We start from the raw sequence: 57,671 nt of genomic DNA, 5'->3' as shown, positions 1-57,671 counted from the left end.
TAGCAGCGGTATCGGGACGATAGCGTTCGACAACGCCCTTGAGGTCGCGGGCGATATGCGACAGGCGCACCGCGAGCGGACTTCCAGCACTGGTCTCGATGCAGCCATAGGCACGACAGCGAACCTCGCCACGTCGCTCCTCGATAATCCCCCACCCCGTATGGGCCAAACCAGGGTCGATACCCAAGATAACCAAGCCAACCTCCCCTCGCCACAAGCGCAGCGCAAGGCAAGGCCCCACGCACTATTCACGAACGTCTGTTCTAGAATAACACAACAGCGACCGTATCTGGCAAGCAAGGTCGAACCATAGGTTGAGCATAAGTCAGCGAGCGAGTCCCTGCCGTGGCAAGGTGTCGCGAAAGAGGAGCGCCGCGTACTTCTGTACGCAAGCGACGGTTTGAGCGGCAGATGGCCCGGCAGGGGCTCGCGTAGCGTCGACTCGTTACGCGGTTTGGCAAAACCGCGTAACCTTTGCCCCATCCCCAGTTTAGTTCTGCGAGAAAAAAGGAAACTGACGGGGATCCACCGGCGGACGCGGCATCGGCGTGCCCTGGGGCCCGCCCTGCGGTCCGCCCTGGCCGCCCATCATCCTTTCGATGGCGTCCTGGACCTCGCCCTCGAACTTTTTCATTCCCTCGTGCAAACGACGCTGACCGTCCTCAGAGCGCAGCTCCTCCATCTGCTCGGGCGAAATACCCAACAGCTCACCCAACAGACCCATCATCTCACCGCGCATGCGATCGCCCGTATCGCTATCGGCAAAGCGGCGCACTTCGGCGCGCGCCAGTGAATCAACCGTCATGCGCTCCTTGCCGTTGAGCCCCAAATCGGACCACGCAAGCATGTACGGCCAAGCGCGCTCGGCAAACGAACGGGCCGAAACGATCGGCGCCGGCGGCAACATGCGACGGGCAGCCTCACCCTGTCGAACGAGCATCAGCAGCAGCGAGCAGGCCTCAGGCTTGCCAGCGGCCATCGGGATGTCGTCGAAAGATCGATTGCGGTCCACGTGCGCCTCGAGCGCGCCATCGACCTCACCCGGCTCAAGCCCGCCGAGCAGCTGTGCCGCGCGGTCGAGCATATCGACCGGACCGTCGAGCGTCGAGAGCGCCTGCGCCAGCACTCGCTCCATACAATCTTCCACCGCGTTGAGCGTCACGAGCTCTTGGGGCACCACGGCAGACGTGCGGTTGCGTACGCGCGCCACAAACTCAAGCGTCGACAGGTACACATCGCCAAAGGGCGCAAAGTCGCCCTGGTAGCCGCCGGACAGTGCGGGCGCCGCTAGCGCGTACTCGGTCTTGGAGAGCGGGCTCAACGCCATGGCGCCCAGCTCGAGCGCCGTATCCTCGAGCATCAGGCCCAGCGCACGCGAGCGCAGACGCTCGGCATCGCCCGCCGACACGTCGCGATCGAGCACACGCGCCGCATCCGGTGCATCGCGCTCGACGGTACGAATGTGCAGGCGCTCGGCAATCGCGCGGACGGCGGCACAGCGGGCAGCCTCGGCCTCTTCCTGAGCCGGCGTAAAGATACGGTTGCGCCCCAGCACAAGGCCAATCACATTACGCGGGCCCAGAGCGTCAACGGCAAGTGCCGCCAGCAGGGACGACGGCAAGTCACCCTCGAGTGCCACCACAGCACGCGACGTGCCGCGAGCGCGGGCATTGTCGCGCACGGCGAGCACCAGCGCCTGCCACAGCCACTCCTCGGAACGAAACTCGGGCAGTTCGTGATCTTCCAGGGCATCGAGCATCACGCCGCGCTGAATCTCCTGAACCAGCAGGCTCTCCTCAAAACACGGCGCCTGGGCCACCACGCGACCGCAGTCGTCGAGCACAAACGAACCGCCGGTATACACCGACTCGTCGTACGCACCGACCGGCGCCATGCAGGCAAACCACACGCTGCGCTTAGATGCGATCTTGCGGTAGGCACCGCTGCGAACGGCGGCGATGGCGGCAGTCTCGCGGTCGGTCATGTCAAACGCGTTGAATTGGAAATACGCAATGAGGTCAACACCGGTCGGCAACATCTCGAGTTCGCGGTCCAAGTCAAAAATCACGGCGATGCGCACGCCGTCCACGTCGAACACCGGCGGCGCCCAACGCGTATCGTTGTTCTCGCCACGCTGCAGGGCAATGCTCGATCGAGCCGGCACCACATGACCGTCCTTGAGCATCATGTAGTCGAGTAGCGGCTGGCCCTCAAACGAAACCGCCGCGGGCACGATGCAGATCATATCGAGCTCTTGGATACGCTCGGCAACACCGGTCAGGCCTGTCAGCATGTCGTGCTCAAAGTCGGCAGTACCCACCAGGCCGCCGGGCAAAGCACCCATAAAGAGCGGAGCCGGGACGCACAGCACGCGCGCCCCGCGCTCGTGGGCCAGACGAGCCTGATCCTCGATGCGACCGCAAATGCCCTCAATATCACCCAGGCGCATATCGATCTGTGCAAGTGCGAGCTTCATAGCCCAGCCCTTTCCGTCGTAAACCATCGAAACCGTAGTAAAAGCGCCGGCCGCATAATGCAGCCGGCGCTTGCATGTGCATATGCTAGCTATGATACCCCGAGCGGGGGCGCGCTCCTAGAACGTCGCGGACCACAGCCCATGCAGGTTGCAGTAGGCATAGACGGTACCGGTCTTGGAGCCGCCAGCGAAAAACGTCGCGGGCTTCATGCCGGGCTCAAGGTAATGGACCTCCAGGCGGCCCTCGGCCTCAAGCGCGATCCACTCGATGTAGTGCTCGGGCAGCATGGGGTGCTCCGTCGAGCCCACGCGCGCACGAATGACGTGGCCATCGCGCTCGATCTCGACAACAGGCACGTGCTTCTCGTGCGCCGCATCCTCGGTGTTTGCCGTCAGCTCCGTGCAACCGGCAGGGGTCGCAACGTCGTCGCCAAGAGCGGCAACGAGCTTGCCGTCGGAGTCTTTAAAGAATTTCGCCATGATGTTCTCCTTTGCTGATGTGCCAATGTTCTCGTTAGTTCTTATGCCCAAAGAGCGCCGAACCATCCATGGCATTGCAAATGAACACATAACGGGTGAGGCAAGCGGTCGGGCCAGGACGAACCGGCGACCTGGCCCAGCCCGGCGGCCCCATCCCGCGCGCGGCTAGCGAACGTCACCACCGAGCAGCGCCAGAACGTCCTCGCGCGTGAACAGCGCCGACGAAATGCCGTCACCGCCGAGCACACTGTTGACCAGGTCGCGCTTGGACTCCTGCATCTGCATGATGCGTTCCTCGATCGTGTCCTTGGCGATGAGCTTGTACACGGTCACGGTGTGCTGCTGGCCAATGCGGTGGGCGCGGTCGGTCGCCTGGTCCTGCGCCGCCACGTTCCACCACGGGTCGTAGTGGATGACCACGTCGGCAGCCGTCAAATTAAGGCCCACGCCGCCCGCCTTGAGCGAAATCAAGAACACCGGCACCTCGCCCGCTTGGAACTGCGCAACCATCTTGGCGCGGCTCTCTTTAGACGATGCGCCCGTAAGCTTAAGGAAGGCGATATCCTCCTTGGCCAGGCGCTTGCCGATGATATCGAGCATGCCCGTAAACTGGCTGAATAGCAAGATGCGATGACCGCCGTCGAGCGCGCCGTGGACGAGCTCCATACACGTATCGAGCTTGGCGCTTCCCGCCTTGTAGTCCGCGTAATGCAGATGAGGATCACAGCAGATCTGGCGCAGCTTGGTGAGCTCGGCAAGTACCTTGAGCTTATCTTTTTTGAACTCCCCGGCCTCGCGGTGCTGCACTTGCTGGGCAATGCGGTCCTGGTTGGCCAGGTAGAGCTTGCGCTGCTCGCCGGTGAGCTGCGCCATCACCGTATCCTCGATCTTCTCGGGCAGGTCGGCCACCACGTCTTCCTTGACGCGGCGCAGCACAAACGGCGACACGAGAGCCTGCAGGCGAGCGGCGCTGTCACCCTCGGCGTGCTCGACCGGGCTTTCGAAGCGCTTGGCAAACGACTCGCGCGTGCCGAGCAGGCCCGGCATCAAAAAGTCGAAGATGCTCCAGAGCTCGGACAGGCGGTTTTCGATGGGCGTGCCCGTCAGGGCAAAGCGCACACCGGCCGGCAGACGCTTGGCGGCACGTGCCACCTGCGTGAGTGGGTTTTTAATGTACTGGGCTTCATCCAGCACCACGCGGGCAAAGTCCTGCTCGACGTACTCGTCGATATCGCGGCGCATGAGGTCATACGACGTTACGACCACGTTGTGCTCGGCCACGCCGGCAATTTGCACGCGACGCTGGGCCTTAGCACCCACAATGGCGCACACATCAATCGAGGGGGCAAAGCGCTCCAGCTCGGCGGTCCAGTTGTACACAAGCGATGCGGGGCATACCACGAGCGTGGGCTTAGCGTCCCCCGCCTCCACGCGCGCCAGGATATGCGCGATCATCTGGAGCGTTTTGCCCAGGCCCATGTCGTCGGCCAAGATGCCGCCAAGGCCCAGATGCTCGAGCGAACCGAGCCACTGGTAGCCGTCGACCTGGTAGCCGCGCAGTGTGGCCTTGAGCGAGGCCGGCACCGTAAAGTCCATCTTGCCGAGCGTGTCCAGGCGCTCGACGGTGCGACGGAATGCAGCGTCGCGATCGGCTTCGAGCACGGGCGTGCGCGCAAGCATGCTGTCGACGAACAGGGTACTCGACGCGGGAAGCGACACGCCGTCGAGCAGGTCGACAGCATCGACCCCCAGATCCTCGGCAAGGCCAAACGCGGCGCGCGCTCCCTCGTCCAGGCGAATGATGTCGCCCGACGTGAGACGAGCAAACGTCTGGTGACGCTTGTAGGAATCGAGGTAGATGGCAAGGTCTGCCGCCGAAAGGCCGCTCGCGCCCAGTTCGACGTCGAGCAGGTTACTCTTGACGGTGGCGCGCACCGAAAGCTTGGGCGCAGGGCGGACCGAAATCTGGCGCAGGCGGTCGCTGAGCATGACCTCGCCCAGCTCGGACAGGGCAGACAGGCCCTCAGTCAGCAAGTGGAACAGGCTCTCGTCATCGCGTTCCTCAAACGCCAGGCCACCCTCGTAAAAGTCGAAATACAGAGCCGCCGTATCCATAACGCGAAACTCTGCCACCTCGTCGCGCGGCGGCACGCCCGGGCGCTGCTCTTCGAAGGGGCTGCCCGGAGCGCCCATGCTAAAGAGATCTGCCGACCAATCGCCGTAGGTAACCGTAATTTTGCAGGTCACGAGCCCATCGTCGACGCCGATCGCCATGGCAAAGCTTGGCTCGGGCGCCACGGTATCGAGCGCAGCGGGCGCGGTAAGGTCGGTGTAGTCGCGCAAGATAGGCAGCGCCATGCGGCAAAACTCACCCACCTGGTCGGCGGCGATATGGACCGGTGTGCGGCAGGGCAACAAGTGCGATAGGAACGGCGCGGCATGTTGGGCAAACGCCGTGTCGGTACGGCGCGCGCGGCGCGTATCGACCAGATAGGCGACGTCGCCCGAGGCAAAGCAGTACGTATCGGCCGGAAGGCGCAAGTCGTAGCTGCCCCCGGCTGCCGGCACAATCTTGGCAGCAATCAGCGGCGGGCGCTTAGCCGGGACTTCGTTCTCCCCTTCCGGCAACGACTCGACTGCCACCTCGTAGGCGCGGTGCGTCGTCGTCCCCCGCGACCAAGCAGGTTCAAAGGACATGGTCCTGCCACGCAGCAGGTCCAGCACGGACACGATGGAATACTCGGATACCGGCAGCTGACGCTCGGCGACAAAACCGCTGCGGGCAAAGTCGTACGATGCCGAGCGCGAGCTCGTAATATCGCCTAGGTAGGCGACCGTCATTGCAACAAAATCGAGCAGCTTTGTCGACACGTCATCGAAAGCCTCGGGCACATGGGCAAACGTAAGCTTCTTGCCATAGGAGAACGTACCGCCGCGCGCATAGGCATCGGCCATGCCGTCGATATCCTTAACCACGTAGGACACCGAACCGCTGCGAATGCGGAACTCGAGCGCCCAGCTAAAGCGATCGGCAAACAGCGGATTGTAGTACGGCACCAGCGAGGGCTCCAGCACTGCTTTGGGCGCATCGGGGTCAATGGTGCCGGCGAGCTTGCGGCGCATGGCCACGAGTTTATCCATGCGCGCGTCCGAAAGATCGGAAAGCGCTGCCACAAGGCTCGGGCTCGTGGGCACGGGCGCCGGGAAGGGAAAGTTGGGGTTGACCGGAGATGCGCTGGGCGCGGGGCGTGTGGGCTGATTGGACTGTGCGGGCGACACCGTAAACGTGCGGACCGGCGTGCGCAAACCCTCGACGGGCTCGGCGCCGCTGGCATCCAGATACGCCAACGCCGTGGCGATGGCGTGCTTGCACATGCCGGAATAGCGGAAGGCGGCGGGGCAATCGCAGTCGTAGTCGACAACCTCGTGCTCGTCCATATCGAGCGCCACGTGCGTCTTATACAGGTCGCCGCGCGAACCACGCACCGTACCCTCGATATTCACGTTTTTGGAGAAGCGCGAGCCGGAGTCCTCAAACGACAGCACGGCGCCGTTGAGCATGAGCGAACGCCCCTTCATAAAGGTACTGCTGAGCGCCGCCTCCTTACGAAGCGCCTGCACAAACGTCCCCTGCGCCATCGCTTCCTCCAATCTCACCCGGGGTAGCTAATTTGGGACGGGGCTTTTTTAGCTACCCCCATATGTCGGTTGAGATGTGTTCCGACCCCGACTCATTCGCCGTCAGCCAAAGGGTAGCTAAAAAAGCCCCGTCCCAAATTAGCTACCCCGCCAACGGCGTCCTTAGATCACCGTCACTCTGCCTTGGTTACCCACGATGGCCTTGGCCTCGGCCAACAGCGGAATCGAGCGTGCGTTGACCTTAGCAGGTACCTCGGCACGCAGCACGCGCCCGTCCGCCTGCTCGATAAAGATCTCTACGCGGTCGCCGCCCGGATTGGCGGTGAGCACCGTGGCAAGACGCGCCATGTTGCCCTGGCTAAAGCGGCTGTTGGGCACCATGACCTCAAACACCTTGGGCTTGTTGTTCTCCTCGTTGAGCTCAAGCGGCACAATCTCCTGCGCGATGATCTGGTCGCCGCGGTCCGAGCGCTCGAGCTTGCCCTTAATGCGCACAAACGCATCGGACAGCTGCGCGCCGGTCTCGGGATCGACCTCGCCGTACAGATACCCCTCTGCCTCCTTGAAGGTCTTGGGGAACACCACGACGGTGGCCTCGCCTTCCATGTCCTCGAGCTGCACGATGCCCATGGGGTCGCCGTTTTTGGTCACGCGCTTGGACACGCTCGAGACCATACCGGCCCACCACAGCGCCTTGCCCTCGGGAATTTCCTGGTTGATGGTGCCGCCCGTGGGGTTTTGCACCTCGTAGCCGGTGTCGATCTGCGAGAACGAGAAGTCGCGCGCTTTGCTGAGCGCATACTCAAACGGGCGCAGCGGGTGGTCCGAGACATAGATGCCCAGAACCTCCTTCTCCTGGCTCAGCTTAAGGTGGCGGTCCCATTCCTGGCCATCCGGATCGGGTACGCTCACCTCAAAGCCCGATCCCTCAACGTCGCCAAACATGTCGAAGAACGACGTCTGGCCGCTCGCGCGATCCTTCTGGCGCTTTGCCGCGGCATCGATGATGTTCTCGGGGTTGTTCTTGTCCACAAAGTGCATCATCTGACGACGCGGATACCCCGTGGAGTCGAAGGCACCTGCCTTGATGAGCGATTCGATCACGCGACGGTTGGCCTGGCTCGAATCCACGCGCTCGACAAAATCATGCAGCGTCTTAAACGGACCGCCCGCCTCGCGCTCGGCGATAATCGCCTGCGCCACGCCGGTGCCCACGCCGCGGATGCCGGCCAGACCAAAGCGCACACCTTCCTTGGTAGCCGTGAACTCGGTACCGGACTCGTTGACATCTGGCGAAAGCACGGGGATGCCGTCGTGACGGCATGCCGAGACGTAGTGCACGATCTTGTCGGTCTTGCCCGTATAGGACGTCAGGACGGCCGCCATGTACTCGTGCGGATAGTGCGCCTTGAGCCACGCCGTCTGCATAACCAAGATGGCGTAGCCGGCGGAGTGCGACTTGTTGAAGGCGTAGGACGCGAACTCGAGAACATCGTCCCAAATCTTCTGGGCGACCTCGCGCGTGTAGTTGTTCTTGATGGCGCCGTTCATCCAGTGGTCGTAGGTGGTCTCGTCCGAGCCATCCTCCCAGTGGAGCACCGTCGACGTGAGCAGCTTGATCTTCTTCTTAGCCACGGGCTTACGGATACGCGAGTCCGATTCGCCCTTGGAGAAGCCGCACATCTCGACGGAGATGAGCATAACCTGCTCCTGGTAGACCATGGTGCCGTAGGTTTCGCCCAAGATGTCGTCCAGACGGTCGTCGTAGGAGACGGCCGGCTCCTTGCCGTTCATACGGTTGATGTAGGACGAAACCATGCCGGCGCCCAGCGGGCCCGGGCGGTACAGGGCGATCAATGCCACGACGTGCTTGTACTCGGTGGGCTTCATGTTCTTGATCGTGGCCGTCATGCCGGCGGACTCGACCTGGAAGACGCCGGCGGTGTGGCCGGAGCCCATGAGCTTAAAGATCTCGGGATCGTCAAAGGGAATCTCTTCCTCTTTGATTTCGATGCCGAAGTTCTTTTTGATGTTTGCCTTGGCCTTGGAGATAACCGTCAGCGTACGCAGGCCCAAGAAGTCCATCTTGAGCAGGCCCATGTCGGCAACGGTATGGCCCTCGTACTGGGTAATCTCGACGCCGCCCTTGGTGTCGAGCTTGGTGGGCACGTGCTCGTTGACGGGGTCGCGGCAGATCAGAACGGCGCACGCATGCACGCCCTCGCCACGGGTGAGACCCTCGATCGAGAGCGCCGTGTCGATGATGCGGCGGGCGTCGTCGTCCTTTTTATAGGCCTCGGCAAAGTCGGGGTTAAACAGATCCTCTTTGCCGGGTTGTTTTTCGAGCACCTGCTTGAGCTTGACCTTGGGGTCGCTCGAGACCATCTTGGACAGGCGCTGGCCCATGTAGACCGGGTAGTCCAGGACGCGCGCGGCGTCGTTGATGGCCTGCTTGGCCTTAATGGTCGAGTAGGTGATGACGTGGGTGACCTTCTCGGGACCGTAGAGCTGGCGAACATGCTCCACGACCTCGAGACGCCGCTCATCGTCGAAGTCCATATCGATATCGGGCATCTCGGTACGCTGCGGGGACAGGAACCTCTCGAACATCAGACCGTTCTCGAGCGGGTCGAACGCGGTGATGTTCATGGCGTAGGCGACGATAGCGCCGGCGGCCGAGCCACGGCCGGGGCCGACGCCGATGCCGTTGTCCTTGGCCCATTGCACGTACTCGGCGACGATCAAAAAGTAGGCGGCAAAGCCCTTGTCGCAAATGACCTTGTATTCGTACTCAAAGCGCTCTTTGATGTTGACGCCACCGATCTCGCGCGTGGCCCAGTCGTCACCGTAGTGCTGGCGCAGGCCCTTCTCGCACTCGCGGCGGAACTGGCTCTCGTGCGTCTCGCCGGGATCGAGCAGCGGGAAGCGCGGCAGGATGATGGAGTCCCAGTCCAGCTCAACGTAGCACTTGTCGGCGATCTCGAGCGTGTTGTCGCAGGCCTCGGGGCAATACGGGAACATCGCCCGCATCTCCTCCTCGGTCTTCATGTAAAACTCCGAGCCGGTCATGCGCATGCGGTTGGGGTCGTCGACCTTGGCGTTCATGCCGATGCACATGATGACGTCCTGCACGGGCGCGTCCTCGCGGCGCAGGTAGTGGAAGTCGTTGGTGGCGATGACCTTGACGCCCACCTGTTTGGCGATATCAATGAGCGTGCGGTCCATCTGCTCGTCGGTCAGGCCGTTATCGGTGTTAATGCCGTGTTCCTGGATCTCGATGTAGAAGTCACCAGGCTCGAAGGTGTCGCGGAAGGTCTCGGCCCACTTGATGGCGCCCTCCATGTCACCGCGGTCGATGTATTTGGGGATGATGCCCGCGATGCAGGCGCTGGTGCAGATCATGCCCTTGGCGTGGCGGCGCAGGTTGTCGAGCGTCACGCGCGGCTTGTAGTAAAAGCCCTGCACGGCGGCCTCGGAGACCGTCTGCATCAGGTTGACGTAGCCCTCCTGGTCCTTGGCCAGAAGGATCATGTGGTAGAGCTCGGGTTTGTGGTCGCGGGCGAGCGTCTCGTCCGGCGTAAAGTAGACCTCGCAGCCAAAGATGGGCTTGATAACCAGAGGCGGCTTGAGCTCGTCGATATTGCCCTTCTCGTCCCACATGGCCATGTCCTTCACATACTGGGCATGCTCGCGCGGGTTTGCCTCGGGATCGGGCTCCACCAGCTCGTCGCGGCGGTCCTTTTCCAAGAAGGCCTTGTCGTGGCTCCACGTTTTGTACTCGGGCGTATTGTGGTTGACGGCGTCGCAGGCCAGCGCCAGATCGGGCACGCCATACATGTAGCCGTGGTCGGTAATGGCCACGGCGGGCATGCCCAGCTCTACGGCACGGTTGACCATATCCTGGATACGGGTTGCGCCGTCGAGCATGGAGAAAACAGTGTGGTTGTGCAGATGGACGAATGCCATGTGATGAGCTCCGATGCGGGTTCGTGTTCTGACTGAACGATTTTACCCCACGGCACGGACAGCGCCCGAACCTAGCCAAACCCACACGGGTAGCTAATTTGGGACGGGGCTCTTTTAGCTACCCTTTGACTGACGGCGAACGAGTCGGGGTCGGAATACATCTCAACCGATGTATGGGGGTAGCTAAAAGAGCCCCGTCCCAAATTAGCTACCCCTGAGCTGCAGTGGAATCGAAAAGGATTCCACCGCACGTTATTGAGGGTTAGAGGTTGTAGGTGACCACCTGGGGCTCGGTGAGCTCGACTGAGACAGCTGGGGCCGTCTGCTCCACGCGGACGAACTTGACGGTCACCGTCTTAAAGCCCGCCTTATGCAGAACATCCGAATAGACGCGCGCCTGCAGGGCGTGCTTCTCGAGCAGCTGGTCGGGTGTCTCATCCGGCGTGCCACCCGTCTTGTAATCGATGACCAGTGCGCGTGACGGATCGGCCGGGTCGGTCGCCAGCGCATCGATGGCGCCCTCGGCATATGCACCGTAGCGGGCAATGTCCTTGTCCTCGCAGCCCAGCGAGAAGAACGGCACTTCGGCACGGACGCACGGCCAGGCAAGAAGCTCGGCACGGACCGACGACCTGAGCCAGCGATTCAGGGCAACGTCAAAACGCTCGCGCTGCTCCGGCGTCAGGCACCACAGGCGCGTCAGCGCATCGGCACGCTCAGCGGGCAGCGCATCGGCACCCATCTCGATGAGCCACTGGCAGGCGGCATGGAACGCCGAGCCCAGCGCCATGGGGTTGCCGGCGGGCTCGACAGCAGCCACGTCTGCATCGGCCATCTCCGAGCCATCCGACTCGGCATCGTCGCCCGCCTCGTCCATGGGAACACGCGCCTCGGCGGCACGGTCTTCCGTCTCGGCATGGAGCGCCGCGGCGATCGACGAATAGCTGTACGAATCACGCGCCGGGAACGGACACGTGCCCATACGCACGCCCGCCGCCTGGGGATATACGAGTTCAAACGAATCGGGCATGGGGTCGGCAGGACCGGGCACGGTTGAGTATGCAGCATTATCGGCGACATCGGTATCGCCACGAACGAGCCTGCCCTCGGCATCCAGCGAAGCGTTGGCCTCAAACGCCTGCTCGCCAAAGGTAAAGTCCGAAAGCGAAATGAGCTCGTAGTCGCCCGGCTGGGAGTTGTCGAATACCAGGCGGTCGGCATCGAGCTGCGGCATGTCCAGAGCGTCGGTCGGCAGAATGCGGCGCAGCACGTCGTAGGTCAGATCGGTCTCGACATCGAAGGTCGGCGCCGTCACCTTGCCACGGCTCACGCCGGCATCCATCGCCAAGATCACCAGCTCGCGCGCACGGGTCATGGCAACGTAGAGCAAACGGGCCCGCTCCTCGAGCGAAAGCTGTAGGTCGTCGTTGCGCAGGCGAGCAAATGCCTCGGCGGGAGAACCCGTCGCACAGACGTCCTCCATGAGCTCCGGCGGTAGCCACAGCGACGTGCCCTTGCCCTTAAACGCATGCTCAAACTGCTTTTTGACGTCATCGCCCTTTACGAACGTACCGTCCGAGAGTTTAACGCCGTCGAAGCGTGCCGGCAGCGCCACGACCTGCGCTCCGCCCTCGACACGACCCATCTGTGCCGAACCCGAGGACTTACGCACGCCAAAGCACTCGGCGACCGCCACGACCGGATATTCCAGACCCTTGGAGGCATGAACCGTCATGATGCGCACCGCGCCGTCGCCCTCCTCGTTGAGGGCGCCCGGGGCCTCCTTGCCCGCCAGGAAGCGATCGAAGGCAAGCGCAATGGAGCGCGGCGAGTTACCGAACTCGGCCTCCGCCTCGGCCACGGCATCGAGCGCCTTGAGCACGTTGGCGGCGATGGCCTTGCCCTCGGGGCCGCGCTGCGCCAGGCGCACGAACCAGCCGGAGGCATTGACCGCGTCGCGCGCGATGGCGGCGAACGAATCACGCCCCACGCGACGCAGTGCGTAGCGCAACACCTCGCGGGCACGCGTCACGAGCGGCAAGCCCTGCAAGCCCGGCACATCGGAATCGCTCATGATGCCCGCATCGATGTTGCGGCGTGACGTCTCGCCCGTCTGATCGTCGAGTTTGGTCGCCAGCGCCAGGAACTCCTGGGCGCCCAGCGCAAACATCGGCGAGGCCAGCAGTGGCATAAGACCCTGCGCCGTATCGGCCGGATTGGCGAGGGCACAAACCAGGGCGCGCACCGTCTGCACCTCGGCAGCTTGGGCAAAGACCGAGCCGCCCGCGATGACGCAGTCGAGCCCCTGGTCACGGAAGGCCTGTGCGTAGACGTCTGCGTTGGTCATGCGGCCCAGCAGCAGCACCATGCCGCCCTGGGGCTGGCCGGCATCGGCAAGCGCGCGGAATCGCTCCGCGATCGCACGGGCCTTGGCCTGTGTGCGCTCCTGCATACTGCCGCCGGCAACAAAGAGGGCCTGGCGGCGCGAGGCATCCGCCACCAGCGTGTCCTTGCGGCCGTCGCTCGCCTCAAGATCCAAAAAGCCCTGCATCAGGCCGCCGTCATCGCCGTCGAAGACGCGGGCCACATAGCGCAGCACCTCGTCGTGGCTGCGGAAGTTGCGCACGAGCTTGACGAGCTCGCCGGCGGGGGCATCGGACGTGGCAACCGTCTCCGACGCCGCCGTCGATTCCACCTTGCGCTCCTGGCGACGGAACACCTCGACCTCGGCGCCGCGGAAGCGATAGATCGACTGCTGCGCATCGCCCACGGTGCACAGCGCGCGCTCCCCCGCACCCGTCAGGTAGCGGATTAGATCGACCTGCATCTGATCGGTATCCTGAAACTCGTCGATCATGACCATCTTAAAGCGGCCCTCGTACGCAGCACGAATGGCAGGGTAATCGCGCAGGGCCTCGTAGGCCATGCGCAGCAGGTCGTTATTATCGAGGGCGGACTGGGCAGCCTTCAGTGCGCGATACTCGGCCTCTACAGAGCGGGCCAAGCCCACCAGTGCATCGAGCGCGGGGCCACCGCAGGCAAGCACGATATTGATAAATGCATCGGCGGCCTCGGCCTTGAGCAGCTCGACCTGCTCCTTGGGGAACGCCTTGCTCGCGCGCGGCATGGTGCACGACATCATGAGTCGCGCCGCATCGGCCATGGTCTTGCCGCTCGCCTCGAACGCGTCGATGGCGTCGAGCGCCGTCTGCGCCTTCTCGGTCGCCGCCTTGCTTGCGCCCAGCGCCGAGCGATAGGCATCGGCGAGCGCCGAGGTATCGGCCTGGCCACGCGCCACGCACACGTCGTCCATGCCGCCCGGCAGCTGGCTCGAGAGCTCAAGCAGGTCGCGCACCAGGCCCTTGATGGTCGTGCCGGCACCAAAGGGGCCGCCCTCGCCCGCCATGAGATACCAGGCGTAGAGGGCCTTGAGCGATGCCGCGAGCTCGGGGGCGGCATCGGGTGCCGTCGCGCGACCCAGCACATGCTCAACAGCCTGGTCCATGAGCTCGTCGGTATCGGTGAGCACCGTGAACTCGGGGTCGATGCCCAACTCCAGCGCGTGTGCGCGCAGGATACGCGAGCACATGCCGTGAATGGTCGAGATCCACGCGTCGTCGACGGTCAGTGCTTCCTCGTCCATGCCCTCGTCGATAAGCGCACGGCGCACGCGATCGCGAATCTCGGCCGCGGCATCCTTGGTAAAGGTAATGGCGAGCACCTGGTCCAGATGCTCGACGAACGGACCTGATTCGGGCGAGAGCGCGTAGACGATGCGGCGCGTGAGGGTAAAGGTCTTGCCCGAACCGGCGCCCGCCGAGACAAACAGCGGACGGTCGAGCGTCTTGACGATCTGCAGCTGTTGCGGCATCAAGGTCGAAAGATCCATGGTCTACACGTCCCTCCTTACAAACGTTCCTTCGTGGTTATACGAGCAGCGGGCATGCGCGGCCTGCGTCGACACCGGGTCGACAGCAGTGACGTTGCCCGCCTCGAGTTCGCGCAAGCGCTCGGCGATGCCGGCCTCCACGCGATCGAGCAGGGCGTCGAAGTCCATGCTGCCACCCTCGCCGGGGAAACCTTTCTTAAGGCCCGGGATGCGACCGTCGCCACGCTCCTCCTCGAGCAGCTCGGCGCTCGCGGCACCGCGCAACGCCGGCTTGCCGCCCTTGGTCGAAAAATAGAGCGCCGCACGGGTATCCAAATCCAGCGCCCGGCGCATGGCCTGGGCGTAGATGAGCGTTTGGGTATGTGGCGGCAACCAGCGCGGATCGTCGATGGGCGCCGTGCCCGATTCCTCGTCGCGCACCGTAGGGTCGGCGAGCTTAAACTCCTCAACGCCCGTGCGATGCTTGTAGTCAATCACCACAGCGCGATTCTCGGCATCCACATCCACACGGTCGATGCGCCCGCCGAGCGGCCAGCCGGCATACTCGACCTGGAGCTCGTTGAACGCAAACTCCAGGTAGCGCGGAGCGAAGGGGGCAAGCGCCTCGGACTCGTAAGCAAGCACGCCCTCCAGCTGCGGCAGGATCTCGGCCACCTGACGCTCCTCCACCGCAGAGAGCGGTACCAGCGGGCCCTCGTTGCCACGCTTGCCGGCGTGCTCGGCCAAGGTCTCGGCAAAGACCTCGTGCAGCAGCTCCTGCGCACGCGGCAGGTTTTCGGGCGTCACACGCTCCATGCCCTCTTGGGGCAAACGGGCATGCAGATGTTCCAGCACGTCGTGGACAAAGTTGCCCTTCTCCATGTTGCCAAAACCCGCGTCGATAGACTGGGGCTTAACGCGATACGAGACGAACCAGCACAGCGGGCAGGTGGAATAGGCCTCGATCTGCGAGGCAGACGTCAGACGCGGTACAAGCGGCGCGTCCTCGCCCTCGCCGTCCCGACGGCGCAAGACCAGATATGGCACGGCCGCCTCGCTCAAATGCTGAGGAGCCTCGCATGCCACGCGCTCGCGCTTGAGGCCCTTGCCGGCTGCAGGGTCAAAATCACCTACGATATCGCCCTCGCCCACGCATGTCACCTGAGCGGCACCGGTGGCCTCGGCATGCGCCCGCAACTCGGTCCACACGGCAGCCGGATAGCACTCGCGCGCCTGGCGATCGTGCGTCACGCGCGCAAGCGCAACCGGGCCACGTGCCGCCCGCATCGCGTGGCCAAAGCGCACGCGCAACAAGGCCGCAGGCTCAAGCGTCACGCCCTCGCGACCAAGGCTCGCAGCCAACGTGGCCAGCGGTCCTTCCTCGTGTGAGAGCGGATAGCTGTCCAGATCGACATCGGCAAACAGCACGGCATCGTAGCTGCCGGGGCGCAGAGCCGCCACATCGGCAAGCGAGGCAAAGCGAACCTGGGCACGTGGCGCACCGTCAACCTCGTAGGTCTCGTAATCGTAGGCGGTGCTACGCTTGTCCACCTTGGTGCGAATGCCATCGAGCACGGGCACGGTCGCGGCCTGCGACACGTCGAGCGCGCGGGCGTCATTCATAAGGATGTCGATGGCGTGGCGCAGCAGGGCCGCCTCCGCTTGGCGACGAGCTTGGCCATCCAGGCTGCCCAGCGAGCGATCGGGCAACGCCTCGGCAACGGCAAGCATGGCCTTGAGCGCCGTCACGGGCTTGTTGCGCCACAGTGCCTGGAACACGTCCGAGACCACACACGGTACGTTCTTAAACCAGTTTTCGTCGCTCGCCGCCTTGCGTGCGCCCCTCACCTGGCCTTGCACGCTCTGCAGCAGGCTCTTAACGCCCGCGGTAGTCTTGCTACGCGAGAGACGCATATTCTTATCGAAGATACGGGCATTGGCTGCATCAGCGCCCGAAAGCGGGCTGTAGATCCAGTCGGCAAGCTCAGGCGCGGGCCACCACTCGGTCTTTGACGCCACACCCTCATCGGCCGCCTTCATGCGCTCGATCAAGCTGGCAAGCGCCGCAAACTGCCTGCCCGCAATGGATTGGGAAAACGCCGTGAATTCAGTTGTCTCGGCAGCGATATGACGAGCCGCCAGACGAGAGGCGAGCTCACCGAACAGCTGGGGTGCCCGGGCAGAAACAACGAGCACACGTACGGGGTCGGCGGAGAGGCCGGCGGTATCGTCGGCCCCGAAACCCTGGCGCGCTTTTACCAGATCATCAATTGCGTCCGCATAAGCATGAGCGCGGGCGTGGGGGCCCGCGACCTCAATAAAGGCAGGCTGAGCGGTAGCTCCACAAGCGGCATCAGACGCGACGGCGTCCTCCCTCAGCGGCGCGACCTCAAACAGCACACCGCTGGCATCAAATGCCGCGGCAAGTTCCTCGCGCATCGCCGCCTGCTCGCGAGCAAGCAGCACGACGACTTCTCCCCCACTGTTCGCCACAGCAGACAGTAGCTCGAGCAGACCGTGCGTAAACGACGTGACGCCGCGTACACAGACGGCACGGGCGCACGCCGGCAGATTATCGGCCAGAGCGCTGGCCATAATGTCAGCCGCCTCGCAGGGCTCGACCATATCTCGACGGTCCAAACCGCCCGCGTAGGCACGCAAAAGCTCGAACACACGAGCCTCGGCATCGCTTTTTGGCTCAGGCCGGCAATTGTTGCCACGGCATCGCTCGGCAGCTGTCCCCGCCACACCTGGCAGCACATCGCGGGCCATGCGCGCAAGCATGCGCACCGTGCCCTGGCTGCGCGAAAGCGGCTGCAGGTCGACATCATCGAGACGCGTGACCATGTCCGAAAACAGCATCTGGCGCTGCAGGTTGTCGACGAAACCGCGCCCGTCGCCCAAAAGCTCCCAAAGCGAGCGAAGCCACGACGCGGGCGTCTTGTAATCGATGCCCAGCGAAACGCCGGCTTCCGCCGCATCATGACGGCACAGGTCGAGCTCGGCAAACGTTGGCGCCAGCAGCACGGCACGCCCGTGGCGGGCAATAAGGTCGGCAAGCAGCGCCGACTCGGCATCGCTCAAATCCGTGCCGGCATTAGTGGTATAGATTCGAACAGGCATGGTCCTCCACTCAAACTGTTCGCAATAATCAATGCATCCATCCTACCCGCCCAAGCGGACACATTGCCACCGCAGCTTCATCTTTTGGCGCTTTGGAGACAAGTCGCTTTGCACCGCATTGGTGCCAAGGGGGCAGACTCGTCCGTTGGTGCAAGCGAACCTGGCCCCTTTGCACCAATTATTCGGCATATAAAAACCGCCCCCGGAGGAGCGGTTTTTCACAATTCGTTTTGCCGCGGCCTATTCGCCATCCTCCAGCTTAATGAGGATCTTGCGGTAGCCACCGTACTCGCCGTTGAGCGCCTTGGATACACGGCTCACCGTGGTGGACGAAGCGCCGGTACGGACCTGAACCTCGACATAGGGCTCGCCCTCATCCAGGTAGCGCGCGACCTGCAGACGCTGCGATAGATCGCAAATCTCGCGCGGTGTGCAGATATCGGTCAAAAACGCTTGGATATCTTTCTCGTCGTCCAAAAGACTAAATGCGTGGACTAGCTGCTTGACATCAGGCTTGTCAAACATGTTCTCGATATTCATCGATCACCGCCAAACCCGCCAAAAGGCATCGAAGTTGATACTGGCACCGGGCATCGTTCGCCCATTCTATGCAATAGGGCAACGCATGTGGCTTTTGCCCGTAGCAGTTTAGCACACCACCAAACTAAAGTGACAAGACTCTCTGTCAGCGGCGCGTTTTTTAGGACGAACGCCGTTTTGAAACCGAATGCGCACGCAAGCTCCACGAATATCTGAGACAATGGGCGCCCAACGCAGAGGCGCACGCCAAGGCAACCATCCGATTCGCCGCGGCAAACGATCTTACGCGCCACCAACACGTCACGCGCACCGGAAAGGAACCCACCATGCGCTTCTTGCTCAACTGGCTTTTGACCTCAATCGCTATCGCGATCGCCACGTTCCTCGTCCCCGGCATTCAGCCCTTCGGCATGGCCGACGCCTGGGTCTGCTTTGCCTTTGTGGGACTGTTCCTCAACATCGTCGACTCGCTCGTCAAGCCGCTCCTGACGGTCATCTCGCTGCCGCTCACCATTATCACGCTGGGTATTTTTCAGCTTGTAGTCAACAGCTTTATGCTCGAGCTTGCCAGCTACCTATCGGTAAATCTGCTGGGCGCGGGCATCTCCATTGCCAGCTTTGGATCGGCCTTTATGGGTAGCATTTTGGTGTCCATCACTCGAAGCGTCTTCGACAGCATCGCCAGGAACTAAAGCAACCGGATACGGACCGCCACAACACGCCAAAACGAAGGCCGTCCATCGCAACGATGGACGGCCTTCGCCTTTGTCAAGCCTCAGAGGACAAGAAAATCTACCATTTCTACCCCGTCCCCAAATGGCTGGTGGGGCTAGATGACGTAGTCGTAGCCCCCGTTGGGGGCGACGAGCGCATCGAGCGTCACACCGTCGAGGTAGTCGTTGATGAGCTTGTCCAGGTTCTTCCACACGTCGAGCGTGGGGCACTCATCAGATCGCGAGCAGCCCTTGCAGTCGCCATCCAGGCAGGCGACCGGCGCCAGGCTGCCCTCGGTCAGGCGCAAGATCTCTCCCACCGTGTACTGCTCGGGCGGCCGCGTGAGCACGTAGCCGCCGCCCTTGCCGCGCATGCCCGAGAGCATGTTGGCGCGCACGAGCGTAGCCAAGATGTTCTCGAGATATTTCTCGGAAATCCCCTGTCGCGCCGCGATCTCTTTGAGCGGGATGCGACCGGCCGCCTGGTGCTCGGCCAGGTCGACCATAACGCGCAGGGCGTACCTGCCCTTAGTAGAAACCAACATATATAGTGCTGCCTTTCGGTCTTTTAATCCGTTGAAATTCTAGCCGAAAAATTGGCTTTGAAAATACCCATTCCAGTCAAGGTGGTTAATCAGCTCGTAATAATCTCCTATTTCCTATTGCATTACTAGGCTTTAGTGTCTACTATGCTTGCCAACAGCTAAACAAACAACCTATAAGGTTTATGGGTTTAGCTACTAGGCCACCGTAAAACCACACGGTATCCAGTCATTTGAACACTTTGGAGGTTCACCATGAGCAAGGTTTATACGTCCATCGATCAGCTTATCGGCCACACCCCGCTTTTGGAGCTCACTCACTTTGAGGCCGATGAGGACCTTAAGGCCCGCGTGCTCGTCAAATTGGAATACTTCAACCCCGCCGGGTCCGTCAAAGACCGCGTCGCCAAGAACATGATTGACGAGGCCGAGAAGGCCGGCAAGCTCGTGCGCGGCGGCGACTATACCATCATCGAGCCCACGAGCGGCAACACCGGCGTCGGCATCGCCTCGGTGGCGGCGGCTCGCGGCTACAAGGTGATCATCACCATGCCCGAAACCATGTCCGTCGAGCGCCGCAAGCTTATGCAGGCATACGGCGCACAGCTCGTGCTCACCGACGGCTCCAAGGGTATGAAGGGCGCCATCGCCAGGGCCGAGGAGCTGCAGAAGGAGACCCCCAACAGCATCATCGCCGGCCAGTTTGTGAACCCCGCCAACCCCGCCATCCATAAGGCCACGACCGGCCCCGAGATCTGGGACGACACCGACGGCAAGGTCGACATCTTCGTCGCCGGCGTTGGCACCGGCGGCACCGTGACCGGTGTGGGCGAGTTCCTCAAGGAGCAGAACCCCGAGATTCAGGTTGTCGCCGTCGAGCCCGCCACCTCCCCGGTACTCTCCAAGGGCCAGGCCGGTCCGCACAAGATTCAGGGCATCGGTGCCGGCTTTGTGCCCGACGTCCTCGACACCCAGGTCTATGACGAGATCATCCCCGTCGAGAACGACGACGCCTTTGCCACCGGCCGCGCCGTGGGCCACAAGGAGGGCGTGCTCGTGGGCATTTCGTCCGGTGCCGCCGTGTGGGCCGCGCTGCAGCTGGCCAAGCGCCCCGAGAACGAGGGCAAGACCATCGTGGCACTGCTCGCCGATACCGGTGAGCGCTACCTGTCCACGGCACTGTTCCAGGACTAGAGCCTTTTTCCCATAGGTTGAGCTCAGGGACGAACCTGCCTCCTCTCTCTCCCGACGGTCTGAGCCCATCCCGTCAGGGTGTCCCACGAGACGTCCGAACTTGCTACAATGTCTGCGGCGCGGAACCAGCCTCCCGCGCCGCTTTTCTTTTTTGGCCACATGCCACCAAGGAGAACCTCCCCATGCACAACAAGCGCGTGCTCGTCGCCATGAGCGGCGGCGTCGATTCCAGCGTGACTGCCTATCTGCTCAAGTGCCAAGGCTACGAATGCGTCGGTGCCACTATGCGCCTCACCTGCCCTGCGCCCGATCCCGTCACGGGCATGAGCAAGGTCGACCGTGACATCGCCGATGCAAAGGCCGTCGCCGATCGCCTGGGGATACCTCACCATGTGCTCGACCTGCAGCAGGCCTTCGACCGCAACGTTATCGAGCGCTTCGTGACCGCCTACCAGGAGGGGCTGACGCCCAACCCGTGCATCATCTGCAACCGCCATATTAAGTTTGGCGCGCTGCTCGACGCGGCACTCGATATGGGCTGCGACTACATTGCCACGGGTCACTACGCCAAAACGAGCCAAGCGCCCGATGGCACCTGGCAGCTGCACCGCGGCGAAGACTCCAAGAAGGACCAGAGTTACTTTTTGTATTCGCTCACGCAAGAGCGCCTGGCACGCACAATCTTTCCGCTGGCAGGGTTGGACAAAGAGCGCGACGTGCGCCGCATTGCCGCCGAGCAGGGCTTCATCAACGCCAAGAAGGCCGAGAGCGAGGATATCTGTTTTATCGCGGACGGCGACTACGCGGGCTATATCGAGCGCCGCTGTGGGCATGCCGCCGAGCCAGGCGATATTGTATGGCGCGACGGCAGCGTGGTCGGACGCCACAACGGCGCACTGCGCTATACCGTCGGCCAGCGCAAGGGCCTGGGCGTCGCGATGGCGCGCCCCGTGTATGTAACGGGCGTCGATACCGCCAACAACATTGTGCATCTGGGCGAGGCTGAGGACCTGACGGCGACAGCACTCACGGCCAACGACTGGATCTGGAGCGCCCCTGCCGACCGCATGGAGGCAGAGCTCACGTCCGGCGACATTCGCGTGGGCACCAAGTACCGTTACCGTCAAAAGGACCAGGCAGCGACCCTTACACGTGGCGCCGACGGACAGATGCTTCTGACCTTTGACGAGCCGCAGCGCGCCGTCGCCCCCGGCCAGGCCGTTGTAGTCTACCGCGGCGATGTCGTCCTGGGCGGCGGCACCGTGACCGGCGCACTTAAGTAGCCACGGGTTTATCGCTGCACGTGTCGAAGTACCTCAACAGCGGCACCAACCTCGATTACGCGACGCTCGAGGCCGCGGCAAATGGACTCGAGCCGGCCCTCCGCTGTGGCCCATTCGCTCTGCGAAAGAATCTCGATCGCCTCATCAACAAATCCGTTGAGCCGCGATGAATCGAACCAATCGAGTGAGTCCGCAAGCGCCAGCTGGACGGAAGGATCGGACCCAAACGGCTTAGCAGAAAACCCAAACTCCCCAGCTGCGAGCACGGCAGTTGGTACGTTGTACCACAGGCAGTTGCCGCTATCGAACAGCGGAGCAGGCCTTATCTCCAGGGTGTCGACATTGCGGATGATGCCGAAGTTTCGCCAATGGCGATCGCTGTTGGCCAAAAGGGCATCGCAGACAATCATCTGCGACATAGACCTTCTCACGGCAGCCTCGTCTGCTCCATGCTTACCAAGGAAGCGGCAGTACCGGTCGTATGTCGAGTTTCCCCGCTGGCTACCAAGTGCGCCCTTAACGTAAACAGCCGGAACGTATTCCTCGCGGCCGTCAAGAAAGTCGTCGCACAGACACACAGGGCCATCGAACATTCGCTCAACCGTATAAGGAACAAACTCGCCCTCCGACAACAAGCGACGATGTAGAGCCGTTGCAACCGCCTCGTTAAAGGGACGCTGATCGTCCATGCCGCACCCCTTGACCAGAACGCGAACAGCGTTGCGAATCATCCACGATTTAGGGAGCTCGCCCTCGGACGTGTTATCCGGATTTTTAAGACCGATGCCCTCCAGCCAACCCGAACGTCCCTCGGGCGCCGATCGCTCAAAATCATTCTCGAAGTAATTGAGGTTTCGCCATTTGAGTTCGGCGCAATCGGCCGGCCGCAGCCAATAACAATCCGAAAGCGAGAGGCCCAGGCACTGAACCGGGACCTCGATGCCACTGGCAATTCCCAGTTCACGATAGCGCGAGACGAGTCCGGGGCGAACATCGGGCACCGACCGATGGCTCCACCACACGTTGAGCTCCCGTTTATTCACCGTAGGAGAAGAGCTCGAGCACGTGCCAAACGGCATTCGTTGTGCATCGAGGACCTCCGCGATTTCGAAGGGAAATTCGCGCGACGGATCAAATGAGACATGCGCGACCTCATGGTCGGCCGACATCAGCGTAAACTTGCGCCCCACATCGGCCGCAGGACGGCGTCCACGTTTGCGGACCTTTTGATAAGCGACCGCGGAATTGTACTCGACCATCTTCCGTCCGCCCACAATATCGCACGCGAGCGTTCCCGATGCGGCAAGTTGAGAGATGCGGGCTTTCGTAACGCCCAGCAGGCGGGCAGCATCACCCATAGACAAGTACTCAGACGTATCCATACACCACATCACCTCGTTAAGTAATTTACACGTTTAGTTAATAGATTACATACATCATAATACTAAACGACCCAAAGCGAAAAAAGGCCCGAGAAATCGGGCCTTAGCGATTGGTCAGCCGAGTCGCAAGCTGCTCCCCTAGCGCTGAACGTAGGCGCGAACCAGCTCATAGGTATTGCGCACGCCGTCGATGTGGCTGCGCTCGTAGTTGTGGCTCGCGTACACGCCGGGGCCGATCAGACCATGGCGAATGTCGTAGCCGGCCGAGAGCGTGGCCTCGACGTCTGAGCCGTAGTGCGGGTACACGTCGATGGCGTAATCGAGCTCCAGCTCGCGCGCGATATTGGACAGCGTGGTCACCAGATCGTAGTTGTAGGGGCCGCCCGAATCCTTGGCGCAAATCGACACCATGCGCTCGGTGCAGCCCAGATCGTCACCCACGCAGCCCATGTCCACGCTGATCATCTCGCGCGTGTCGGCCGGCACAAAGGCCCCACCGTGGCCGACCTCCTCGTACACCGTAAAGAGCAGTGAAACCTTGCGCGAAAGCGTCACCTCGCCAGCGGCGACGGCACGCGCCAAGCCCAGCAAAATGGAGGCCGACAGCTTGTCGTCCAAGAAGCGGCTCTTAATGTAGCCGCTCTCCGTCACCGTGGTACGCGGGTCCATAGCGATGATGTCGCCCGTCTGAATGCCCAGCTCAAGCACGTCATCCTTGCTGTCGACATTCTCATCGAGCAGGATTTCCATGTTCTTCTCGATGGTCTTGACCGGCTCGTCGGCCACGTGCGCCGAAGGCTCGGTATTGAGGACCACACCCGTGTACACATTGCCATCGCGCGTGTAGACGGTGCAGTTCTCGCCATCGGCCGTAGACCACTGATGCCCGCCGAGCGTCGTGGGACGCAGGCGACCATTGTCCTTAATGGAGCGCACCATGGCGCCCAGGGTATCGACATGGCTCGCCAACACAAGCGGCTCGCCCTCGCCGCCAAGCTCAACCAGCACGTTGCCCTTATTGGAACGCTCGGGGCCAAAGCCCATATCGCGCAACGTTTCCATTAGATAATCAGTCGCCGCACGGGTATAGCCCGTAGGCGAAGCAATCGAGGTAAGCGCCTTCAACTGGTCAGTAATATAGGAGAGCGTAGAATCCATCTTGGACACCAAAGTCACCCTTTCATATCGATTTAAACCCACAGCAACGATACCACCGCGAACCATCTTTTTACCTAGCGAGACAACCCATCGGGCTTCTCAGAGCGGCGCCCACCACGATAACGAGCCGGCGGGCCCCTGCCCGTTAGCCCCACAATCTTTCCGCAGGACAGAAGGAGGCCCCGCCGCACGTAGTGCGCAGCGGGGCCTCCGACATGTCCGAGGACGATTGTGGGGCTAACGGGCAGGGGCCCGCCGAACCATGTTAGGCAGCCGGGCAGATCTTCTTGAAGAGCTCGATGACGTCGTCGAGCGTCGCCTCGCGCGGGTTGCCCGGGAAGCAGGCATCGGCCATGGCGTCCTTGGCCAGGACCTCGATCTCGTCAGCCTTCATGGCCTCGCAGACGTGCGGGATGTTCACGTCAGCGGAGAGCTGCTTAACGGCGGCGATAGCGGCGTCGGCAGCCTCATCGGTGCTCATGCCCGTGGTGTCAACGCCCATGGCGACGGCGACCTTGGCCAGGCGCTCGGCGCAAACCGGCTTGTTGAACTCCATGGCAATCGGCAGCAGCATGGCGCAAGCGACGCCGTGCGGAGTGTCGTAGTGAGCGGACAGGGTGTGAGCCATGGCATGGTCGATGCCCAAGCCAACGTTAGAGAAGCCCATGCCGGCGACATACTGACCAAGAGCCATGCCCTCGCGGCCGGAGCCGGGCTGGCCGGACTTGGCCTCGGCAACGGAGTCGCGCAGGTTCTCGCTGATCAGCTTGATGGCCTCAAAGTGGAACATGTCGGAAAGCTCCCAAGCGCCCTTGGTGGTGTAGCCCTCGATGGCGTGGGTCAGAGCGTCCATGCCGGTGGAAGCGGTCAGGCCGGCGGGCATGGAAGCCATCATATCGGGGTCGACGACGGCGACCTCGGGGGCGTCGTTGGTGTCGACACACACGAACTTGCGGACCTTCTCGGGGTCGGTGATGACGTAGTTGATGGTCACCTCAGCAGCAGTACCGGCGGTCGTCGGCACGGCGATGGTGAACACGGCGTGGTTCTTAGTGGGAGCAACGCCCTCGAGGCTGCGGACATCGGCGAACTCGGGGTTGTTGATGATGATGCCGATGGCCTTGGCAGTGTCCATAGAGGAGCCGCCACCGACGGTCACGATAGCATCAGCCTCGGCGGCCTTGAAGGCCTCGACGCCGTCCTTGACGTTCTGGATAGTGGGGTTGGGCTTGATCTCGGAGTAGAGGCTCCAAGCGATGCCGGCGGCATCGAGCTCGTCGGTCACCTTAGCGGTAACGCCAAACTTGACCAGATCGGGATCGGAGCAGACGAAAATCTTCTTGTAGCCGCGACGCTGGAGCTCGCCGGGGATCTCCTTGATGGCGCCGGAACCATGATAAGAAATGGTGTTGAGAACGAAACGATTAGCCATTGATAGCCTCCCATCGTGTGCGGGGCACCCATTGCGCCCCACGCTATGGCTCCCATCCTAACGCTTTTGAAGCGAAAAACGCGTGAGAACGTCAGATTATTTAAAGCGTTTCAACAACTGGTATCGTCACCGCCTGACCACTAAACAAAAAAGGGGCGGCCGAGATGACCGCCCCTCCCCATTATTGATCAGTGTGGCAAGGGGTCAGCCCCTTGCCACACCCTGCCGCTATTTTTGGCAGGCCTCTTTCCAATCTTCGCAGGCGCGCTTCCAGCGAAAACGCAGGTCGCGCTCGCGGTCGATAAACATGATGGCAAACGCCACGAACAGCAGCACGCTCGCCACCGCAATAGCGTGCAGCCCCATGCGCTCAATACACCAGTTTCCCAGCACAGCGCCAAACACAAAGGTAAAGATCACGCCAAAGTACAGCAGGCCGTTTTCCAAAAAGCCACGCTTGTGGGTGATGATGTAGTCGTCCACGTTTTGCAGCGCGTTGCGCAGGTTACCGATGCACATGGTCGTGGCAATGCCGTGACCGTGGATCTTGCGGAAGCTCTCGACCTGCATACCGCAGGCAAACGAGATGAGGCAGTTGGCGAGCAAGTTGTAGCCGCCACCGGGGATAAAGCTCACGCCCAGCAAGATGACGGCTTCAAAGAACACCGTCACCTGGCGCCAGTGAATCACGCTGCCAAACCGTTCGTGTACCAGGTCGGCAAGCATAATGCCCACGGCAAACGACACCACAGGGAAGAAATAGCGCCCCGCGAGCGCCCAATTGCCCTCCGAGATGCTCACGCCCACCAGCAAGATGTTGCCCGTCTGCGCGTTGGCGAAAACATGGTCGCGCCCAATGTACGAATAAACGTCCATAAAGCCACCGGCGAGCGCCAAGATGATGCCCAGCTCAATAGACTCCGATATCTGTTTGGCACGCTGCATCGTCGTGCGCCCTCCTTGTTGACGACCCTCTCGTGCGTTGGCGGAAACATAGCCGCCGTTCATACTGTAACCCATTGACAACATGGCGCGCCCGCGAGACGGACTCCCCAACGCGCAGATACACCGTCTGGAAACAAAGGGCGGGCGCGGCATCGACACCCGACACCTCATGTACTCCACCAGTCTTTTTAGCCCCGTCCCAAAAAGACTGGTTACAATTACGTGCAGCATACAAACACCGGGAGGAATCGTGGCAAAAAAGCCCCAGGACGCTCAGCACAACCAGCATGGCAAGCATGCCCAACGCGGCCAGCAGCAAAAGCGTGGAAGCAAAGCCCAGGGCTCGCGCCCCGCGCATGCCCCGGCAGCGCCTGTCCGCCCCTGGCGCCCGGGCCGCGATAAGTTCCTCCCCGTCAGCCGCGCCGACATGGATGCGCGCGGCTGGGACCAGTGCGACTTTGTCTACATCTGCGGCGACGCCTACGTTGACCATCCCAGCTTTGGCATGGCCATCATCAGCCGCGTCCTCGACGCGCACGGCTACAAGGTGGGCATCATCTGCCAACCCGACTGGACCGACCCCGCCAGCATCACCGTGCTCGGCGAGCCGCGCCTGGGCTTTCTCGTCAGCGCCGGCAACATGGACTCCATGGTCAACCACTATTCGGTGACCAAGCACCGCCGCCACACCGACGCCTATACCCCCGGTGGCGAGGAGGGACACCGCCCCAACCGTGCCGTCACGGTCTACGGCAACCTCATCCGCCAGACATTCAAGGACGCCCCCATCATCATCGGCGGCATCGAGGCAAGCCTGCGTCGCTTGGCCCACTACGACTACTGGCAGGACAAGCTCAAGCGCTCGGTACTGCTCGACTCGGGCGCCGACATCCTCATCTACGGCATGGGCGAGCACGCGATTGTCGAGATCGCCGACGCGCTCGACGCGGGACTGCCCGTCGATCAGATCACCTATATCAACGGCACCGTCTACCGCACGGGTTCGCTCGACGAGGTCTACGACTACGACCTGCTGCCCAGTTGGGACGACCTTACCGCCGACAAGCTCAACTACGCGCGCAGCTTTAACGTGCAGCAGCAGAATATGGACCCCATCACCGGACATCGCCTGGTAGAGCCCTACCCCAACAGCGTCTATGTGGTGCAGAACCCGCCGTCGGCGACGCTCACCACCGACGAGATGGACGAAGTTGCCGAGCTCCCCTACGCACGCGATTGGCATCCCGATTACGACGCAGCGGGCGGCGTGCCGGCCTTTGCCGAGATCAAGTTTTCCATTAGCTCCAACCGCGGCTGTTTTGGCGAGTGCTCGTTTTGCGCGCTCACCTTCCACCAGGGTCGCGTGCTGCAGATGCGCAGCCACGACTCGATCATGCGCGAGGCCGAGCTGCTCACGCGCGATCCCGAGTTTAAGGGCTATATCAACGACGTGGGCGGGCCGACGGCCAACTTTAGCCGTCCCGCCTGCGACAAGCAGCTCAAGCACGGCGTATGCAAGAACAAGCGATGCCTGTGGCCGAGCGTGTGCAAGAACATGGTGGTCGACGAGAGCGGCTACACCCAGCTGCTGCGCGACCTGCGCCAGCTGCCGGGCGTCAAGAAGGTCTTTGTCCGCAGCGGCATCCGCTTCGACTACACCATGGCCGATGCCTCGGACGAGTTTTTGCGCGAGCTGCTGGAGCACCACGTCTCGGGCCAGCTACGCGTAGCACCCGAGCACGTGAGCGACGCGGTGCTTTCCGTGATGGGCAAACCGAGCCGAGCCGTCTACGACGCATTCTGCCGTAAATTTGAACGCTTGAACCGCGAGTACGGACTCAAGCAGTACGTGGTGCCGTATCTGATCTCGAGCCATCCCGGATCGACGATGAAGGAAGCCGTGGACCTTGCCGAGGCCGTGCGAGACATGGGCTACATGCCCGAGCAGGTGCAGGACTTCTACCCCACGCCGTCCACCATGTCGACGTGCATGTACTACACCGGCGTGGACCCGCGCACCATGGAGCCGATCTATGTGGCGCGCGACCCGCACGAGAAGGCCATGCAGCGCGCGCTCATCCAGTATCGCAAGCCCGAGAACTACAAGCTCGTGCGCGAGGCGCTAGAGAAAGCCGGGCGTCGCGATTTGATCGGCTACACCAAGCATTGCCTGATCCGCCCCGTGCCGCCACGCCCGGACGAGACATCTGCCGGCGGCGGACATGGCACCGGCAAGAAGGGCGGCAAGGGCCACGGTGGCGCTGGCGGCGCTGGAGCCAAGGGACCCAAGGGCAGCAAAGGGCACAGCGGCATGTCGCGCGCGCAGAACACCGCCGGGCGCAACCGTGCGGCTCAGGGGCGTCAGGGTGCCAACGGAGGCGGTCGCCGCAACTAAGGCAGCAGTGCGCTCGCTGCGTCCATCCCACACGCGTGGCGCAGCGAGCGCATTGCCTCAACGAGGATGACGCCGGCGATAGCGACCGTAATTGCCACGTCGAGCGGCGTGTTCACAAACCACAGCAGGCCCATGAGATACGACCCGGCATTAAAGGCAAAGTGCAGCAAGATCGTGTAGCGGAGCTTTCCGGTCGTCACGAGCACCCAACCAAAGATGAGGGCGGCGGCACCCGCGTAGCAACCCTGTACCCAATTCATGTGCATAAAACCGAAGATTGCCGCCTGCAGCATAATCGCCGCGGCGACACCCCACGTGCTTGGGGCCGCCCAGGACACTATGGCGCCGTCTTGCGCACTCGCACGACGCCGGCGCTTCCAGAGCGGACGGCACTGGGGATTAAACGCACGCAGCGAAAACTCAAAGATAACACCGCGCACCAGGAGCTCTTCGCAAAACGGCGCGCCGAGCACCGTGGTCAGGACGGCAAGAGGACTGGTATCGCCCATGCCCGTTTCCTCGACAAGCTCGCTGTAGTCGGCCGCGGCATCGGGCAACAGCGACAGCACGGCGTCGGTCACGTAGCTAACGACCACCTGCAGGGCAAGACCGATCACGATAACGCAGGCGATGCGTTTCCACGCCCCACGCGCTCCCCCGCCGAGCGAATGCTCGCTTTGCGAACGCGCCATAAACGAGCGCGGCCACAGATAACGCCACCACAGCAGCGCCATCAAAAACGACGCCGTCTGAGCGGCGGCTTGGAACCATTGAATATCGAGATTGTCGATCGGATAGCCCGTCAGCACCGACACGGAATCGAGAACAGAAAACAGAACCACGCTCAGGGCTATATCGGCAGCGACAACGCCAAAACAGGCGAGCGCCCACGCTATCGCATTGAGCATGCCAGCCTCCTCAAAACCCGGTACTTGGGGACGTTCCTTAACTGCCGGCAGAAAATGAACGTCCCCAAGTACCGGCAGTTTGGGACAGTCATTGTTGATGAAAATCGGGTGCAGTGCCAAAGGCCCCGCTGGGCGAAATGTCGAACGGGAAGGTGCCGCAGCGATTGAACGCGGCGATAAACATGCGGATGGCGTTGGACGGCGTGGTGCCCACGAGTTGGGTTGCCGCCGCGAAGGCCGCCTTTTCCTCGGGCAAGACCTTCGCGACAACCGGGGTCATGTGTTCTGCCATGGCGCTTCCTTTTTGAAACAACGGTAGTGCGGATAGATGCGGGCCACGCGGCTGGGCGACGGGCTGTGAAGGCAACCCGATTGGCCCGCATCTGGAGTTTGTTTCTGCGGCGTTGGTATTACTTGGTATTTCTAAGTTATACCCGGCAGATAGAATACCACAACCGGCCCCATGGGGACGGAGAAAAGACGGATTATTTTGTTGCTGGGTTAGTATTTAGAGCGTGATGATGTCCGAGATATCGAGGGCCTAAGCGTCGGCGTATGGCGCGCCCAGGCTGGGTATCCGGCGCATGGCGCCCTATTGTCTTGCATAATTTCGCTTATGCCATGCATAAAAATACGGGGGCACCCCTTCTCGTCCCAACGTACCCCCGCTTGGACCGTGCAAAAACCGGAGTTTTCAGCATCGCGGCCCCCGCAGGCGGTGCCGCAAATCGTGGACGCCGCGCGATTGGCGTCGTTTTGGGGCACGGCGCGACGCGAAACGCGCGTTATCGCCGCGCCGGACGCCGTCAGCCAACCCAAATCGACTGCCGAAGGATCCCGCTGGCTCAAAAAGACGATTCCGGCGCGTATGCAGTCACCCCGGCTTGCTGAAAACTCCCAAAAATGCACGGCGCGCCCCGGGGGACCCGTGCGCGCCACGAAAAACACGCCCGCATCCAAAAGAATGCGAGCGCGAAAGCCGGATGGCGGCAAGGGCGCCAGGCAGCGGGCGAAATCCCCGGCGTGTCCGCCCGGGCACCGCAGCCGCCGCGCGTCAGCAGAAAACCTCATGCCCTGCGTTGATGTCGGCCCCCGCATACGCGAATCTCCAACTAGGTCGATAGTCCGTATCTCTTGCCACGACCGTCTCCGCGCGTTTCCACGAAGAAGACTCGCCCCACCTAATACTGAGCCCACTAAAAGGGCCCCGAGCATAGTCTGCTCGAGGCCCAAACTCGTGTCGCCTTACCGCGCGACGCATATGTTACTTGCGCTTGCCGCCGCCGTCACCGGGGCGACGGGAGCTGCCGCCGCGCTTGCCGCCACGGCTGTTGCCATAGCTGCCACGGTTATCGCGACCGCCGGCACGGCCACCGCGGGAGCCGGCCTGGTTGCTGCCACGTCCGCCACGGTGGCCGCCGCGGCGCTCTTCGCGGGTATCGTCGTAGTTGCGCCAGTCATCGCGACGATCGCGGCTGGCACGCGGGTCGCGACGATCGCGCGACTCGCCAGAACGGACGGCGCCACTGCGGCCGCCATTTCCGCGAGCATCCTCGCGACGCTCACCGCCGCGGCCACCGCGCTCTTCAAAGCGCTTGCCGCCACGGGACTCACCGCCGCGGCCGCCGCGCTCGTCATCGCGACCGGAACGACGACGGTCGCCCGCGCCGCGCTTGCCGCCGCGCGAGCCACGGCCCTCGTCCTCGCGCTCAACACGGCGACGACCGCCGCGATCCTCGTCCTCGCGGCGACGGCGGTGCGCCTCGCCCTGGAACTGCTTGGCACGGCGCTCGGCACGGTTGCCGCGCGGGGCCGGCTCGACGGCACCAGCACCGCCGCGCTCCTCGGCAGCCACCTCGCGGGCCACGCTCTCCACGGCCTCGTCCACGCGAGCCTGAACGCCCTCGCGCACGCGGGTCTTGCCGCCGCGCTTGGGACGGCTCGGGCGCTCGCTGTCGCCGCGACGCTCATCGCGACCACGGTTGGAACGACCGGCCACATCGCCGTAATCGTCGCCGTTGCGTTTGCCGTCGCGACGCGCCTGCTCAAGCTTCTTCTTGCTCTTGGACTTACCGCGCTTGGTCTTCTTCACCTTAAAGGCCGCAGGGTCGCGCTCGGGATCAACCGCGGGCGGATTGGGGCCCACGTGCAAGTCGCCGGCCTCGTAGATGTCGGCAGTCTTGTCCATGAGCTTCTCGATCTCGTAGAACTCATCCACGTCCTGCTCGGTCACAAACGTGATGGCCCAGCCCAGCTCGCCGGCGCGGCCCGTACGGCCAATACGGTGGATGTAGTCGGTCGGCTCGGCCGGCACGTCAAAGTTCACGACGTAGCGCACGTCGCTGATGTCGATGCCGCGGGCGAGCACGTCGGTTGCCACCAGCACGTCGACGGTGCCGTCGCGGAAGGCCAAAAGCGCGCGCTCGCGCTGGGCCTGGCTGCGGTTGCCATGAATCGCGGCGGCCTTGATGCCCTTGCGCTCCAGACGACGGCAGCAGCTGTCGGCACGGTGCTTGGTGCGCATAAAGACGATGGTGCGCTCCGGGCCTTCCTTTTTGAGGAACTCGGGCAGCAGGTTGTTCTTGGCCTCGATGGACACCGGGAACACAAACTGGTCGACGGTGTCGGCGGTCGACGTGGCGGGCGCGATCTCCACGCGGGCCGGGTCGCTCACTAGGTCGGTAATCTCGCCCACGGCCTCCTCGTCGAGGGTCGCCGAGAACAGCAGCGTCTGGCGCTCGGCCGGCGTCTCGCGCACAATACGGCGAACGGCGGGCAAAAAGCCCATGTCGAGCATGCGGTCGGCTTCGTCGAGCACCAGCACCTTGACCTCGTCCAGGTGGCAAGCGCCCTGCTCGATCAGATCGACCAGACGGCCCGGCGTTGCGACCAGGATGTCGCAGCCGTACTTGAGGGCAGCGGTCTGCGGCTTGTAGCTCACGCCGCCCACGACGGTCACGGCAACATGGCCGGTGACGTCGGCGATCTTGCTCGCGACCTCGTCGATTTGCTGGGCGAGCTCGCGCGTAGGGGTGATGACGAGCATCACGGGGCCGCGGCCGTTTCCCTCGGGCTTTTTAGCACCGCGACGACGGTTACGGCCGCCGCGCTCGCGCACAGGTTTGGGAGGAGCGATGTGCTCCAGATTGTTCATGGTCGGCAGCAAAAAGGCGGCCGTCTTGCCGGTGCCGGTCTGAGCGGCGGCAAGCAGGTCGCGGCCCTCGAGCACCACGGGGATCGAGCCGGCCTGCACGGGCGTCGGCGCCGTGTAACCCAGGTTCTCGATGGCACGAAGTATCTCGTCCGAAAGACCCAGCTCGTCAAAGGCGGGCAGGTTCTCGGTAGCAGACTCGACGGTCTCGGCGGCGCTGGCCTCGTCGGCCGCATCGAAGGCAGCCTGGGCCATGGCCTCGCGGGTCTCGTCCAGGATCTCGGCGTCGGTGACGTCGGATACAGAATTACGCATATGTTGTTGTTCCTTATCTGCACGCGCAAGGGGCACGGCATGCGGCCGCGCGGGCGTGCTTGGTAGTGCGCTAGTACATACAAAAACGGGTGCGCACAGAGAGGACGTTGCTCAGCACGCTGGCGATCGCTTTGGCAGCCATATCACGCGCCGTCCAGACGCAGCAGCTCTAAGCGATGGAGCAGATTCGCCGCCGGTTAGTATACCTGCACTCCGTATGCCCCCACGTAAACCACAGATGACGAGGCGGACGGGGTGGGTCTGGGCCAATTGTCTCAATCTGTAACAGTTACGAGGCAAAACCAGGTCTACACGTTACGAATCGAGACAAACCAAAGCCTCGTAAAACAACATCTCGATCTGTAACAGATAGAGGTCATTTTCCCTTCCAGATGTTACAGATCGAGATGTTAAGCAACCGCTGAATTGTTTGTCTCAATCTGTAACAGCAACTCGGCAAAAACGGAACTAGATGTTACAGATTGAGACGAAGGGCGAGGATGGTGCGCTAACTTGGCAGTCGACCCCCGTATCGGAATGTCATACATTTCAACTTTTTCCATACACCCCCAGGGGGTATGGGTGTATAGTATCGAGAGGTTAACAATTCCAACACCGAACCACAGAAAGGAGAGGCCATGGCTCAAGATAAGTTCGACGTAGGCGGCATGACATGCGCCGCCTGCCAGGCGCACGTGGACCGTGCCGTGAGCAAGCTCGACGGCGTCCAAAGCGTCGCGGTCAACCTACTCGCCGGTTCCATGATGGTCGACTACGACCCCGCGCAGGTCTCCCCCGACGATATCTGCACCGCCGTCGACCGCGCGGGCTACTCGGCCTCACCCGTCAGCACGACGGGCACCGGTGCCGCCGGCTCAAACGGCAGCGCGCAAGCCAGGTCCGGCGCCGCCCATATGGAGTCGCCCACCAAAAAGCTGGAGGCCGCCGCCTCTGCCATACGCACCCGCCTCATCGTCTCGATCGTCTTCCTCATCCCACTGTTCTACATAGGCATGGGACACATGCTCGGCTGGCCGCTGCCCGGCATTTTCACCGACCATATCCACAGCATGACGCTCGCCCTCACCGAGCTTGTCCTGCTCATCCCCATCGTCTACGTCAACGACGCATACTTTACCAACGGGTTTAAATCGCTCGCGCACGGCGCACCCACCATGGACGCCCTTATTGCCGTGGGCGCCACCGCTTCCATTGCCTGGTCGCTCTATGCCATGTTCATCATGGCCGACCAGCTGGCCACGGGGCAGGTGCACGAGGCCATGATGACAGGCATGGACAATCTGTATTTTGAGAGCGCGGGCACGATCCTGTCGCTCGTCACCGTGGGCAAATACCTCGAGACGCGCAGTAAGTCCAAAACCGGCGGCGCCATCGAGGCGCTCATCGATCTGGCGCCTAAAACCGCGACCGTCGTTGCCGACGACGGCAGCGAAACCACCGTCGACGTCGATAACATCCTTCCCGGCCAGGTCCTGCGCGTGCACCCCGGCGAGTCAATCCCCGTCGACGGCGTGGTGCTCGAGGGTAGCTCGGCCGTGGACGAGAGTGCGCTCACCGGCGAGTCAATCCCCGTGGAAAAGACCGCCGGCGACACCGTCAACGCCGCCACCGTCAACCGCACCGGCTCGTTTACCTTCCGTGCCACGCGGGTTGGTGCCGAGACATCACTCGCCAAGATCATCCAGCTCGTCGAGGACGCCAACGCCACCAAGGCGCCCATCGCCCGCATGGCCGACAAGGTCGCCGGCGTGTTCGTGCCCGTGGTGTTCGTGATCTCGGCCGTGACCTTTGCGGTGTGGATGGCACTGACCGGCAGCATAAACGAGGCACTTACCTCCGCCGTGGCCGTGCTGGTGATCAGTTGTCCCTGCGCGCTCGGCCTAGCCACGCCCGTCGCCATTATGGTGGGCACCGGCAAGGGCGCCGAGATGGGCATTCTGTTTAAGAGCGCCGAGGCGCTGGAGAACCTGCGCGGCGTGGGTACCGTGGTGCTCGATAAGACGGGTACGGTCACCCGCGGCAAACCTGCCGTGACCGATATCGTGGTAGCCACGCGCGCCGATGGCTCGCCCGCCATGAGTGAAAAGGCGTTACTGAAGCTCGCTGCCGCGCTGGAGCGCTCGAGCGAGCATCCGCTGGCCGAGGCGATTATGACCGAGTGCGAGGCGCGCGGAATCGTGGCGCGCATGGTCGAGGACTTTGCCGCCGTGCCTGGACGAGGCGTTACGGCGCGCGAGGGGCAGAATATCATCGCTGCCGGTAACGTTCGCCTGATGAGCGAGCTGGGCGCGGAGGTGCCCTCAGGACTTGCGGAGCGATTTGCCGCCGAGGGCAAGACACCGTTGTTCTTTGCCAAGAACGGCGAGCTTGTCGGCACCATTGCCGTGGCTGACGAGGTCAAGGAGACGAGCGCTGAGGCCATCGCCGCGCTGCGTTCGCTCGGCGTCGACGTGCACATGCTCACCGGCGACAACCGTGTGACGGCCGAAGCAATCGCCCGCCGCGTAGGACTGAGCAGCAAGCAGGTCATTGCCGACGTGCTTCCCGCCGACAAGGAACGCCACGTGCGCGAACTGCAGGATGCGGGCGGCAAGGTCGCCATGGTGGGCGACGGCATCAACGACTCCCCTGCCCTGGCGCGCGCCGACGTGGGCCTTGCTATCGGCACCGGCGCCGACATCGCCAAGGAAGGGGCAGATGTGGTACTCATGCGCAGCGATCTCATGGACGTCGCCCGCGCTATCGAGCTTTCGCGCGCCACGATTCGCAACATCAAGCAAGACCTGTTCTGGGCGCTGTTCTACAACGGCATCGGCATTCCGCTCGCTGCGGGCGTGTTCTTCCCCCTCACCGGCTGGCAGCTCTCGCCGATGTTTGGCGCCGCAGCCATGAGCCTGTCGAGCGTGTGCGTCGTGTCCAATGCTCTGCGCCTGAAATCCTTTAAGCCTAAAGTGGCAAAATAGGCTCACCATTAAATCCACTTAGAACGGGTTTTCCAGGTGCCCGAGATTGACCTGAAAGAGGAGCGACGCGTACTTTGGTACGCGAGCGACGGCTTGAAGGTCAAGGTCGGGTGCCTGGGAAAGCCGACATAACAGAGAGGAATACCCATGCGTTACACAATTAAGACTTCCGGCCTTATGTGTGGCCACTGCGACGCTACTGTCGAGACGGCACTGCTCAACGTTGCCGGCGTGACCGACGCCGATGCCGATCACGAGACTCAGACGGTACAGGTGGAGTGCGCCGACACCGTGGCCGCCGAGCAGCTCGCTGCCGCCGTCGAGAGCGCCGGCGAGAAGTTCCACGCCCTGTCCGTGACCGCAGCCTAGCTGCTACCAGAAGCATTCGACCCCATCGACCAGAAACGAGGACCCGCCATGATGGCAGACCACAAATCGGTGAACCGTATGCTCAAGACGGCGCGCGGCCAGATCGACGGCATCCTGCGGATGGTCGAGGAGGACCGCTACTGCGTCGATATTTCCACGCAGCTCATGGCCACACAGGCACTCCTCGCGCGCATTAACGCCGACGTGCTCAAGGCGCATATCGAGGGCTGCGTGACTTCGGCAATCGAATCGGGCGACGAAGACCTCAAAGCCGCGAAGCTCGCCGAGATCGAACGCGTCGTCGACAAGCTCTCTAAGTAATCGGCGCATTGAGGACAAACCACTTTGCACCGTCTTGATGTTCCGAGGACAGGTATGTTTGCACCACATTGGTGCAGATTAACCTGTCCCCCTTGCTCTAAATCGGGTATAAAGGCGTGCGGCATATCGAATGAAAGGCAATTTGCATGAATGACTTTATGAAGGGCCGCAATGGCGCTGACGAGCTCACCATTGTGATGGGTTTTGCGGGCATCGTCATCGCGATGATCGGATCGATGGCCCGCGTCCAGTGGCTCAGTTGGATCGCCATCGCCGTCATCGTGATCGGCGTGCTGCGCGGCCTGTCCAAAAACATCGACGCACGTCGCAAGGAGAACGAGGCCTTTGTCGCCGGCTCGGCTAAGGTCCCCGGCTTGGGCAAGTTTGTCGCCAGCTTGGGTGGCGGCGCTGCAGCGGCCAGCACCTCACGCGCGGCCGGCACCAGTAAGGAAGACTTTGAGCGTGCCAAGCGCACGGCCAAGAAGATGTGGAAAGGTCGCAAGACCACGGCATACCTCAAGTGCCCCAACTGCGGCCAGATGCTCTCCGTTCCCAAGGGCAAAGGCAAAATCCGCGTCACCTGCCCCAAGTGCCACGCCAAGATGGAGACGCGCTCGTAGCCGCCATACCGCAGGACAAAATAAAAGCCGAGGCCTCGCACTGGGACCTCGGCTTATTTGAATGCGACAAAGGGCCCGCCCCCGTCACACCTACGCCACGCCGTCGCGGGCAAGCTCCTCGGCAAGCGCCTCGGCTGGCATGGCCATAATCGTGTCGAGCTCGGCGTCCACCTCGGGAATACGCTTCACCTTGAGTTTGCGCACCAGATCGCCACGACACATCACGTGCATCGGCTCGCGCAGAGCGCACAGGTCATCGAGCGGGTTCTCGCGCGTCACCAGGATATCGGCAGCCTTGCCGCACTCGATCGCACCGGTCTCGCCGCCCAGCCCCAGCAGCTCAGCATTGACCTGCGTAGCCGTATGCAGCGCAAACGCATTGCTCACGCCCACGTACTTGGCAAAATAGGCCACCTCGCGCCACATGTCGTACTGGGTCACGAACGGGCAGCTCGAATCCGTACCCAAACCTACCTTGATACCGGCTTCCAGCGCCGCTCGAGCGCTCTCGATAATGCCCGAGCACACGATATCGCCGTTCTTCTTTTGCGTGTCAGTCGAATGAGTCTTTTCCGGATCGAGCAGCACAAACGGCAGTGCGGGGCTGATCGTGCAGGTCACACTCGGCGCACGCCCCTCGAGCTGAGTTCCCGCGGCGCCGCGGTACAGCTCCAGGATCTCGGGCGTCAACGGAGCGCCGTGCTCGATCGTATCGACGCCGGCCTCGAGCGCGGCGCGTACGCCCTCGGTGCTCTCGACATGAGCCATAACCGGAAGGCCCATATCGTGTGCTGCCTTGCACGCCGCTGCGGCAACCTCCACCGGCATACGCAGCACGCCCGGCTCGCCCACCTCGGTCGCATCGAACACGCCGCCCGTTACGAACAGTTTAATGACATTGGCACCGCGCGCATACAGGTCGTGCACCTGTTCGGCCGCCTCGGAGGGACTGTTGGCCACCTGCGCGAACAAGCCCGCGCCGTGGCCACCCGGCACCGTAACGCCCGTTCCCGGCGCCACCAAACGCGGACCCTGATACTTGCCGGCATCGATGGCATCACGCGCGGCCAGATCGGCAAACAGCGGGTCGCCCGCGCCGCGCACCGTGGTCACGCCGCTTGCCAGCTGCTGTTGGGCGCTGCCCTTAAGAATATGGCGCACGATAGCGCGCCCCACGGGATTATCGAGCTTCTTCATCAGCGCGCCCGCATCGCCCGCCGAGACCGGCTTGCCCGAGCCGCACAGATGCACATGCATATTGATGAGGCCCGGCATGAGATACGCCCCGGCCAGGTCGAGGACCTCGGCACCTGCAGGCGCCTGCGCAACAGCGCTCGGCCCCATCCACGTGATGACACCGCGCTCAACGGCCACGGCCATGTCGGGCTGCGGCTCCATATGCTCCGAACCATCCAGGACGGTCGCATTGATAAACAACGTGGAACGATCGGCAGACGCCATATCGAGCTCCTCCCTCACGATTAACTTGAACATTTGTCCATTATCACCTAATGCAGCAAACTAAAGTCGAACATATCGGTTAGCGGAGGGACGAGAGAGCTGTGAGGGCAAACGGAGACAGCAGGGCAATGCTCCGGCCGTTCCAGCAAAACGTCTTGATTTGTAACAGGTAGACCAGGTTTTAGCAGCCAGATGTTACAGATCGAGATCTTTCGGCACCGCGTCCAGCCTTTGTCTCAATCTGTAACAGTTGGGTCGAATTTTGGCCGTTAGATGTTACAGATCAAGATCTTTCGGCACCGCGGCCAACCTTTGTCTCAATCTGTAACAGTTGGGTCGAATTTTGGCCGTTAGATGTTACAGATCGAGATATTCTCCAGCCCTGTCGTCAAACATCTAAATCTGTAACATGTAGACAGGTTTTCGGCCTCTAAATGTTACAGATTTAGATCTTTTAGCGGCAGCCAACCTTCTGTCTCGATCTGTAACAGTTACGAGGCCAAACGGCCCCTTGTTGTTACAGATCGAGACAAACTCGACAGGAACAACCACATCCGCGTTAGTCGTATCCCTCAGCGCCCATACCACTGACGCTTCCATCCCTCAGCCAAATCGGCCCGCTGCGAAATACCCGCCAGCCTCATCTTTTCAGCCAGCTTCCCCGGGTTCTTGAGCTCATCAAACGTGAACCTCAGCACCTTGTGCCCGAGCATTGTCAGATGAGACTCCCGCTGACGCTCTGCTACGAACGGGTCGACCGACACCCGATCCCCACCATCCTGCAGGGTATACTTTCCTCTTCCGTCGAGCTCGCCAATCACGCACGTCCCGTCCTCGAGCCTCCAGAAATAATCGACCCGAAACACCTGGCTCGAATCGAGCGGATCGCGAAACTCCACCTGCAACTCTGGCACCGGAAAACCGTATGCAATAAAGAACGCACGGAACCGAGACTCGCCACCATTTTCGGACAGCCCGTCCGCATGCGACGCAATCACCTGAGCTCTGCGATACCCGCGTCTGCCCTCGCAATCGGCCTGGAGCCGTTCGCAGAGGTCGTCGCGCGATATGCCCTTCGCCCGCAGCGCAGCATCGGCAATCGCCAGACCATATGAAAACGGCGCACGCAGCAGACAATCCTCCACCGTGCGCCAAAACGGCGTCACTCGCACGCCGTCGACGCACTCAAGCGCACCCGCCGCCTGCGGACGCAGCAGCCTATATCCCGTACTCAACGCCACCGAACAACCCGTCTTGACCAAGTAACGCGGCCCGAGCAGATCATTCGGCACCTCCAGGCCCCATATCAGCGCGGCGTCATACCCCCAAAACGCCCAATCGGGATGAAACTCCGCAAGCCCCTTGATGGTCCACCGAGCCCGCTCCGGCGGCGTCAACGCATCCCATTCATGCTGAAAACAGAATAGGTGCGATTCGGGCTCCGCAATATCGTCTGTGCCCACATGGCGCCGCAGCCACATGAGCTCGGCATTATCGTGCGTCGCAAGCAGCACGCCTTGTTCAGCCGCCTCCGTGAGCCTGGCAAGCATCCTATTCCGCGCCAAGGTGCTACGTGCTGCATGTTTGTGTTTGAAAACGGTACCAGACACTTTCATCACCACCACGTCAGACAAATGGACCATCGTCACCGTTGCCTCCGCTGACAAATGTCTTGATCTGTAACAGGAAGACAGTCTTTGAGCCTCTAGTTGTTACAGACTTAGATTGTTCGGCACCGCGGCCAACCTTTGTCTCGATCTGTAACAGTTAGGTCGAATTTTGGCCTGTAGATGTTACAGGTTGAGACATTTCCCCAGCTAGGTGCCAAACGTCTCAATCTGTAACAGTTGGATCGAGTTTTGGCCTGCAGATGTTACAGATCGAGACATCCCCCCTGCCGGGTTCCAAACATCTCAATCTGTAACAGTTAGGCGTTCTCCAGACCCCTAAACGTTACAGATTTAGACAAACCAGCGGCGCCCAAACATTCGTCTCGATCTGTAACAGGTAGACCGATTTTTTGTCCCTAGACGTTACAGACCGAGACAAATAGACGGGCGGCGGCGGCAGATGCCCATCCCCTACTCCCATTCCTGTTTGTAGATGTTGAGTGACTTTACGTAGCGCCCCTGGGCGCCCATGATGTCGCGAACCAGCCGTAAGAAGAAGCTGATACACGAGGTATCGAAGCCATCTTCTAGGTCCTCAGGATGCACGGCGCCAGGCCCGTCGACCGCCGTATCGCTCAGGCGCGCAATGTCGTAGAGGTAAAGCTGCCCCGCCGTCAGCCAGACATCGTCGACGCACGCGAGGCGCACCGCAATCGCGCCATCGCGCCAGTGCTCCTTTTGCACGATATGCGGATCGTAGACGTCAAAGCGACGGTCGGTACGCGTGTCACGCAGCGCGACCATACCGGTCGCGGGATCCTTATCCAAAATGCCAAAGCGCGAGAAATAGTGCGTGCCGCGCACCTGCTCGAGCCGTCTGAGCGAGACAGGCGAAAGCGACGCCGGCGGCTCGTCAACATACAGCTCAAGCAGCGTCTTGCCATGGTAATAGGGACGCTCGAACAGCAGCCAATCGGTAAATGCCATGTTATAGGCCATGATTTCATTTTGCGAGGGCTCCTCGCAATAGCTGAGCCATGGATCGACTATCACTTCGAACTGTGTACGCGCCGCCTCCAAAAACTGAAACTTGCGCAGCATCCAAAACTGGGCCATGCCGGCAATATCGTCACCGACGGCCTCGGCCAGACGTCCCCGGTCCAAAACATGATCAGCCATGGCATCCTCCTCAAACTGATAAACCTCAATTTGAGCTTACGAGGAGGGCGGGTGGTCGCCGCCATCACGGGCGAAATGGGCATCGGGCTGCAAACCAGATGCTGACCAAGCGCTTGACGGGATACTTGCAGATTATACAAATTGCCACAAAATCGCGGGTAGAACTAGACGAATCACCCGCGCCGCTGTCCGCAAACAACTAAAGCCGCCACATAAACAGCAGAGCGCAACGAGCGCAAACGCCAACGGGTAGGCAGCCAAACGTCGGCAAACGAGCAAAACGCTCGCAAACCCGCAAGGAGTGTCCCCGGATGCCGGCACGTAAGGAACGTCCCCAGCTGCCGGCACATGGGGACGTTCCTTATATGCCGGCCGTTGGGGACAGCCCTTGCCGATTCGATTGTTGAGTAACTCCGTGATTGTCTTACAGCCCCAGCGCCTCGGCGACCTCGGCTGCGCAGGCGAGGGCATCGGCCATGGCACTCACCACGAGCGAGCTGCCGTTGCGGGCATCGCCGGCCACATACACCGGCGCGGCATCCGCGGCAACGCCATCCACGCGAGCCGCAAGATGCGAGTCCTCGGAGGCCATCACAGGCAACGGACAGCCCGCCGTGGCAATAGGCACGTCAACAGCGTCGAACACGCCGTGCTCCGGACCCGTAAAGCCACAGGCGATCAGCACCAGCTGGGCCGGCACCTCGTGCTCGGAGCCCGCAATGCGTTCGGGCTTGCCGGCCGACCAGTCCAGATCGACCACGCGCAGGCCCGCGGCAGCGCCCTTCTTGTCCAGCAATACCTCGAGCGTATCCACGCCCCAAGCACGCATCTCGCCGCCCATGGCAGCGATAGCCTCCTGCTGACCGTAGTCGGTCTTCTTAACGTTGGGCCACTGCGGCCAGGGGTTGCTCGCCGCACGCTTATCGGGTGCGGCCGGCAAGAACTCAAACTGACGCACACTGCGTGCACCCTGGCGCACCGCGGTACCCACGCAGTCGTTGCCGGTATCGCCGCCGCCAATGACTACAACGTCCAGGCCGCGCGCGTTCACCGCGGGCTCGTCGCCGTCGAGCACCGACACGGTCGAAGCCGTCAGGTAGTCCACGGCATACACCACGCCCGGGGCATCCACATTCGTAGCCAAAAGACCGCGGGGCGTACGAGCGCCGGCAGCCACCACAACGGCGTCAAAACCATTGAGCTTGGCCGCCACCGCAGGGTTCGTAACGTCAGTACCCAGCTCAAAGACAATGCCCAGCTCGCGCATGAGCGCCACGCGGCGCTCGACCACGGACTTCTCGAGCTTCATGTTGGGAATGCCGTACATGAGCAGACCGCCTGGGCGGTCGTCGCGCTCAAACACCGTCACGCGGGCACCGCGACGCGCAAGTTCCCATGCAGCCACCAGGCCAGCCGGGCCGGAACCAACCACGGCGACCGAGGGCGCGTCCTCCCCTGCCGGCTCAAAGCGACGCGGGCCGCCGTTTGCCCATTCGTGGTCGCTGATCGCGCGCTCGTTATCGTGAATCGTTGTGGGCTGGCCGTCGACCGAACCCAGGTTGCACGCAGCCTCGCACAGTGCCGGGCATACGCGGCTCGTAAACTCGGGCATGGGCGAGGTGAGCGACAGGCGCTCGGCCGCATCGTCCCAGCGACCGCGATACACCAGCTCGTTCCACTCGGGAATCAGGTTGTGCAGCGGACAGCCACTCGGACGCGCCTTGCCAAAGCTCGCACCCATCTGGCAAAACGCCACGCCGCACATCATGCAGCGGCTCGCCTGGGCGCGGCGCGTATCGTCGTCGAGCTCCACATACAGCGGATCGAAATCGCGGCTGCGCTCCTCCACGGGGCGCAGCTCGTGGGTCACGCGATCGATATCAAGAAAAGCACCGGGCTTACCCATGGCACTTACGCCTCCTTCTTGGTCGAAGCAACAGGGCTGGCAGCCACGGGCGCACCGCCCGCGACATCAAAGCGAGCGACATCCGCGGCGCTCGCGCGGCCGGTCACGATGTCAAACGCCAACTCCTCGGCCTGCGCGTGCGTCTTGCCCACGGCCTCGGCCGCAGCGACAATCGCCAGCACGCGCTCGTACTCGGTCGGAATGACCTTCACAAAGTGCTTACTCATCGTCTCGAAGCTGTAGAGCAGCTTAATGCCGCGCGGGCTCTGTGTCGCGTCCACGTGCTCCTGGATGAGCGCGCGAATCTGCGCCAGCTCGCCAGCCGTCGGGGCCTTGAGTTCCACGCTCTCGTGGTTCACACGGGCCTCGAGCGTGCCGTACTGGTCAAAGACATAGGCCACGCCACCCGTCATACCGGCGGCGAAGTTCTGCCCGACCTCGCCCAAGATGAGCGCCAGGCCGCCCGTCATGTACTCGCAGCCATGGTTGCCGCAGCCCTCGACCACCACGGTGGCACCGGAGTTACGCACGGCAAAGCGCTGGCCTGCCAGGCCGTTAATAAAGCCGCGGCCGCTCGTGGCACCAAAGAACGCCACGTTGCCCACGATGATGTTCTCGTCGAACTTGTAGGTCGCATGCGGGTTGGGGCGCACCGACACCTCGCCGCCCGAAAGGCCCTTGCCAAAGTAGTCGTTGGCGTCACCGCACACGTTGAGCGTAATGCCGCGCGGCAGAAAGGCGCCAAAGCTCTGACCGGCCGAACCATCGCAATCGATGGTGATGGAGCCGGCGGGCAGGCCCTCGGGATGCGCCTTGGTCACTGCATTGCCCAGGATGGTGCCCACGCAACGGTTGACGTTGGCGATATCGGCGCGGAACCGAATCGGGCGCAGGTGCGCACGGGCATCGGCCGTATAGGGCACGAACAACGTGGAGTCGAGCGTCTTGTCGAGCTCGCTGTCCGAAGCCATCTGCGGCAGGAAGTGGCGACCGTCGGCGCCCGGGATATGGGCACCGAACTCGCAGGTCGCGCTCGCCAGCACGGGCGACAGATCAAGCAGGTTGGCCTTGCGGTTGCCCGGTACCTCGATCTGGCGCAGGCACTCGGGATGGCCGACCATCTCGTCGACGGTGCGGAAGCCCAGGCTCGCCATGACCTCACGCAGCTGCTCGGCAACAAAGAGCATAAAGTGCTCAACGTGCTCGGGCTTGCCGCGGAAGCCGCGACGCAGGCGACAGTTTTGCGTGGCGATGCCGGCCGGGCAGGTATCCTGCTGGCAGTCGCGCTGCATGAGACAGCCCATGGAGATGAGCGGCATGGTCGCAAAGCCAAACTCCTCGGCGCCCAGCAGGCAGGCGACGGCAACATCGGTGCCGTCCATGAGCTTGCCGTCGGCCTCGAGCACCACGCGGGAGCGCAGGCCGTTTTGCAGCAACGTCTGCTGAGCCTCGGCAAGGCCGAGCTCCAGCGGCAGGCCGGCGTGCCAAATGGAATCGCGCGCCGCGGCACCCGAGCCGCCATTGTGGCCGCTGATCAAGATCTTGTCGGCGGCACCCTTGGCCACACCGGTGGCGATGGTGCCGACGCCGGCCTCGCTGACCAGCTTGACCGACACGCGCGCACCGGGGTTGGCGTTCTTAAGATCAAAGATCAGCTCTGCCAGGTCCTCGATGGAGTAGATGTCGTGGTGCGGCGGAGGCGAGATCAGGCCGATGCCGGGCGTGGACTGACGGACCTCGGCGATCCAGGGGTAGACCTTCTTGCCGGGCAGGTGGCCACCCTCGCCGGGCTTGGCGCCCTGGGCCATCTTGATCTGAATCTCGAAGGCGCTGCACAGGTAGCGGCTCGTTACGCCAAAGCGCGCACTTGCCACCTGCTTGATGGCGGAGTTCTTGGAGTCACCGTTAGCCAGCGGGGTCTCGCGACGCGGATCCTCGCCGCCCTCGCCCGAGTTAGAGCGTCCGTGCAGGCGGTTCATGGCGATGGCCATGCACTCGTGCGCCTCTTTGCTGATAGAACCGTACGACATGGCACCGGTGTTAAAGCGGCGGACGATGTTGCGCGCGGGCTCCACCTCGTCGAGCGAAACCGGCGTGCGGCCGTTGGCATTAAAGTCGAGCAAGTCACGCAGGCGCACGGCACGGCCGGTGCGGTGCAGGCGGGCGCTGTACTCCTTAAAGGTGTCGTAGCTGTCCTCACGACAGGCGGTCTGCAGTAAGTAGACAGTCTGCGGATCGATGAGGTGATCCTCGCCGCCGAGCGGGCGCCACTTGGTCAGACCCAGCGTGGGCAGCTGATCGGGAGCCGGGGTCTTAAGGATAGCGAGCGCGGCGTCGTAGCGCTCGTTTTGCTCGCGCTCAACGTCCTCGACACCCATACCGCCCACACGGCTCACCGTGCCGGCAAAGTACGCGTTGACGAACTCCGGCGTAAAGCCCACGGCCTCGAAGATCTGCGCCGAATGGTAGCTCTGCACCGTGGAGATGCCCATCTTGGACATGATGGAAACGATGCCGGCGGTCGCAGCCTTATTGTAGTTGGCGATGCCCTGCTCGGCTGTCACGTCCAGATCGCCGTGCGCCGCCAAGTCGCGAATGCACGCATGCGCGTTGTACGGATAGATGCCGCTCGCGGAGTAGCCCACCAGCGCCGCAAAGTCGTGCGGAGACACGGCGTCGCCACACTCCACCACAATGTCGGCAAAGGTACGCACGCCGGCGCGGATCAGGTGGTTGTGCACGCAACCCACGGCGAGCAGTGACGGCACGGGTACCTCGTCCGCTCCGGCGCGATCGCTCAACACCACGATGTTCACGCCGTCGCGGACCGCAGCCTCAACGTCCTCTGCAAGCTGCTTGAGCGCAGCCTGCAGCGCGCCCTCGCCGGCATCGCGGCGGTAAACGGCACGGAAACGGCGGGTCTTAAAGCCAACACGGTCAATCGCGCAAATGCGGTCGAACTCCTCCTCGCTCAGCAGTGGGCGCTCCAGACGCACGAGTTGGCAGGCCGTACGAGAATCCTCGAGCAGGTTGCCGTGGTTGCCCAGGTAGAGCGTGGTCGAGGTGACCATATGCTCGCGCAGGGCGTCGATCGGCGGGTTCGTGACCTGGGCGAACAGTTGATAGAAGTAGTCAAAGAACGAGCGTGTCTTCTTGGACAGGCAGGCCAGCGGCGCATCGATACCCATCGAGGCGAGCGGGGCCTTGCCCTGCTGGGCCATGGGGCGCACGACCTCGTCAACATCATCCCAGTGGTAGCCGAGCTTGGCCATACGCACGGCGGCAGGCACCTCGGCATCCTCGGCAGGCGTTGCCGCGGCGGGCTTGTCGAGCGCGTCAACGGTCAGCGTCTCCTCGGCAATCCAATCGCGGTAGGGCTTTTCCTTGGCATAGCGGGCGCGCAGCTCGTCATTGTAGATCACACGGCCGCGGGCAAAATCGACCTCGAGCATCTGGCCCGGTCCCAAACAACCGCTTGTCAGGATATTCTCGGGACGCACCTCGATGGTGCCCACCTCGCTTGCCAGCATAAAGCGGCCGTCGCGCGTCACGTAGTAGCGAGCCGGGCGCAGGCCGTTGCGGTCGAGGGCGGCACCCAGCGTACGGCCGTCGGTAAAGGCGATGGCCGCCGGGCCGTCCCAGGGCTCCATGAGCATGGACTGGTAGGCATCGTAGGCGCGACGCTCCTCGCTCAGGTTGTCGTTGTGGTCCCACGGCTCGGGCAGCAACATGGACGCGGCACGCGTGAGCGGACGGCCGTTCATGACCAAAAACTCGAGCACATTATCCAGAATCGCGGAGTCGGAACCCTCGCGGTTGATGATGGGCATCACACGCTCAAGATCATGCTGCAGCACGGGGCTGTACAGGTTAGGTTCGCGGGCGCGAATCCAGTTGACGTTGCCCTTGAGGGTGTTGATCTCGCCGTTGTGGATAATAAAGCGGTTGGGATGTGCGCGCTCCCAGCTAGGCGTGGTGTTGGTGGAGTAGCGCGAGTGGACGAGCGCCACGGCCGTCTTAACGGCGGCGTCGTTGAGATCGATAAAGAAGCGGCGCATCTGCGTGGCGACCAGCATGCCCTTGTACACGATGGTGCGCGAGCTCATGGAGCACACATAGAAGATCTTGTCGCGCAGGGCAAACTCGGCGTCGGCCTTCTTTTCGATGGTGCGGCGGCACACGTACAGGCGACGCTCAAAGGCATCGCCGGCGGGCGTGTCGTCCGGACGGCCCAGGAAGGCCTGCAGGATGGTGGGCATGCAGGCGCGGGCCGTCTCGCCCAGATCGTGAGGGTCGACCGGCACCTCGCGCCAAAAGAGCAGCGGCACGCCGGTCTCGGCACAGCCTTCCTCAAACACGCGGCGGGCATCCTCTACGCCCTTGTCGTCTTGCGGGAAGAACAGCATGGCCACGCCATAGTCGCCCTCTGCCGGCAGAATCTGGCCGCACTTTTGAGCCTCTTTGCGGAAAAAGTGATGCGGAACCTGGAACAGGATGCCGGCGCCGTCGCCGGTATTCTTCTCGAGTCCCGTGCCACCGCGGTGCTCCAAGTTGACCAGAATGGACAGCGCATCGTCCAGAATCTGGTGGTGGCGCTCACCGTTGATATCGGCAAGAGCGCCGATGCCACATGCATCGTGGTCGAATTCGGGGCGATAAAGGCCCTGCTGCTGAGCGGAATCTGCCTGCATCGCGATCCTCCCCTAGATATTTAGACAGTCAGTTGAATAGGCATACTAGAAGCATCGCCGGCCCATTGTGTTTCCCGCCCGTTTCGAAACAATTGCGTAACGCACGCCCTACGAGTGGACACCGCCGACCTCAAGGGCAACAAGGGCCCCAGGTTCGGCCTGTAAGCTCACCGCTTCAAACATCTCAATCTGTAACAGGAAGACCCAATTTCGACGACTAACTGTTACAGATTTAGATGTTTTTGAGAGACGATTCCGAATGTCTCAGTCTGTAACACGAAGGGCCGGTTTTGGCGGTCAGCTGTTACGGATCAAGATTTTCCATAGGACCATTTCTTCCTGTCTCGATCTGTAACACCTAGGCCCAATTTCCATCCCTAGTTGTTACAGATCAAGACATTTCGGCAACCCCCTTTTACCATCCTATTCAAATACAACAATTTTGTTAGTCATGGTCAAATTTTGAGCCTAAAACGGGTATCCTTTGCGGCGTCAAACAAACGGCACGCAGGAGTGCACCATGATCGACCAACTCAAACATCACTTTGGCTCCCCGCGCACCGGCGGCCACGGCGGACTCGACATCGCACGGCATATCGGCCCCGGGCTGCTCGTGACCGTCGGCTTTATCGACCCGGGCAATTGGGCCTCCAATATGGCCGCCGGCTCGCAGTTTGGCTACGCGCTGCTGTGGATCGTCACGCTGTCCACGATCATGCTCATCATGCTGCAACACAACGCGGCTCACTTGGGCATCGCCACGGGCATGTGTCTTGCCGAGGCCACGACGCGCCACCTGCCCCGCCTCGTCGGGCGTGCGATACTCGGCAGTGCGTATCTAGCCACGGTCGCCACCGCCATGGCCGAAGTCCTGGGCGGTGCGATCGCACTTCAAATGCTCTTTGGCCTGCCCGTACGTGCCGGCTGCATCATCGTGGCGGCGGCATCGATTGCCATGCTCATGACAAGCTCCTACAAACGCGCCGAACGCTGGATTATCGCCTTCGTGGGCGTGGTGGGACTTTCGTTTTTAGCCGAGCTTCTGCTGGTCAAGGTCGACTGGCCGCAAGCCGCCACAAGCTGGATCACACCCAGTATGCCCACCGGCTCAGTCGCGATTATCGTAAGTGTCCTAGGCGCGGTCGTTATGCCCCACAACCTCTTCCTGCATTCCGAGGTCATCCAATCCATGCACTTTGAAGGCCAAGGCGAGCAGGTTATCGAAGAACGCCTGCACTACGAGCTCTTCGACACGCTCTTTTCGATGGGTGTGGGCTGGGCAATCAACTCGGCCATGGTCATCCTGGCCGCAACGACCTTCTTTGCGCACGGCATTGTCGTAGACGATCTCGCCGTCGCAGCGGCCACGCTCTCCCCCATTCTGGGCCCGGCAAGCTCGACCATCTTTGCGGTGGCACTGCTGTTTGCGGGCATATCGAGTAGCGTGACGGCGGGCATGGCGGCGGGCACCATCACCGCGGGCATATTCGACGAGGAATACGACATCCACGACCGACATTCCTCGATCGGAGTGGCGGCCTGTTTCGTCGGCGCAGTGGCGGCGTGCCTGATCGTCCCGAATCCTTTTGAGGGTCTCATTTGGAGTCAGGCACTGTTGTCGCTTCAGCTGCCGATTACGGTCTTTGTGCTCATACGACTCACCAGCTCGCCCCGCGTCATGGGCAAATACGCCAACTCGCGCCCGCTCAACGCGTTGCTCGTAGGGATCGGTGTCATCGTGACGATTCTCGACATCGTGCTGCTAACGGGGATGTAATGGGATGGCGTGACTGTCCAGATATAACGTCTCAATCTGTAACACGTGAGGCCGTTTTGAGCCCTTAGATGTTACAGATTGAGATTTTCTGAGAGATAGTTTCAGTTTGTCTCGATCTGTAACAAGTGGACCCAATTTCCGCGCCCAGATGTTACAGATCGAGATATTTCTTCAGCCCCAACCTTTTGTCTCGATCTGTAACAAGTAGAGGGGGTTTACGTGCCTAAATGTTATAGATTGAGATTTTGAGAATGATGGTTTTGGTTTGTCTCGTTCTGTAACAGGAAGACCCGTTTTGAGCCGTTAGATGTTGCAGGTTAAGACAAAAGGTCGGCCGGACTCACAACAGACAGGATCGGCTAATAGCAGCCGTGATCCCTTGGGGACGGAGGAAAAGAGCCCCGGCCGGGATATCCGACCGGGGCCCTTGGACAGAGCTATATGTTGCTGCAAGTCGTGTGTCTACGAGCTACTCCTCGACGAGCTCAAACTGATCGGGACCGACGCCACACACCGGGCACACGTAATCCTCGGGCAGCTCGGGCGTGTCGACCTCTACCTCGTAACCGCAAACGGTGCACACGAACTTATACGTCTTCTTTTCCTCGGCCATGATGTTCTCCTCTCGAACGTGGCTGCTGGTGTACTTTGCTTATTAGTATACATTCTTAATAATATAATGCAAGCGGTTTTACCGCATTTCTACCCTTGGTACGAAGACGCCTTGGGCGGCGTCTTGCCCTTCAGGACCTTATGGTAGTAATCGTAGGTGAGCGGCGTCTCGTCGCTCAGGCGCTCGGCATCCTCGACCTCACCGATAAACAGTAGATGCGTGCCCACATCCACTGTGTCGATCAAACGGCAGCTAAACAAGGCCGCCGCATGCTCGGGAACATAGGGCATGCCCAGTGCGGTCTCGCGCGTCTCGTACTTGGCAAATTTGTTATAGTTGCTGCTGGTACGGAATCCAAAGTTACCAATGTAGGGCATATCGGCCGTCTGATCGATCACGGTCAGCGCAAAGGCCTTGGCAGACGAGATAACGCCAGACGTGACATTTTCCTTGTTCACGGCAACCGAAATGCGCGGCGGCGTGGACGTCACCTGCACCGCGGTGTTGATAATGCAGCCGGCGCGCGACCCATCTGCCGCGGCACTCACCACATACAGCCCGCACGGCATCGTAAAGAACGCAGTTTTATCCAAAACGATCACTCCCCTAACTCGGAATTGAGCCTTGCAGACGTATATACCCACAATGAGACATATGTGTCAGAACGGTAAGAAAAATGAGCCACACACAGTTGCGGTGAAAAAGTCCCTGTTTAAGCCTGGATACCCAACAAACAGGAACTATTCCACCGCAACTTGCGAGGAGCAGACCGGGAGTACGACAACAGTGATGGATGAACATCCCCGCCCGCCCGGATATCAACCCTTAGCGATTACGCTCCTTAAGCGCGCGATCGATTTCGCGCTGAACGTCACGTTTGGCCATGTCCTCGCGTTTGTCGTAGAGCTTTTTGCCACGGCCCAGGCCCAACAGCAGCTTAACGCGACCATCGGTATTAAAGTAGAGCTCGAGCGGCACCAGTGCATAGCCGCGGTTGCGTAGTTTGCCGTCAAGAAAATCAATCTCCTTGCGATGCAGCAGCAGACGGCGCCGGCGATCGGGATCACGGTTCCACACGCCACCGTGACTATAGGGATGGATGTGCAAACCCACCAGCCAGCACTCGCCGCCGCGAATCAGCGCAAAAGTATCGGTAATCTGACAGGCGCGCTCGCGAATCGACTTGACCTCGGTACCGCTCAGCTCAATGCCGCATTCGAATGTCTCGTCGATAAAGTATTCGTGATGCGCCGAACGATTCTTGGAGATGAGCTTGCGCTCGCGCTTACTGGGCATCGCCGGCCTCCTCGGCGTCATCGGCTTTCCCGCTCGCGGCCTCGCGTTTGGCCTTGCGCTCGGCGTTGAGCTCGGCATCGCTTTCGCGCACCAGCTTAATGATCGCCGCGCATGCCTCCTCGCCCACCAGGTCGCGGGCACGGACCGTCAGGCGTGTAGCCTCCTGCTTGTCACCGTCGCCCGCAGCGTCGGTCGCACACATAATCAGACAAATGGCAATCTCGGCCGAAGGCGAGGTCGGTACGCCCTGCAACGCCAGCTCGCCCATCACATGCTCATCACTCTCGTCGACGGCATCCGGATAGGTGGCATGGATCTTGCTGAGCAAGCGCGTCGTATGTGAATCGCCAGGGGCCAAGCGCAGCGCCAGACGTGCGCAACCCACGGCCGCCGAGACGTTCTCGGTCTCGGGCTCCAAAAAGTACTGGCCCAAGTTGGCGTAGGCGCGGGCGGCGCACCTGCCGTCACTCGCACGCTCCAGCACCGAAAACGAAAGCGAAGCCCACTCCTGCTTGTCCTCGAGCGCACGGAACAGCTCGGCCAGATCCAGTCGGTAGTTGCAGTTCATGGGGTCCCAGCGCACGGCCTGCATCAAGGCATTGCGGGCGCTCACATAATCCTGCTGACGGATGTAGGCAAACGCCATGTCGGAGTACAGGCGGTCAAACGGCACCTCGACCTGCACCAGCTCGCGTGGATCCTTTTCCACGCGGCGGTAGGCCAGGCGCTCAAACTTGCTATCGAAGCTAAAGTACTGGCGGTTCTCCTCCGTTTTGCACTCGGCATCGATATACTCCTCGGCGAGCTCCACCAAACGCTCCAGCAGCGGCGTCGCCGTGGCCAGGTCTCCCTGCGCCAGGTAATTCTCGGCATACGTAATGTCTTGTAGGCTGATGGGCAGGTCCATGGCAACTCCTCGGTCCAGGTGAAACGCGGCTCATTCCACACATGCGGTGTATACACAAAACCCGGGTCTCTTGCGAGGCCCGGGCATTCAATTTGTGGTAGCCCGTACCAGATTCGAACTGGTGATCTCCGCCTTGAGAGGGCGGCGTCCTAAACCGCTAGACGAACGGGCCATATGTAGCAAATGCAATGGCTGGGATGGAGGGAGTCGAACCCCCATTGACGGAACCAGAATCCGCTGTCCTGCCATTAGACGACATCCCAATGATTGCATCGCTGCGCTCGGCTGTGCCTTTGCGCAAGAAAGAAATATACGGGAAGTCTCGCCGTGACGCAAGCCCCAATTTTGACTTTTTTAAAATTGGCCTGATTTTAGCCAACCCGTGAAGGACCTGTGAAGCGACACATCTGCCCCTTATGGACAAAGGATAGCGAAGTGATACTTCGACAAGCACGCATAGCTCTTCGGCCCACACGGGTGGCCGCGGTTCAAAAACTGACCGGAGCAAGCCTGTCAGCGAAAACTGTATCCCAAAATCGGCATCCAAAACGGGATACAGCTTCCCCGCAGTCGCTACAGCAACGCCTCGGTCCAAGCCGCTTCCCTAAAGCCGGGGATCGCAAAGTCGTCGCCCACCAGCAGCGGGCGCTTAACCAGCATGCCGTCAGTCGCCAGCAGCTCGCAGCATTCCTGGTCCGTCATACCCGCATCCAGGCGCGCTTTCAGACCAAGCTCTCGATATTTCATGCCCGACGAGTTAAAGAAGCGTCGCACCGGCAATCCCGACCGCGCAACCCACGCGGAAAGCTCCTCGGCTGTTGGGTTATCCGCTACGATATCGCGATCGATATACTCAACCCCGTGCTCATCCAGCCATGCCTTAGCCTTTTTACAGGTAGAGCACTTGGGATACTCAACAAATAGCACTGCCACAGGAATCTCCTCTTCGTAAAGACGCATGTCTGGGTAAGCGCCGAAGCGTCGATGGCGCGTATCGACAGTTGACATTGTAACCGGTTGCCATAAAGAGTATCCAACGATGCCGGTAGTATCTTGGGTATCCAGACACGTCTTGCATGGGCGCCGATGGGACGAGTGGCATAACGCGCCAACGCGGCCACCAGCAGCACCAGCACGATAGCGGTGACATCGCCCGCAGCATCGAAACCCAGGTCAATAATGTCGAAGTGCCTGCCGGGAACAAAAATCTTATGCACCCGGTCGCCAACCAAGTTTTTTCTGGCCAAACTAATGGATGAGCTTAAAGTCCAAGTGCCCGCGGGTCGTGTTGACGCGCGAGACCTCGATGATCACGCGTTGCCCCAACTCAAAACGGCGCCCCGTGTCGGCACCCGTCAACGTGAGCGCGTCCTCGTCAAACTCGAACCACTCGCTTCCCAAGCTCTTAATCGAGACCAAGCCCTCGACCTGTGTCAGGTCGAGGCGCACAAAGAGGCCCATGCTGCTGACCCACGAAATGGTTCCGGCGTAGCGCTCGCCCAGACGATCCTCGTAATACTGGGCGATCTTGATCTTTTGCGTCGCATGGCTGGCAGCGTCGGCCGCACGCTCGGCATCGCTGCATGCACGGCAAATCTGCGGCAAGATGCGCGGCAGCGACTCGCGACCCTTGCCGATCAGCCGCGGCGTGCGCGCCAAGGCATCCTTGCCGCCCAGCTGCTCATACGCCAGCTGCAATTTGAGCACGCGATGGACAACAAGGTCCGGATAGCGTCGGATAGGGCTCGTAAAGTGGCAGTAGCACGGCGCGGCGAGCGCAAAGTGGCCCTCGTTGCGCGGCTTGTACAGCGCGCGCTGCATACTGCGCAATAGCAACGTGTTGACAAGCGGGGCATTTGCCGTGCCAGCGGCAGCGTCAACCGCCGCCTGCAGCTCATCGGGACTTCCCAGGGCAATGCCGGCCGCGCGGCGATCGTCGATGATACCCAGCTGCGCCAGCGCCACAGCGGCCCCGTGCAAGCTGTCAGGGCTGGGATCCTCATGCACGCGATAGCATGCCTCAATATCGCGGTCTGCCAGCCACTCGGCAACGCACTCGTTGGCAAGCAGCATAGCTTCCTCGATGAGCGACGTGGCACACGAGCGCTCGCGGGCCACGATCTGCACGGGAATGCCGTCCTCGTCCAGCAAAGCGCGAATCTCCGCCGTGTCAAAGTCGACCGAGCCGCGCGCACGGCGAATGCGACGGCGTCGCTCGGCAAGCTCGTTGGCAGCGACTAGGAAATCGCTCAGATCCACGTCGTAGTCGCGGGCAGTCTCTTCGCAAGTCAAACCGCGCTCAAGCGCCTCCTCGCGCGACGCCTCGGCTGCAGCAACATCCTCGGCGGCACCTTCCAACACGGAGTACTCAACCGCACCGGCACGCACCAGCAGTGCCTCGGCACCGTCATAGTCCATGCGCACGCGCGAGCGAATCACGCTAGGATACGGATCGTAGTGGCGGACGTGCCCCTGCGCATCGAGCTCGATGTCGACGGTAAACGCCAGGCGATCCTCGTCGGGGCGCAAGGAACACAGGTCATTCGACAGGCGCTCGGGCAACATGGGAAGCACGCGATCGGCAAGGTACACCGACGTCGTGCGATGGCGAGCCTCTAGGTCGATGTGTCCATCCCAGGCCACATAATGCGATACATCGGCGATATGGACACCCAGCTTGTAGCCGCCCTGCGTCGTGCGCTCCAAAGAGATGGCGTCGTCAAAGTCGCGCGCGTCGACCGGATCGATCGTGATGATAAAACGGTCGCGCAGATCACGGCGAAGTGGGTCCTTAAGAGCTGTCGCCACGTCGAGCGATAGCTCCTCGGCCTCGGCAAGGGCGGTCTCGGGATAACTATCGGTATAGCCGTAACGAGCCATGACATATTGAACGCCCAAGTCGGGTGCATCGTCGCCGCCAATGCGGCGCTCAAGAGTCACGGTGCCCGATTCCAATCGTGTCGGATAGGTCAAGATGCGTGCGACGACTGCATCGCCCGGATGCACGCCCAAACGCTCCGCCGAAGTATCCTCGGGCAACATAAAGAAATCGGCCTTGAGACGCGAATCAAGCGGCTCGATCACACCGAGCGGGCCTGCCGTCTGATACGTGCCCACCACGCTTATGGCCGCGCGCTCGACAACGCCCTCGATCACGGCACGGCGATCGCCGCGCGGTCCGGTCTTAATGCTCACGGCCACGATGTCGCCGTCCATAATCTCGCGCTTGCCGCGACCCATAACCTTATAGTCGCCATTATCGGTGACAACATAGGCGCTATGCTCATGGAGCTGCACGCGGCCCGTCAGGCTGGGACGCCGCTCGCTACGCACCGGCGCGCGCTTGTTGCGAGCGCTACGCTTATGTTTGTTATTGCGCCCCATGGCGCCTCCTTACTATCTGTTGCGGGGCCCGCAGGCGCAACCGCATCATGTCAAAACACCGTGCAGGCCTAAACCGCACGCATCAAAGAGTCTACCCAATCAACAACAGGGCACGCACCTCGCGTCATGATCCCTATGTGACGGAGAAAATCGAATTATCGAGACAAGCCGAACTGCCAGTGAGTCCTTTTCCTCCGTCGCACGGGATCAAAAAACGGGCCGCCCCAGAGCGGGACGGCCCGTTAGCAAAACTAATTCCAGCTGTGTCTACACGCGCAGGTAGCGACGCATGGCAATGGCGGAACCAAAGAGACCGATGATCACGCCGACCAGGATCAGTGCGGCATACGTCACCAGGTAGTATTGCATCGGCAGCGCAAACGACATCCAGCCAATGCTCTCCTGAAGACGCGGAACCAACAGGTTGCGAAGCAGCTCCAAAACACCGATGGAAAGCAGCGAGCCCAAAACGGCCTGCAGCACGCCCTCGGTGATAAACGGACCGCGAATAAAGCCATTGCTGGCGCCCACCAGGCGCATGATAGCAATCTCGCGGCGGCGAGCCGTAATCGACAGGCGAATCGTGTTGTTGATAAAGATGAACGCGATAAACGTCAGCAAACCAACAAGCACAACGGCAGCGATGCGGATGTAGTTCGTCACCTGGAACAGGCGGCTCACTTCCTCCTGACCGTACAGAACGCTCGCATCGACGTCACCGTCATCCGCGATCTTCTGGAAATCGGAGTTCTTCTTGAGCTTCTTGGCCGTGCTCTCGACCTGGGACGGATCGTCCATCTCGATCGCGAACGAAGCAGGCAGCGGATTCTGGCCATCAAGTGCGCTCAGAGTGGCGTCGGCGTTACCCGACATCTTGCTCGTGTACTCGGCCAGCGCGTCGTCCTTGTCCTTATAGGTCACGGACTTAACGTTGTTCCACGTCTTGAGCTCACTCTCGAAAGCCTGGACGTCGGCCTGGTCGGCGTCATCGCTAATAAACGCGTTGATAACAACCTGGTCCTCAACGGTGCCGATCACGGAGT

General features: G+C 61.7%; 37 protein-coding genes and 2 tRNA genes (2 of these 39 cut by a window edge). 9 read left to right on the top strand and 30 right to left on the bottom strand.

Annotated elements, in window-relative coordinates; translation table 11 throughout:
- The 8 genes from ruvC to ACTQWD_RS02785 all read right to left on the bottom strand — a co-directional run.
- Positions 1 to 196: the 5' end (the start) of a crossover junction endodeoxyribonuclease RuvC gene (gene ruvC / locus ACTQWD_RS02820; RefSeq protein WP_035137351.1), read on the bottom strand. The gene continues 326 nt to the left of window position 1, outside the view; only the first 196 of its 522 coding nucleotides appear in the window; it begins with the start codon at positions 194 to 196; its stop codon lies beyond the left edge, outside the window.
- Positions 197 to 490: 294 nt separating this feature from the next.
- Entirely contained in the window at positions 491 to 2,476 is a 1,986-nt protein-coding gene (locus ACTQWD_RS02815; RefSeq protein WP_441559199.1) for a hypothetical protein, read from the bottom strand.
- 117 nt (positions 2,477 to 2,593) lie between these two features.
- Positions 2,594 to 2,956 (bottom strand): desulfoferrodoxin family protein, encoded by a 363-nt coding sequence (locus ACTQWD_RS02810; protein ID WP_154515902.1) that lies wholly within the window; start codon positions 2,954 to 2,956, stop codon positions 2,594 to 2,596.
- Positions 2,957 to 3,121: 165 nt separating this feature from the next.
- The gene (locus tag ACTQWD_RS02805) at positions 3,122 to 6,595 is read right to left on the bottom strand and encodes a DEAD/DEAH box helicase (RefSeq protein ID WP_441559198.1); all 3,474 of its coding nucleotides are present in this window, start codon (positions 6,593 to 6,595) and stop codon (positions 3,122 to 3,124) included.
- A gap of 162 nt (positions 6,596 to 6,757) precedes the next feature.
- A complete protein-coding gene (gene dnaE / locus ACTQWD_RS02800) occupies positions 6,758 to 10,561 on the bottom strand; it encodes a DNA polymerase III subunit alpha (RefSeq protein WP_441559197.1) in 3,804 nt (1,267 codons plus the stop codon).
- 262 nt (positions 10,562 to 10,823) lie between these two features.
- Complete coding sequence (locus tag ACTQWD_RS02795; protein WP_441559196.1) at positions 10,824 to 14,450, bottom strand: UvrD-helicase domain-containing protein; 3,627 nt, start codon at positions 14,448 to 14,450, stop codon at positions 10,824 to 10,826.
- A gap of 3 nt (positions 14,451 to 14,453) precedes the next feature.
- Positions 14,454 to 17,552 carry a PD-(D/E)XK nuclease family protein gene (locus tag ACTQWD_RS02790; protein WP_441559195.1) on the bottom strand — a complete coding sequence of 1,033 codons (3,099 nt, stop codon included), beginning with the start codon at positions 17,550 to 17,552 and terminating at the stop codon, positions 14,454 to 14,456.
- A gap of 240 nt (positions 17,553 to 17,792) precedes the next feature.
- Positions 17,793 to 18,092 carry a YerC/YecD family TrpR-related protein gene (locus tag ACTQWD_RS02785; RefSeq protein WP_154515917.1) on the bottom strand — a complete coding sequence of 100 codons (300 nt, stop codon included), beginning with the start codon at positions 18,090 to 18,092 and terminating at the stop codon, positions 17,793 to 17,795.
- 326 nt (positions 18,093 to 18,418) lie between these two features.
- Here ACTQWD_RS02785 and ACTQWD_RS02780 point away from each other — a divergent pair, with 326 nt between their 5' ends.
- Positions 18,419 to 18,784 (top strand): phage holin family protein, encoded by a 366-nt coding sequence (locus tag ACTQWD_RS02780; RefSeq protein WP_441559194.1) that lies wholly within the window; start codon positions 18,419 to 18,421, stop codon positions 18,782 to 18,784.
- A gap of 137 nt (positions 18,785 to 18,921) precedes the next feature.
- Here the strand turns inward: ACTQWD_RS02780 and ACTQWD_RS02775 are convergent, their stop codons facing one another.
- Positions 18,922 to 19,350 (bottom strand): RrF2 family transcriptional regulator, encoded by a 429-nt coding sequence (locus ACTQWD_RS02775; RefSeq protein WP_154515923.1) that lies wholly within the window; start codon positions 19,348 to 19,350, stop codon positions 18,922 to 18,924.
- A 252-nt stretch (positions 19,351 to 19,602) separates the two neighbouring features.
- Between ACTQWD_RS02775 and cysK the strand changes: the two genes are divergently transcribed.
- On the top strand, positions 19,603 to 20,541 hold the full coding sequence (gene cysK / locus ACTQWD_RS02770; RefSeq protein WP_154515926.1) for a cysteine synthase A: 939 nt from the start codon (positions 19,603 to 19,605) through the stop codon (positions 20,539 to 20,541).
- Between the two features lie 17 nt (positions 20,542 to 20,558).
- Complete coding sequence (mnmA, locus tag ACTQWD_RS02765) at positions 20,559 to 21,824, top strand: tRNA 2-thiouridine(34) synthase MnmA (protein WP_441559193.1); 1,266 nt, start codon at positions 20,559 to 20,561, stop codon at positions 21,822 to 21,824.
- Positions 21,825 to 21,832: 8 nt separating this feature from the next.
- Here the strand turns inward: mnmA and ACTQWD_RS02760 are convergent, their stop codons facing one another.
- The 4 genes from ACTQWD_RS02760 to ACTQWD_RS02745 all read right to left on the bottom strand — a co-directional run bounded on the left by ACTQWD_RS02760 (position 21,833) and on the right by ACTQWD_RS02745 (position 26,741).
- The gene (locus tag ACTQWD_RS02760) at positions 21,833 to 23,206 is read right to left on the bottom strand and encodes a hypothetical protein (protein ID WP_441559192.1); all 1,374 of its coding nucleotides are present in this window, start codon (positions 23,204 to 23,206) and stop codon (positions 21,833 to 21,835) included.
- Between the two features lie 138 nt (positions 23,207 to 23,344).
- Positions 23,345 to 24,364 (bottom strand): M42 family metallopeptidase, encoded by a 1,020-nt coding sequence (locus tag ACTQWD_RS02755; RefSeq protein WP_117635086.1) that lies wholly within the window; start codon positions 24,362 to 24,364, stop codon positions 23,345 to 23,347.
- A 265-nt stretch (positions 24,365 to 24,629) separates the two neighbouring features.
- Positions 24,630 to 25,796 (bottom strand): lactaldehyde reductase, encoded by a 1,167-nt coding sequence (gene fucO / locus ACTQWD_RS02750; protein WP_154515935.1) that lies wholly within the window; start codon positions 25,794 to 25,796, stop codon positions 24,630 to 24,632.
- 228 nt (positions 25,797 to 26,024) lie between these two features.
- Positions 26,025 to 26,741 carry a YoaK family protein gene (locus ACTQWD_RS02745; protein ID WP_154515938.1) on the bottom strand — a complete coding sequence of 239 codons (717 nt, stop codon included), beginning with the start codon at positions 26,739 to 26,741 and terminating at the stop codon, positions 26,025 to 26,027.
- A 250-nt stretch (positions 26,742 to 26,991) separates the two neighbouring features.
- Between ACTQWD_RS02745 and ACTQWD_RS02740 the strand changes: the two genes are divergently transcribed.
- Complete coding sequence (locus ACTQWD_RS02740) at positions 26,992 to 29,136, top strand: YgiQ family radical SAM protein (RefSeq protein WP_441559191.1); 2,145 nt, start codon at positions 26,992 to 26,994, stop codon at positions 29,134 to 29,136.
- On the opposite strand, the gene ACTQWD_RS02735 is transcribed toward ACTQWD_RS02740, so the two are convergent.
- From ACTQWD_RS02735 to ACTQWD_RS02725, 3 genes are all read right to left on the bottom strand, one after another.
- Positions 29,133 to 30,044 carry a CPBP family intramembrane glutamic endopeptidase gene (locus ACTQWD_RS02735; protein ID WP_441548203.1) on the bottom strand — a complete coding sequence of 304 codons (912 nt, stop codon included), beginning with the start codon at positions 30,042 to 30,044 and terminating at the stop codon, positions 29,133 to 29,135. The two genes, ACTQWD_RS02740 and ACTQWD_RS02735, sit on opposite strands and share 4 nt — an antisense overlap.
- An 88-nt stretch (positions 30,045 to 30,132) precedes the next feature.
- Positions 30,133 to 30,336: a type II toxin-antitoxin system RelB/DinJ family antitoxin gene (locus ACTQWD_RS02730; RefSeq protein ID WP_441559190.1), complete on the bottom strand. Its 204-nt coding sequence runs from the start codon at positions 30,334 to 30,336 to the stop codon at positions 30,133 to 30,135.
- Positions 30,337 to 31,308: 972 nt separating this feature from the next.
- Complete coding sequence (locus tag ACTQWD_RS02725; RefSeq protein WP_441559189.1) at positions 31,309 to 33,510, bottom strand: DEAD/DEAH box helicase; 2,202 nt, start codon at positions 33,508 to 33,510, stop codon at positions 31,309 to 31,311.
- 638 nt (positions 33,511 to 34,148) lie between these two features.
- Here ACTQWD_RS02725 and ACTQWD_RS02720 point away from each other — a divergent pair.
- The 4 genes from ACTQWD_RS02720 (at position 34,149) to ACTQWD_RS02705 (ending at position 37,804) form a co-directional block, all read left to right on the top strand.
- Positions 34,149 to 36,494: a heavy metal translocating P-type ATPase gene (locus tag ACTQWD_RS02720; protein ID WP_441559188.1), complete on the top strand. Its 2,346-nt coding sequence runs from the start codon at positions 34,149 to 34,151 to the stop codon at positions 36,492 to 36,494.
- Positions 36,495 to 36,641: 147 nt separating this feature from the next.
- The gene (locus ACTQWD_RS02715; protein ID WP_154515953.1) at positions 36,642 to 36,863 is read left to right on the top strand and encodes a heavy-metal-associated domain-containing protein; all 222 of its coding nucleotides are present in this window, start codon (positions 36,642 to 36,644) and stop codon (positions 36,861 to 36,863) included.
- 48 nt (positions 36,864 to 36,911) lie between these two features.
- Positions 36,912 to 37,184, top strand: coding sequence for a metal-sensing transcriptional repressor (locus tag ACTQWD_RS02710; RefSeq protein ID WP_154515956.1), 273 nt, complete (start codon positions 36,912 to 36,914; stop codon positions 37,182 to 37,184).
- Positions 37,185 to 37,330: 146 nt separating this feature from the next.
- Positions 37,331 to 37,804 carry a hypothetical protein gene (locus tag ACTQWD_RS02705; protein ID WP_427717775.1) on the top strand — a complete coding sequence of 158 codons (474 nt, stop codon included), beginning with the start codon at positions 37,331 to 37,333 and terminating at the stop codon, positions 37,802 to 37,804.
- 90 nt (positions 37,805 to 37,894) lie between these two features.
- On the opposite strand, the gene ACTQWD_RS02700 is transcribed toward ACTQWD_RS02705, so the two are convergent.
- From ACTQWD_RS02700 to gltB, 5 genes are all read right to left on the bottom strand, one after another.
- Positions 37,895 to 39,265: an amidohydrolase family protein gene (locus ACTQWD_RS02700; RefSeq protein ID WP_441559187.1), complete on the bottom strand. Its 1,371-nt coding sequence runs from the start codon at positions 39,263 to 39,265 to the stop codon at positions 37,895 to 37,897.
- Between the two features lie 572 nt (positions 39,266 to 39,837).
- Positions 39,838 to 40,914 carry a hypothetical protein gene (locus tag ACTQWD_RS02695; RefSeq protein WP_441559186.1) on the bottom strand — a complete coding sequence of 359 codons (1,077 nt, stop codon included), beginning with the start codon at positions 40,912 to 40,914 and terminating at the stop codon, positions 39,838 to 39,840.
- A 432-nt stretch (positions 40,915 to 41,346) separates the two neighbouring features.
- Positions 41,347 to 42,054 carry a hypothetical protein gene (locus ACTQWD_RS02690; RefSeq protein WP_441056833.1) on the bottom strand — a complete coding sequence of 236 codons (708 nt, stop codon included), beginning with the start codon at positions 42,052 to 42,054 and terminating at the stop codon, positions 41,347 to 41,349.
- Between the two features lie 424 nt (positions 42,055 to 42,478).
- On the bottom strand, positions 42,479 to 43,960 hold the full coding sequence (locus ACTQWD_RS02685) for a glutamate synthase subunit beta (protein ID WP_441559185.1): 1,482 nt from the start codon (positions 43,958 to 43,960) through the stop codon (positions 42,479 to 42,481).
- A 5-nt stretch (positions 43,961 to 43,965) separates the two neighbouring features.
- Positions 43,966 to 48,651 (bottom strand): glutamate synthase large subunit, encoded by a 4,686-nt coding sequence (gltB, locus tag ACTQWD_RS02680; protein WP_441559184.1) that lies wholly within the window; start codon positions 48,649 to 48,651, stop codon positions 43,966 to 43,968.
- Between the two features lie 520 nt (positions 48,652 to 49,171).
- Here gltB and ACTQWD_RS02675 point away from each other — a divergent pair.
- On the top strand, positions 49,172 to 50,428 hold the full coding sequence (locus ACTQWD_RS02675; RefSeq protein ID WP_441559183.1) for an Nramp family divalent metal transporter: 1,257 nt from the start codon (positions 49,172 to 49,174) through the stop codon (positions 50,426 to 50,428).
- A gap of 469 nt (positions 50,429 to 50,897) precedes the next feature.
- Here ACTQWD_RS02675 and ACTQWD_RS02670 read toward each other — a convergent pair whose 3' ends face one another.
- The 9 genes from ACTQWD_RS02670 to ftsX form a co-directional block, all read right to left on the bottom strand.
- Positions 50,898 to 51,041: a rubredoxin-like domain-containing protein gene (locus ACTQWD_RS02670; protein ID WP_035137395.1), complete on the bottom strand. Its 144-nt coding sequence runs from the start codon at positions 51,039 to 51,041 to the stop codon at positions 50,898 to 50,900.
- Positions 51,042 to 51,130: 89 nt separating this feature from the next.
- Entirely contained in the window at positions 51,131 to 51,634 is a 504-nt protein-coding gene (locus tag ACTQWD_RS02665) for a flavin reductase family protein (RefSeq protein WP_441559182.1), read from the bottom strand.
- Between the two features lie 232 nt (positions 51,635 to 51,866).
- Complete coding sequence (gene smpB, locus ACTQWD_RS02660) at positions 51,867 to 52,337, bottom strand: SsrA-binding protein SmpB (RefSeq protein ID WP_006235325.1); 471 nt, start codon at positions 52,335 to 52,337, stop codon at positions 51,867 to 51,869.
- Complete coding sequence (locus ACTQWD_RS02655; protein WP_441559181.1) at positions 52,327 to 53,244, bottom strand: hypothetical protein; 918 nt, start codon at positions 53,242 to 53,244, stop codon at positions 52,327 to 52,329. Before ACTQWD_RS02655 ends, smpB begins: the two co-directional genes overlap by 11 nt.
- Positions 53,245 to 53,339: 95 nt before the next feature.
- Positions 53,340 to 53,416 (bottom strand) — tRNA-Glu (locus tag ACTQWD_RS02650).
- A 17-nt stretch (positions 53,417 to 53,433) separates the two neighbouring features.
- Positions 53,434 to 53,507, bottom strand: a tRNA-Gln gene (locus ACTQWD_RS02645).
- Positions 53,508 to 53,817: 310 nt separating this feature from the next.
- Positions 53,818 to 54,177 carry an arsenate reductase family protein gene (locus tag ACTQWD_RS02640; protein ID WP_427727422.1) on the bottom strand — a complete coding sequence of 120 codons (360 nt, stop codon included), beginning with the start codon at positions 54,175 to 54,177 and terminating at the stop codon, positions 53,818 to 53,820.
- A gap of 315 nt (positions 54,178 to 54,492) precedes the next feature.
- Positions 54,493 to 56,628 carry a ribonuclease R family protein gene (locus ACTQWD_RS02635; RefSeq protein WP_441559180.1) on the bottom strand — a complete coding sequence of 712 codons (2,136 nt, stop codon included), beginning with the start codon at positions 56,626 to 56,628 and terminating at the stop codon, positions 54,493 to 54,495.
- Positions 56,629 to 56,895: 267 nt separating this feature from the next.
- Positions 56,896 to 57,671: the 3' portion of a permease-like cell division protein FtsX gene (gene ftsX / locus ACTQWD_RS02630; protein ID WP_154515997.1), read on the bottom strand. It continues 145 nt past the right edge of the window; 776 of the gene's 921 nt are visible here — the last part of the coding sequence; the start codon falls outside the window, past its right edge — the gene reads right to left on this strand; it ends in the stop codon at positions 56,896 to 56,898.

Origin of the sequence: Collinsella sp. LCP19S3_B6, assembly GCF_052121815.1 — a bacterium.
GTDB lineage: Bacteria > Actinomycetota > Coriobacteriia > Coriobacteriales > Coriobacteriaceae > Collinsella.
The sequence above is the reverse complement of the archived record's forward strand: the minus strand, read 5'-3'. Positions and strand labels throughout refer to the sequence as shown.

What these genes read in the sequence shown, in the direction of transcription:
- ACTQWD_RS02815 (WP_441559199.1), bottom strand. Translation starts at nt 2,476, where the DNA reads ATGAAGCTCGCACTTGCACAGATCGATATGCGCCTGGGTGATATTGAG.
- ACTQWD_RS02810 (WP_154515902.1), bottom strand. Translation starts at nt 2,956, where the DNA reads ATGGCGAAATTCTTTAAAGACTCCGACGGCAAGCTCGTTGCCGCTCTT.
- ACTQWD_RS02805 (WP_441559198.1), bottom strand. Translation starts at nt 6,595, where the DNA reads ATGGCGCAGGGGACGTTTGTGCAGGCGCTTCGTAAGGAGGCGGCGCTC.
- dnaE (WP_441559197.1), bottom strand. Translation starts at nt 10,561, where the DNA reads ATGGCATTCGTCCATCTGCACAACCACACTGTTTTCTCCATGCTCGAC.
- ACTQWD_RS02795 (WP_441559196.1), bottom strand. Translation starts at nt 14,450, where the DNA reads ATGGATCTTTCGACCTTGATGCCGCAACAGCTGCAGATCGTCAAGACG.
- ACTQWD_RS02790 (WP_441559195.1), bottom strand. Translation starts at nt 17,552, where the DNA reads ATGCCTGTTCGAATCTATACCACTAATGCCGGCACGGATTTGAGCGAT.
- ACTQWD_RS02785 (WP_154515917.1), bottom strand. Translation starts at nt 18,092, where the DNA reads ATGAATATCGAGAACATGTTTGACAAGCCTGATGTCAAGCAGCTAGTC.
- ACTQWD_RS02780 (WP_441559194.1), top strand. Translation starts at nt 18,419, where the DNA reads ATGCGCTTCTTGCTCAACTGGCTTTTGACCTCAATCGCTATCGCGATC.
- ACTQWD_RS02775 (WP_154515923.1), bottom strand. Translation starts at nt 19,350, where the DNA reads ATGTTGGTTTCTACTAAGGGCAGGTACGCCCTGCGCGTTATGGTCGAC.
- cysK (WP_154515926.1), top strand. Translation starts at nt 19,603, where the DNA reads ATGAGCAAGGTTTATACGTCCATCGATCAGCTTATCGGCCACACCCCG.
- ACTQWD_RS02760 (WP_441559192.1), bottom strand. Translation starts at nt 23,206, where the DNA reads ATGGATACGTCTGAGTACTTGTCTATGGGTGATGCTGCCCGCCTGCTG.
- ACTQWD_RS02755 (WP_117635086.1), bottom strand. Translation starts at nt 24,364, where the DNA reads ATGGATTCTACGCTCTCCTATATTACTGACCAGTTGAAGGCGCTTACC.
- fucO (WP_154515935.1), bottom strand. Translation starts at nt 25,796, where the DNA reads ATGGCTAATCGTTTCGTTCTCAACACCATTTCTTATCATGGTTCCGGC.
- ACTQWD_RS02745 (WP_154515938.1), bottom strand. Translation starts at nt 26,741, where the DNA reads ATGCAGCGTGCCAAACAGATATCGGAGTCTATTGAGCTGGGCATCATC.
- ACTQWD_RS02735 (WP_441548203.1), bottom strand. Translation starts at nt 30,044, where the DNA reads ATGCTCAATGCGATAGCGTGGGCGCTCGCCTGTTTTGGCGTTGTCGCT.
- ACTQWD_RS02730 (WP_441559190.1), bottom strand. Translation starts at nt 30,336, where the DNA reads ATGGCAGAACACATGACCCCGGTTGTCGCGAAGGTCTTGCCCGAGGAA.
- ACTQWD_RS02725 (WP_441559189.1), bottom strand. Translation starts at nt 33,510, where the DNA reads ATGCGTAATTCTGTATCCGACGTCACCGACGCCGAGATCCTGGACGAG.
- ACTQWD_RS02720 (WP_441559188.1), top strand. Translation starts at nt 34,149, where the DNA reads ATGGCTCAAGATAAGTTCGACGTAGGCGGCATGACATGCGCCGCCTGC.
- ACTQWD_RS02715 (WP_154515953.1), top strand. Translation starts at nt 36,642, where the DNA reads ATGCGTTACACAATTAAGACTTCCGGCCTTATGTGTGGCCACTGCGAC.
- ACTQWD_RS02710 (WP_154515956.1), top strand. Translation starts at nt 36,912, where the DNA reads ATGATGGCAGACCACAAATCGGTGAACCGTATGCTCAAGACGGCGCGC.
- ACTQWD_RS02705 (WP_427717775.1), top strand. Translation starts at nt 37,331, where the DNA reads ATGAATGACTTTATGAAGGGCCGCAATGGCGCTGACGAGCTCACCATT.
- ACTQWD_RS02700 (WP_441559187.1), bottom strand. Translation starts at nt 39,265, where the DNA reads ATGGCGTCTGCCGATCGTTCCACGTTGTTTATCAATGCGACCGTCCTG.
- ACTQWD_RS02690 (WP_441056833.1), bottom strand. Translation starts at nt 42,054, where the DNA reads ATGGCTGATCATGTTTTGGACCGGGGACGTCTGGCCGAGGCCGTCGGT.
- ACTQWD_RS02685 (WP_441559185.1), bottom strand. Translation starts at nt 43,960, where the DNA reads ATGGGTAAGCCCGGTGCTTTTCTTGATATCGATCGCGTGACCCACGAG.
- gltB (WP_441559184.1), bottom strand. Translation starts at nt 48,651, where the DNA reads ATGCAGGCAGATTCCGCTCAGCAGCAGGGCCTTTATCGCCCCGAATTC.
- ACTQWD_RS02675 (WP_441559183.1), top strand. Translation starts at nt 49,172, where the DNA reads ATGATCGACCAACTCAAACATCACTTTGGCTCCCCGCGCACCGGCGGC.
- ACTQWD_RS02670 (WP_035137395.1), bottom strand. Translation starts at nt 51,041, where the DNA reads ATGGCCGAGGAAAAGAAGACGTATAAGTTCGTGTGCACCGTTTGCGGT.
- smpB (WP_006235325.1), bottom strand. Translation starts at nt 52,337, where the DNA reads ATGCCCAGTAAGCGCGAGCGCAAGCTCATCTCCAAGAATCGTTCGGCG.
- ACTQWD_RS02655 (WP_441559181.1), bottom strand. Translation starts at nt 53,244, where the DNA reads ATGGACCTGCCCATCAGCCTACAAGACATTACGTATGCCGAGAATTAC.
- ACTQWD_RS02635 (WP_441559180.1), bottom strand. Translation starts at nt 56,628, where the DNA reads ATGGGGCGCAATAACAAACATAAGCGTAGCGCTCGCAACAAGCGCGCG.